Origin of the sequence: Paraburkholderia sp. UCT2, assembly GCF_014397665.1 — a bacterium.
Lineage (GTDB): Bacteria > Pseudomonadota > Gammaproteobacteria > Burkholderiales > Burkholderiaceae > Paraburkholderia > Paraburkholderia tuberum.
Genome location: NZ_VZQO01000008.1, coordinates 1 through 54744 on the forward strand (window position 1 = coordinate 1; position 54744 = coordinate 54744).

At 64.6% G+C, this 54744-nt stretch carries 57 protein-coding genes and 1 pseudogene (1 of these 58 only partly in view); 35 read left to right on the forward strand and 23 right to left on the reverse strand.

From position 1 onward, the window contains the following. Window positions 1–207, reverse strand: a 207-nt coding sequence (locus tag F6X39_RS36355; RefSeq protein WP_222945167.1) for a hypothetical protein, incomplete at its 3' end; no start/stop codon positions are given. Between the two features lie 331 nt (window positions 208–538). On the opposite strand from F6X39_RS36355, the gene F6X39_RS08740 reads away from it, so the two are divergent. Next, window positions 539–1000: a Rap1a/Tai family immunity protein gene (locus F6X39_RS08740; RefSeq protein ID WP_184023091.1), complete on the forward strand. Its 462-nt coding sequence runs from the start codon at window positions 539–541 to the stop codon at window positions 998–1000. A 93-nt stretch (window positions 1001–1093) separates the two neighbouring features. On the opposite strand, the gene F6X39_RS08745 is transcribed toward F6X39_RS08740, so the two are convergent. Continuing rightward, the gene (locus F6X39_RS08745; RefSeq protein ID WP_187616348.1) at window positions 1094–1939 is read right to left on the reverse strand and encodes an aldo/keto reductase; all 846 of its coding nucleotides are present in this window, start codon (window positions 1937–1939) and stop codon (window positions 1094–1096) included. A 195-nt stretch (window positions 1940–2134) separates the two neighbouring features. Here F6X39_RS08745 and F6X39_RS08750 point away from each other — a divergent pair, with 195 nt between their 5' ends. Next, the gene (locus tag F6X39_RS08750) at window positions 2135–2881 is read left to right on the forward strand and encodes a GntR family transcriptional regulator (RefSeq protein ID WP_013090333.1); all 747 of its coding nucleotides are present in this window, start codon (window positions 2135–2137) and stop codon (window positions 2879–2881) included. Between the two features lie 79 nt (window positions 2882–2960). Here F6X39_RS08750 and F6X39_RS08755 read toward each other — a convergent pair whose 3' ends face one another. Continuing rightward, window positions 2961–4370, reverse strand: a complete 1410-nt coding sequence (locus F6X39_RS08755; RefSeq protein WP_187616349.1) for a CoA transferase — start codon at window positions 4368–4370, stop codon at window positions 2961–2963. A 126-nt stretch (window positions 4371–4496) separates the two neighbouring features. Between F6X39_RS08755 and F6X39_RS08760 the strand changes: the two genes are divergently transcribed. Then, on the forward strand, window positions 4497–5738 hold the full coding sequence (locus tag F6X39_RS08760) for a citrate/2-methylcitrate synthase (protein WP_187616350.1): 1242 nt from the start codon (window positions 4497–4499) through the stop codon (window positions 5736–5738). A gap of 35 nt (window positions 5739–5773) precedes the next feature. On the opposite strand, the gene F6X39_RS08765 is transcribed toward F6X39_RS08760, so the two are convergent. After that, complete coding sequence (locus F6X39_RS08765; RefSeq protein WP_184023083.1) at window positions 5774–6079, reverse strand: DUF2917 domain-containing protein; 306 nt, start codon at window positions 6077–6079, stop codon at window positions 5774–5776. Window positions 6080–6262: 183 nt separating this feature from the next. Between F6X39_RS08765 and F6X39_RS08770 the strand changes: the two genes are divergently transcribed. The 3 genes from F6X39_RS08770 to F6X39_RS08780 all read left to right on the forward strand — a co-directional run bounded on the left by F6X39_RS08770 (window position 6263) and on the right by F6X39_RS08780 (window position 10857). Further along, window positions 6263–7681 (forward strand): PLP-dependent aminotransferase family protein, encoded by a 1419-nt coding sequence (locus F6X39_RS08770; protein ID WP_187616351.1) that lies wholly within the window; start codon window positions 6263–6265, stop codon window positions 7679–7681. 129 nt (window positions 7682–7810) lie between these two features. Next, entirely contained in the window at window positions 7811–9271 is a 1461-nt protein-coding gene (mdtD, locus tag F6X39_RS08775) for a multidrug transporter subunit MdtD (RefSeq protein ID WP_184072681.1), read from the forward strand. 311 nt (window positions 9272–9582) lie between these two features. After that, on the forward strand, window positions 9583–10857 hold the full coding sequence (locus tag F6X39_RS08780) for an EAL domain-containing protein (RefSeq protein WP_184023079.1): 1275 nt from the start codon (window positions 9583–9585) through the stop codon (window positions 10855–10857). On the opposite strand, the gene F6X39_RS08785 is transcribed toward F6X39_RS08780, so the two are convergent. After that, entirely contained in the window at window positions 10813–11868 is a 1056-nt protein-coding gene (locus F6X39_RS08785) for a sigma-70 family RNA polymerase sigma factor (RefSeq protein ID WP_187616352.1), read from the reverse strand. The genes F6X39_RS08780 and F6X39_RS08785 overlap by 45 nt on opposite strands. 24 nt (window positions 11869–11892) lie before the next feature. On the opposite strand from F6X39_RS08785, the gene F6X39_RS08790 reads away from it, so the two are divergent. The 3 genes from F6X39_RS08790 to F6X39_RS08800 all read left to right on the forward strand — a co-directional run bounded on the left by F6X39_RS08790 (window position 11893) and on the right by F6X39_RS08800 (window position 14495). Continuing rightward, entirely contained in the window at window positions 11893–12039 is a 147-nt protein-coding gene (locus F6X39_RS08790; RefSeq protein WP_184023077.1) for a hypothetical protein, read from the forward strand. Window positions 12040–12129: 90 nt separating this feature from the next. Beyond that, window positions 12130–12777, forward strand: coding sequence for an ATP-dependent Clp endopeptidase proteolytic subunit ClpP (gene clpP / locus F6X39_RS08795; RefSeq protein ID WP_018421618.1), 648 nt, complete (start codon window positions 12130–12132; stop codon window positions 12775–12777). A gap of 164 nt (window positions 12778–12941) precedes the next feature. Further along, window positions 12942–14495 (forward strand): NYN domain-containing protein, encoded by a 1554-nt coding sequence (locus F6X39_RS08800; RefSeq protein WP_187616353.1) that lies wholly within the window; start codon window positions 12942–12944, stop codon window positions 14493–14495. 121 nt (window positions 14496–14616) lie between these two features. On the opposite strand, the gene F6X39_RS08805 is transcribed toward F6X39_RS08800, so the two are convergent. The 3 genes from F6X39_RS08805 to xseA form a co-directional block, all read right to left on the reverse strand. Continuing rightward, complete coding sequence (locus tag F6X39_RS08805; RefSeq protein ID WP_187616354.1) at window positions 14617–15168, reverse strand: glycine zipper family protein; 552 nt, start codon at window positions 15166–15168, stop codon at window positions 14617–14619. A 615-nt stretch (window positions 15169–15783) separates the two neighbouring features. Continuing rightward, window positions 15784–16362 (reverse strand): superoxide dismutase [Fe], encoded by a 579-nt coding sequence (gene sodB, locus F6X39_RS08810; protein WP_013090345.1) that lies wholly within the window; start codon window positions 16360–16362, stop codon window positions 15784–15786. Window positions 16363–16577: 215 nt separating this feature from the next. After that, on the reverse strand, window positions 16578–17957 hold the full coding sequence (gene xseA, locus F6X39_RS08815) for an exodeoxyribonuclease VII large subunit (RefSeq protein ID WP_187616355.1): 1380 nt from the start codon (window positions 17955–17957) through the stop codon (window positions 16578–16580). A 549-nt stretch (window positions 17958–18506) separates the two neighbouring features. Here xseA and lpxK point away from each other — a divergent pair. The 5 genes from lpxK (at window position 18507) to F6X39_RS08840 (ending at window position 22604) form a co-directional block, all read left to right on the forward strand. Beyond that, window positions 18507–19523 carry a tetraacyldisaccharide 4'-kinase gene (gene lpxK, locus F6X39_RS08820; RefSeq protein WP_184006398.1) on the forward strand — a complete coding sequence of 339 codons (1017 nt, stop codon included), beginning with the start codon at window positions 18507–18509 and terminating at the stop codon, window positions 19521–19523. Next, window positions 19504–19707 (forward strand): Trm112 family protein, encoded by a 204-nt coding sequence (locus F6X39_RS08825; protein ID WP_007180583.1) that lies wholly within the window; start codon window positions 19504–19506, stop codon window positions 19705–19707. Before lpxK ends, F6X39_RS08825 begins: the two co-directional genes overlap by 20 nt. 208 nt (window positions 19708–19915) lie before the next feature. Then, entirely contained in the window at window positions 19916–20710 is a 795-nt protein-coding gene (kdsB, locus tag F6X39_RS08830; RefSeq protein ID WP_184023071.1) for a 3-deoxy-manno-octulosonate cytidylyltransferase, read from the forward strand. Between the two features lie 211 nt (window positions 20711–20921). Then, on the forward strand, window positions 20922–21587 hold the full coding sequence (gene adk, locus F6X39_RS08835; protein WP_184058227.1) for an adenylate kinase: 666 nt from the start codon (window positions 20922–20924) through the stop codon (window positions 21585–21587). Window positions 21588–21845: 258 nt separating this feature from the next. Further along, window positions 21846–22604 (forward strand): 3-hydroxyacyl-CoA dehydrogenase, encoded by a 759-nt coding sequence (locus tag F6X39_RS08840; RefSeq protein WP_187616356.1) that lies wholly within the window; start codon window positions 21846–21848, stop codon window positions 22602–22604. 127 nt (window positions 22605–22731) lie between these two features. Here F6X39_RS08840 and F6X39_RS08845 read toward each other — a convergent pair whose 3' ends face one another. Both F6X39_RS08845 and murJ read right to left on the reverse strand, forming a co-directional pair. Next, window positions 22732–23574 (reverse strand): SirB1 family protein, encoded by an 843-nt coding sequence (locus tag F6X39_RS08845; RefSeq protein WP_184023308.1) that lies wholly within the window; start codon window positions 23572–23574, stop codon window positions 22732–22734. 5 nt (window positions 23575–23579) lie between these two features. Continuing rightward, window positions 23580–25130, reverse strand: a complete 1551-nt coding sequence (gene murJ, locus F6X39_RS08850) for a murein biosynthesis integral membrane protein MurJ (RefSeq protein WP_187616357.1) — start codon at window positions 25128–25130, stop codon at window positions 23580–23582. Window positions 25131–25637: 507 nt separating this feature from the next. Between murJ and rpsT the strand changes: the two genes are divergently transcribed. After that, a complete protein-coding gene (gene rpsT, locus F6X39_RS08855) occupies window positions 25638–25916 on the forward strand; it encodes a 30S ribosomal protein S20 (protein ID WP_027198671.1) in 279 nt (92 codons plus the stop codon). A gap of 157 nt (window positions 25917–26073) precedes the next feature. Here rpsT and F6X39_RS08860 read toward each other — a convergent pair whose 3' ends face one another. Then, window positions 26074–26421, reverse strand: coding sequence for a DUF3579 domain-containing protein (locus F6X39_RS08860; protein WP_187616358.1), 348 nt, complete (start codon window positions 26419–26421; stop codon window positions 26074–26076). A gap of 505 nt (window positions 26422–26926) precedes the next feature. Between F6X39_RS08860 and argF the strand changes: the two genes are divergently transcribed. Further along, window positions 26927–27856 (forward strand): ornithine carbamoyltransferase, encoded by a 930-nt coding sequence (gene argF / locus F6X39_RS08865; RefSeq protein WP_187616359.1) that lies wholly within the window; start codon window positions 26927–26929, stop codon window positions 27854–27856. A 134-nt stretch (window positions 27857–27990) separates the two neighbouring features. On the opposite strand, the gene murB is transcribed toward argF, so the two are convergent. Then, window positions 27991–29031, reverse strand: a complete 1041-nt coding sequence (gene murB, locus F6X39_RS08870) for a UDP-N-acetylmuramate dehydrogenase (RefSeq protein WP_187616360.1) — start codon at window positions 29029–29031, stop codon at window positions 27991–27993. A gap of 284 nt (window positions 29032–29315) precedes the next feature. Between murB and F6X39_RS08875 the strand changes: the two genes are divergently transcribed. After that, on the forward strand, window positions 29316–29801 hold the full coding sequence (locus tag F6X39_RS08875) for a YajQ family cyclic di-GMP-binding protein (protein ID WP_018421633.1): 486 nt from the start codon (window positions 29316–29318) through the stop codon (window positions 29799–29801). Window positions 29802–29894: 93 nt separating this feature from the next. Here the strand turns inward: F6X39_RS08875 and plsY are convergent, their stop codons facing one another. Further along, the gene (plsY, locus tag F6X39_RS08880; protein WP_184023064.1) at window positions 29895–30530 is read right to left on the reverse strand and encodes a glycerol-3-phosphate 1-O-acyltransferase PlsY; all 636 of its coding nucleotides are present in this window, start codon (window positions 30528–30530) and stop codon (window positions 29895–29897) included. Between the two features lie 142 nt (window positions 30531–30672). Next, entirely contained in the window at window positions 30673–31164 is a 492-nt protein-coding gene (ybaK, locus tag F6X39_RS08885) for a Cys-tRNA(Pro) deacylase (RefSeq protein WP_187616361.1), read from the reverse strand. Between the two features lie 151 nt (window positions 31165–31315). On the opposite strand from ybaK, the gene F6X39_RS08890 reads away from it, so the two are divergent. After that, window positions 31316–32878 (forward strand): class I adenylate-forming enzyme family protein, encoded by a 1563-nt coding sequence (locus F6X39_RS08890; RefSeq protein ID WP_187616362.1) that lies wholly within the window; start codon window positions 31316–31318, stop codon window positions 32876–32878. 33 nt (window positions 32879–32911) lie between these two features. Here the strand turns inward: F6X39_RS08890 and xerD are convergent, their stop codons facing one another. Genes xerD through queG form a run of 3 tightly spaced genes read right to left on the reverse strand, consistent with a single transcriptional unit; the run spans window position 32912 to window position 35698 of the window. Further along, window positions 32912–33868, reverse strand: a complete 957-nt coding sequence (xerD, locus tag F6X39_RS08895; RefSeq protein ID WP_187614150.1) for a site-specific tyrosine recombinase XerD — start codon at window positions 33866–33868, stop codon at window positions 32912–32914. After that, window positions 33865–34335, reverse strand: coding sequence for a methylated-DNA--[protein]-cysteine S-methyltransferase (locus F6X39_RS08900; protein ID WP_090801634.1), 471 nt, complete (start codon window positions 34333–34335; stop codon window positions 33865–33867). The genes xerD and F6X39_RS08900 overlap by 4 nt, the downstream gene beginning before the upstream one ends. 52 nt (window positions 34336–34387) lie before the next feature. Next, on the reverse strand, window positions 34388–35698 hold the full coding sequence (gene queG / locus F6X39_RS08905; RefSeq protein WP_187616363.1) for a tRNA epoxyqueuosine(34) reductase QueG: 1311 nt from the start codon (window positions 35696–35698) through the stop codon (window positions 34388–34390). Window positions 35699–35715: 17 nt separating this feature from the next. Between queG and tsaE the strand changes: the two genes are divergently transcribed. Together tsaE and F6X39_RS08915 are read left to right on the forward strand one after the other, a co-directional pair. Then, window positions 35716–36312, forward strand: coding sequence for a tRNA (adenosine(37)-N6)-threonylcarbamoyltransferase complex ATPase subunit type 1 TsaE (gene tsaE / locus F6X39_RS08910; protein ID WP_184066394.1), 597 nt, complete (start codon window positions 35716–35718; stop codon window positions 36310–36312). Next, window positions 36294–37928, forward strand: coding sequence for an N-acetylmuramoyl-L-alanine amidase (locus tag F6X39_RS08915; protein ID WP_187616364.1), 1635 nt, complete (start codon window positions 36294–36296; stop codon window positions 37926–37928). The genes tsaE and F6X39_RS08915 overlap by 19 nt, the downstream gene beginning before the upstream one ends. Window positions 37929–38010: 82 nt before the next feature. Here F6X39_RS08915 and F6X39_RS08920 read toward each other — a convergent pair whose 3' ends face one another. Continuing rightward, window positions 38011–38892: an EamA family transporter gene (locus F6X39_RS08920; protein WP_187616365.1), complete on the reverse strand. Its 882-nt coding sequence runs from the start codon at window positions 38890–38892 to the stop codon at window positions 38011–38013. Between the two features lie 167 nt (window positions 38893–39059). Between F6X39_RS08920 and F6X39_RS08925 the strand changes: the two genes are divergently transcribed. After that, window positions 39060–39935: a pirin family protein gene (locus F6X39_RS08925; RefSeq protein ID WP_187616366.1), complete on the forward strand. Its 876-nt coding sequence runs from the start codon at window positions 39060–39062 to the stop codon at window positions 39933–39935. An 88-nt stretch (window positions 39936–40023) separates the two neighbouring features. After that, on the forward strand, window positions 40024–40872 hold the full coding sequence (trxA, locus tag F6X39_RS08930; protein WP_184051515.1) for a thioredoxin: 849 nt from the start codon (window positions 40024–40026) through the stop codon (window positions 40870–40872). A gap of 68 nt (window positions 40873–40940) precedes the next feature. On the opposite strand, the gene tcdA is transcribed toward trxA, so the two are convergent. Continuing rightward, window positions 40941–41798 (reverse strand): tRNA cyclic N6-threonylcarbamoyladenosine(37) synthase TcdA, encoded by an 858-nt coding sequence (gene tcdA / locus F6X39_RS08935; RefSeq protein WP_187616367.1) that lies wholly within the window; start codon window positions 41796–41798, stop codon window positions 40941–40943. A 266-nt stretch (window positions 41799–42064) separates the two neighbouring features. Here tcdA and pdxH point away from each other — a divergent pair, with 266 nt between their 5' ends. The 3 genes and pseudogenes from pdxH (at window position 42065) to F6X39_RS08950 (ending at window position 45502) form a co-directional block, all read left to right on the forward strand. Beyond that, entirely contained in the window at window positions 42065–42706 is a 642-nt protein-coding gene (pdxH, locus tag F6X39_RS08940; protein ID WP_187616368.1) for a pyridoxamine 5'-phosphate oxidase, read from the forward strand. 148 nt (window positions 42707–42854) lie between these two features. Continuing rightward, entirely contained in the window at window positions 42855–44069 is a 1215-nt protein-coding gene (locus F6X39_RS08945; RefSeq protein ID WP_187616369.1) for an SAM-dependent methyltransferase, read from the forward strand. Window positions 44070–44165: 96 nt separating this feature from the next. Beyond that, window positions 44166–45502, forward strand: a pseudogene (locus F6X39_RS08950) (DUF72 domain-containing protein). Window positions 45503–45565: 63 nt separating this feature from the next. Here the strand turns inward: F6X39_RS08950 and msrA are convergent. Then, window positions 45566–46105: a peptide-methionine (S)-S-oxide reductase MsrA gene (gene msrA, locus F6X39_RS08955; RefSeq protein ID WP_187616370.1), complete on the reverse strand. Its 540-nt coding sequence runs from the start codon at window positions 46103–46105 to the stop codon at window positions 45566–45568. Window positions 46106–46304: 199 nt separating this feature from the next. Here msrA and F6X39_RS08960 point away from each other — a divergent pair, with 199 nt between their 5' ends. Further along, window positions 46305–46553 carry a hypothetical protein gene (locus tag F6X39_RS08960; RefSeq protein WP_187616371.1) on the forward strand — a complete coding sequence of 83 codons (249 nt, stop codon included), beginning with the start codon at window positions 46305–46307 and terminating at the stop codon, window positions 46551–46553. A 51-nt stretch (window positions 46554–46604) separates the two neighbouring features. Further along, window positions 46605–47114 (forward strand): flavin reductase family protein, encoded by a 510-nt coding sequence (locus F6X39_RS08965; RefSeq protein ID WP_090801653.1) that lies wholly within the window; start codon window positions 46605–46607, stop codon window positions 47112–47114. A 79-nt stretch (window positions 47115–47193) separates the two neighbouring features. Here F6X39_RS08965 and F6X39_RS08970 read toward each other — a convergent pair whose 3' ends face one another. Further along, entirely contained in the window at window positions 47194–47709 is a 516-nt protein-coding gene (locus tag F6X39_RS08970; RefSeq protein WP_018421651.1) for an Lrp/AsnC family transcriptional regulator, read from the reverse strand. 130 nt (window positions 47710–47839) lie between these two features. Here F6X39_RS08970 and kynB point away from each other — a divergent pair, with 130 nt between their 5' ends. The 8 genes from kynB to F6X39_RS09005 all read left to right on the forward strand — a co-directional run bounded on the left by kynB (window position 47840) and on the right by F6X39_RS09005 (window position 52886). Beyond that, a complete protein-coding gene (gene kynB / locus F6X39_RS08975; RefSeq protein ID WP_187616372.1) occupies window positions 47840–48544 on the forward strand; it encodes an arylformamidase in 705 nt (234 codons plus the stop codon). Further along, the gene (gene kynU / locus F6X39_RS08980) at window positions 48531–49781 is read left to right on the forward strand and encodes a kynureninase (protein ID WP_187616373.1); all 1251 of its coding nucleotides are present in this window, start codon (window positions 48531–48533) and stop codon (window positions 49779–49781) included. Before kynB ends, kynU begins: the two co-directional genes overlap by 14 nt. A 10-nt stretch (window positions 49782–49791) precedes the next feature. Further along, on the forward strand, window positions 49792–50718 hold the full coding sequence (gene kynA, locus F6X39_RS08985) for a tryptophan 2,3-dioxygenase (RefSeq protein ID WP_187616374.1): 927 nt from the start codon (window positions 49792–49794) through the stop codon (window positions 50716–50718). A gap of 195 nt (window positions 50719–50913) precedes the next feature. Then, window positions 50914–51744: an RNase A-like domain-containing protein gene (locus tag F6X39_RS08990; protein ID WP_187616375.1), complete on the forward strand. Its 831-nt coding sequence runs from the start codon at window positions 50914–50916 to the stop codon at window positions 51742–51744. Window positions 51745–51764: 20 nt separating this feature from the next. Further along, the gene (locus tag F6X39_RS08995; protein WP_018437802.1) at window positions 51765–52049 is read left to right on the forward strand and encodes a contact-dependent growth inhibition system immunity protein; all 285 of its coding nucleotides are present in this window, start codon (window positions 51765–51767) and stop codon (window positions 52047–52049) included. Window positions 52050–52236: 187 nt separating this feature from the next. Continuing rightward, window positions 52237–52383, forward strand: coding sequence for a contact-dependent growth inhibition system immunity protein (locus F6X39_RS36680; RefSeq protein ID WP_262413722.1), 147 nt, complete (start codon window positions 52237–52239; stop codon window positions 52381–52383). Next, window positions 52371–52523, forward strand: a complete 153-nt coding sequence (locus tag F6X39_RS37350; protein ID WP_316251674.1) for a contact-dependent growth inhibition system immunity protein — start codon at window positions 52371–52373, stop codon at window positions 52521–52523. The genes F6X39_RS36680 and F6X39_RS37350 overlap by 13 nt, the downstream gene beginning before the upstream one ends. Window positions 52524–52601: 78 nt before the next feature. After that, a complete protein-coding gene (locus F6X39_RS09005) occupies window positions 52602–52886 on the forward strand; it encodes a contact-dependent growth inhibition system immunity protein (protein ID WP_187616376.1) in 285 nt (94 codons plus the stop codon). Between the two features lie 95 nt (window positions 52887–52981). Here the strand turns inward: F6X39_RS09005 and F6X39_RS09010 are convergent, their stop codons facing one another. Then, window positions 52982–53719 (reverse strand): SDR family oxidoreductase, encoded by a 738-nt coding sequence (locus F6X39_RS09010; RefSeq protein ID WP_187616377.1) that lies wholly within the window; start codon window positions 53717–53719, stop codon window positions 52982–52984. Then, window positions 53716–54744 carry the 3' portion of an FGGY-family carbohydrate kinase gene (locus tag F6X39_RS09015; RefSeq protein WP_187616378.1) on the reverse strand. Its footprint extends 516 nt past the window's final position, so 1029 of the gene's 1545 nt are visible here — the last part of the coding sequence; its start codon lies off the right edge, out of view; its stop codon occupies window positions 53716–53718. Before F6X39_RS09015 ends, F6X39_RS09010 begins: the two co-directional genes overlap by 4 nt.

Sequence of the window (54744 nt, forward strand, 5' to 3'; positions counted from 1 at the left end):
GGCGGCTCCAGCGGTGGCCCAGGTGGTGGCTTTGGCGGTGGCCCTAGCGGTGGTTTCGGCGGTGCGAATGGTGGTGGCTTCGGTGGCGGCTTCGGTGGTGGCTTCGGTGGCGGGTTCGGCGGAGGCTTTGGCGGAGGCTTCGGCGGCGGTCACGGAGGCAAGGGTGGCGGCAGCGGCGGCAGTGGCAACGGTGGCGGGAACGGGCACTAGGCGTCGCCCGTTGCCCCGGGTAGGGAGCCCCCGCGCCCTACCCGCCGGCGACATGTCCCGGCATACTGTCCGCTATCCGCTGGCAACGGCGGTGATGTCCCGATCCCCCGGTCGGGCGTCACCGCCGGAGGCCGGTCGGAGCGGCCCGCCCGCCTTCGGCGCGCGCTGACGGAATGGCTCGGAGCGCGCGCGCGCCTCGCCTCGCGCCATCGCGCGAACCGCACCGCGAGCGGCGGGAACACAACCTCCATTGCGTGCGAGTGTTATGGAACCAATCCGAGACGACCGCCTCATATCAAATTCATCGTTCGATATGAGGGCCCACAACATGCATAGAAGCGTCCCCCCCTCCGCGACCCGCACGGCAGCCGCCGTGCTGACCGCTGCCGCCCTGGGCCTCGCATCGCTCGCCAATGCGCAAACACCCGCGCAGCCAATGGCGCAAACCTTGTCGCAAGCGGCACCACCGGTCGACCCGAGCTTCTCCGCCTACTCGCTCGTCCAGAGCTGCAAACAGCGCCACGACAATGTCGCGCAAGGGCAATGCGTCGGCGCGATCCGCGGCATCATCCACGGTTATCAATACGGCGTGCTGTTCCTCTCGCAACGAGCAACCCTCCCCGCCAACGAAACGCAGCGCGTGTCGCTATGCCTGCGCGACGTGGCGGTGTCGTCGATCGTCGACGACTTCCTCGCCGATGCCGCCCAGGTGCCGGACGACGCGCTGCAGCACACCCCCGCCGAAGTCGCCGTGCTCGGCTCCGTGCATCAGCACCATCCCTGCACCTGAACGCCGCGTCAGCGCGAGCGGCATCATCGACGCCCACAGCGCTTCGAGCCTCGCGCGCCGCCGTTGCGCAACGGACGGCGGCCGCGCCGGCGCTTACAACATCTCCAGCGCACGCTTGCCGCGCGGCGGCGTGAAGTACGCGTCGAGCGCGGCGAGTTCGCCGGCTTCCAGCACCAGTTGCGACGCGCGATGGTTGTCGCGCACATGCTCGACGCGCGCCGCCTTCGGAATCGCGCACACATTGGGCTTGCCCAGCACCCACGCGAGCGCCACCTGAAACACCGAGACGCCGCGCGCGTCGGCGATATCGTCGAGCGGCGAGCGTTTCGGCAGCCGCGCATGATCGACCGGGCTGTACGCCATCGCCGGCATGCCGCGCGCGGCGAGCCACGGCAACAGATCGAACTCCGGCCCGCGCCGCGCCACGTTATACAGAATCTGGTTGGTCGCGCACGCGTCGCCGCCTGGCGTCGCGACGAGTTCTTCCATGTCGTCGGTATCGAAGTTGCTGACGCCCCAGTGACGGATCTTGCCCGCGCGCCGCAGCGCCTCGAAGCCGTCGACGGTGTCCGCGAGCGGCACCGAGCCACGCCAGTGCAGCAGATACAGATCGAGCCGGTCCGTTTTCAGACGCTTCAGGCTCTGCTCGCACGCGGCGATCACGCCGCGCCGGCTGGCGTTGTGCGGATACACCTTGCTGACCAGAAACACCTTGTCGCGCAAACCCGCGAGCGCTTCGCCGAGCAGTGACTCGGTCGCGCCGTCGCCGTACATTTCGGCGGTATCGATCAGCGTCATGCCGAGTTCGATGCCGCAGCGCAGCGCATCGATTTCCGCCGCGCGTCGTGCCCGCTGCTCGCCCATTTCCCACGTGCCCTGCCCCAGTGCTGGCATGCGCTCGCCGCCCGGCAGGCTCACGCTTGCGATCTCGCTCGTCATGCTGACTCCTCGAAAGTGGCTCGATCCAGATGCGATGCGCTGGCCCGCCGCCTCATCACGCAACGCATGCTACTAAAAACCTGGCGACGAGTTTAGCGGCTCCGCGGCCTCACGACGGCGCGCCTGGCAAAAGCCAGCTATAACAGGACGCGCCGATGTTTTAAAATTGCCGCTTGCCCATCTTGCGTGAGCCCCATGACCTCTGCCTCGGAAGACCGCTGGCGCGACCTGCGCCCGGACCCGGAAAACGACACGCCGCTCTATCTGCAACTTGCCCGCAAGCTCGGCAGCGCGATCCACGAAAACCGCTGGAACGCCGGCGAGGCGCTGCCTTCGGAGCGCGTGCTGTCGGAGGCGCTCGGCGTGTCGCGCATCACGTCGCGCAAGGCGATCGCGCTGCTCGTGGAGCAGGGTTTGATCCGCCGCACCCAAGGCGCGGGCAGCTTCATCACGCCGCGCTACGAAGATCCGTTGTCGCGTCTGTCGAGCTTCAGCGAAATGCTGCGGCGGCGCGGCTTCACGCCGAGTTCGAAGTGGCTGTCGCGCGAAATCTCGCCGGCCAATCGCGACGAGGTGATCCAACTGGGGCTGTCGCCGGCCGCCGCGGTCACGCGGCTGCGGCGGCTGCGGCTCGCCGACGGCATCGTGATGGCGGTCGAGAATTCGACGTTCCCGGCCGCGGTGATTCCCGATCCACAGGCAATCGGCGACTCGCTGTACACGTATCTGGAGAATCGCGGACTGACGATCGTGCGCGCGTTGCAGCACTTCCGCGCGGTGAACGCGAGCGACGAGATCGCGCAGCAGATGAGTATCGCGCCGAACGAGGCGTTGCTGTTGATCACGCGCGTGGGTTATACGGCGGATCAACGCGCGATCGAACTGACGGACACGTACTGCCGCAACGATTACTACGACTTCGTGGCGGAGTTGCGAAAGTAAGCTGCGACACGGTGGGCGGTTAGGTAGGGCGGTTAGGTACGCAGCGTTCCCAACCTGAACGCGCCGCCCGCTCCAACCGTCACGTCCACCGGGCTTCGTGCGCGCCGATGCGCGCCGGCGGCAGCGCATAAAACGCAGGCGTCTGCTCCAGTTCCTCCGCCGGCAGCACGCCAAGCACACGCCCGAACTCCGATTGCACGCTCGCGACGCAATCGCGCACATCGTCGAGCGACACCTCGGGCGCCTGCTGCCCATCGGCCAGCAGCCCGAACGACCGCAGCCAACGCCCCGTCTGCGCAAGAGACACCTTCACATGCCAGCTGCCGCCCTCGCGAGCGCGCCGCGCGAGCGCGACCATCGCGCCGAACGCGGCCAGATAGCCGGTCGCGTGATCGAGCGCCTGACACGGCAGATGCCGCGGCTCGGCCGAACCCGCCGCCGCGCGCTCGGTCCACGCGATGCCGCTCGCCGACTGCACCAGACTATCGAAGCCGCGTCGCTGCGCCCACGGCCCTGTGTGCCCGTACGCGCACACCGAGACATAGACGATGCCGGGCCGCAGCCGCGCCAGCTCGTCCGGCCCGAAGCCGCGCGCCTTGAGCGCGCCCGGACGATAGGCCTGCAGGAACACGTCGGCATCGCGCGCGAGTCCGCGCAACGTGTCGCAGCCTGCCGCCTCGCGCAGATCGACGATTGCCGAACGCTTGCCGCGGCCGTTGTCGATCACGAGCGGCGCGATGTTCGGCAGATGCGGCCCGTTGATCGTCAACACGTCCGCGCCATGATGCGCGAGCGCGCGGCCGGCCACCGGTCCCGCGATGATCCGCGACAGATCCAGCACCCGTACACCCGCGAGCGGGCGGTCGATGCCGGGGTCAGCGTCAGCGGCGGCGTGGCGCGGTGGCTCGGCCGGGGCGTCGCCGATGCGCTCGATCTCGAACAGCGGCAAGCGCGCGATCGCTTTGGCCTGCTCGAGCGCGGCCCATTCGTCGGGCGTGCGAATCAAGGCAGCGCACAGGCCCGCGTCGGCGAGCGTTTGATCGAGCGTCGCGCCCTCCCAGCCGCGAATCGCGGCCGCCACCGAGTGCCGACCATTGTCACAGCCGAGCACCTCGAGCACGCCCTTCAAGTGATGCGCAAAATTCGTATGCAGCTGGATCCAGCGGCCGTCGCCCGTTTCATAGAAGCCGGTGACCGGATCGCGCAGCGCGGGCGGCGGCCCATCGTCGATCCGCAAATAGCGTTCGCTGCGAAACGCCGCCAGCGCGCGACGCATCTGCACCGACACCTGTTGCAGACGAGCGCTGCGCAAGCGCCAGTATTCGGCGGCGGCGAGGCCCGTCGCGGCGATGGTCGACGCCGCGAGGCTGCCGACACGGTAGACCGACGGCAAGCCGGGATCCGCGCCGGCGAGCGACACGGCGTGCAGCGCGACCGGATCGCAGCCGGCGAGGGTCCAGATGTGCTTGAGGGCGAGTTCGGGAGTCATGGGATCGGGCGCGCTGGCCGCGCGGACAGGAAGCAGGTACACCGAGTCTAAATTTGCGCCTTGCCGCAATCAATCTTGATTATGATAATCAACATATATTGATTTCTTCGGTTTATACGCACTTTTATGCCAGCCCCGATTTACCTGAGCGCCGCCGAAGCGGCCGCAACACTCGGCGTCAGCTTGCCGACGCTGTACGCGTATGTGAGCCGAGGCATGCTCGGCTCGTCGCCGGATGCGCAAGGCAGGCATCGGCTCTACGATGCCGCCGAGGTGCGCCGCCTCGCGCGTCGCAAGGCGGACGGCAAACGCGCCGGCAAGGTCGCGCAGAAGGTGCTCGACTGGGGCGTACCGGTGCTCGAATCGTCGATCACGCTGGTCGCGGACGGTCGGCTGCTGTATCGCGGGCACGATGCGATCGAGCTCGCGCGCAGTGCGTCACTCGAAGACGTCGCGGCGCTGTTGTGGGAATGCAGCGCGCGGCGCATCGCCGATGCGCCCGTCGTGCCGCTCGCCCCCGCGCAATGGGCCGCGTGGCTCAAGCTGTGGAGTGACAGCACGCCGCTCGATCGCGCGCTGGTGCTGCTGCCGGCCGCCGCCGCGCAGATGCCGCGCGTGTGGGCGCTCGGCCGCGATGCGCAACTCGACACCGCGTGCGCCGTGATGCGGCTGCTGGCCGCCGCGATGCTGCCGGCGGCGCCGTCGAACGAACCGCTGCATCGGCAGATCGCGACGGCCTGGCGGGTGCGCAGCCGTCAGCAAAGCGGACTGCTGCGCGCGGCCCTGGTCGCCTGCGCGGATCACGAGCTGAACGCGTCGACGTTCACGGTCCGTTGTATCACGTCGACGGGCACGCACCTCTTCGGTGCGGTCGCGGGCGGGCTCGCGGCGCTTTCCGGGCCGCGTCACGGCGGCGAAACCGTGCGCATCGCCGCGCTGCTCGATGAGGCGTCGCGCTCGCCCGAGCTGGACCGCTATCTGGCTAACCGTCTCGCGCGCTACGAGCACGGCGCGCAAGGGCCGGTGTTGTCGGGCTTCGGTCATCCGCTCTATCCGGACGGTGATCCGCGCGCGCGGTTGTTGCTGACGATGCTCGCCGACTGCGCGCCAGCGCGCTCGCCGCTCAACGAGGTGCTGCAGGTCGCGCGAGCGGTGCGCGACACGACCGGCGCGGAGCCGACGGTGGATTTCGCGCTTGCCGCGATCGAGCGCGTGCTCGGCTTGCCGAGCGGGGCCGCGTTCACGCTGTTCGCGCTCGGGCGGGTGGTCGGCTGGATCGCGCACGCGATGGAGCAGGCGCGCGATGGCCGGTTGATCCGGCCGCGGGCGCGGTATATCGGGGAGTATGAGGCGGGAGGTGCTGCTTAGGGGCCAGGAAGAGGCGGCTCGCCGTTCGCCCTGCATCAGACCACGCCCGGCCGACGCGCCAGCCAAGCCGGCATCGGCCAGCCGAATAGCAGCGTCGGCAACCTGCGTTCCGAGCCGCTCGCCAGTGCAAAACGCGCCCCGGCCCGCCCGGCGCTGATCCATGCCACCGATCCACGCGCCAACTCGATCGACTGCCCCGCCGCCAGCCAGTGATCCTCATGCTCGCCCTCGACGGTCAGCCAGACGTTGCCGCTGATCACCTTGAAAATCGTCGGACGCGCAACCCGCCAGGCCGTGACGGGCTCGCCATGTTCCAGCTCGAAAACTCGCACTTCTCGCATCGCCGTTCTCCTCGATGAACTTTCTGTTGTACCGATTATTGACGTGCGATGATCGGAGACCCATGCACAGTTCCGAACACTTTCATCGGAACTGTTCAGTCAAAAAACCGAACAGTTGGCATGGCTCGCGCGGCGCAGGTTTAGAACTTTCGCGTTTGCAGGCCGGCGACAGAAGGCAAGCGTATGAAACTCGAAATCCAGCTCGATCGGGACAACGGCGTGCCGCTGACCGAGCAGATCGTCGCGGGCGTCTCGGCGTGGATCCGCTCGCGCAATGCGCATCCTGGCTCAAAGCTGCCGTCGATCCGCCAGTTCGCCGCCGACTTCGGCGTAAGCCGCTTTCCGGTGATCGAGGCATACGACCGGTTGGTATCGCTCGGCTATGTCGACTCGCGCCACGGCTCCGGCTTTTACGTCGCCGATCGCCAACCGACCGACATGCGCTGCCAGGGCACTTCGGACCCGCGCCGCGCCGATGTCGAGTCGGACCATCTGCTCGAGCAATTCAACTTTCCGGGCGAGACGCTGAAGCTCAGCACCGGTTTCATCCCCGAAAGCTGGCGCGACATCGATGGCATTGCGCAGGCGATCCGCCACGTGTCGCGAACCGATCCGGCTAGCATGGTCGAGTACGCGACGCCGCTCGGCAACCCGGTCTTGCGCGAACAGTTACGTGGCCGCATTGGCCAGTTGGGCATCCAGGCAGACGCATCGCAGATTCTGATCACCAATGGCGCGAGCCAGGCGTTCGATCTGCTGGTGCGCTACATGCTCAAGCCAGGCGACACGATCTTTGTCGAGGACCCCGGTTACTACAACCTGTACGGCCTGTTGCGCCTGCACGGCATGAAGCTGATCGGCATTCCACGCACCGGCAATGGTCCCGACCTCGACACGATGCAGGCGCAACTGAAGCTGCATCGGCCCAGATTGCTGCTCATCAATACCGTGTTCCACAATCCGACCGGCACCACGGTCGCACCGCAGGTCGCATTCCGTTTGCTGCAAATGGCGCGAGAGCATGGCTTCCAGATCATCGAGGACGATATCTACGCGGATTTTCAGACCGAGCTCACCGACCGCCTGGCCACCCTCGACCAACTCGAACAGGTGATCTACATCGGCGGATTGTCGAAAACGCTGTCGTCTTCGCTACGGGTCGGCTACGTGGTGGCGAGTCACGCGATCATCAAGGACCTGGTCGACATCAAGATGCTGACGAGCATCGGCTGTTCGCGCTTTGCCGAAGCGGTGGCGGTGTCGATGCTGGAGCGCGGTGCATATCGCAAATATCTGGAGCGACTGCGCCGCCAGATGCGCGGCGCGCTCGGCTCGACCGTCCAGACACTCGAAGATGCCGGCTGGGAGATCTTCGAAGAACCAGCGGGCGGCAAGTTCGTGTGGGCACGCGTGCCGCATGTCGCGGACGCCGAGCGGCTCGTTGAATGCGGCGTGGCCCTCGGAGTGACGGTGCTGCCTGGACAACACTTCAGGCCGAACCGGGAGGTGAGCCCGTGGATCAGGATTCATGTGGCGTTTGGCAACGAGCCACGGGCGCAGGCGTTTTTTCATGCGGCGGCGCAGTTGCCGCCTGATGCGTGAACACGGCGCGGAGCGCGGCCGTGACACAGCGCCGACACCCGCGCAACACTGCTCCGCCCGCTGCGCCGGGACCCGCTTTTCCCTAGAATAGCGAGTCCCAGCCCGACCGAGCGCGCCCAGCCGCCTTATATGTCCACGACGCCGCCTCCGCCCGCCCTCGCTCCCGATATCCCCTCGGGTCCTTCGCCCCGCTCGCTGACCGTGATGCTGTGGCTGGTCGCCACCGGCTTCTTCATGCAGACGCTCGATTCGACGATCGTCAACACCGCGCTGCCCGCGATGGCGACAAGCCTCGGCGAGCTGCCGCTGCGCATGCAATCGGTGGTGATCGCCTACTCGCTGACGATGGCGGTGATGATCCCCGTGTCCGGCTGGCTCGCCGACAGACTCGGCACGCGGCGCGTATTCTTCAGTGCGATCCTCGTGTTCGCGGTGGGCTCGTTGCTGTGCGCGAACGCGCATACGCTGAACCAACTGGTGCTCTTTCGTGTTCTGCAAGGCGTGGGCGGCGCGATGCTTCTGCCGGTTGGGCGGCTCGCGGTGCTGCGAACCTTTCCGGCTGAGCGCTATCTGCCGGCGTTGTCGTTCGTGGCGATTCCGGGGCTGATCGGACCGTTGATCGGACCGACGCTCGGTGGCTGGCTCGTCAAGATCGCGTCGTGGCACTGGATCTTTCTGATCAACGTGCCGGTGGGCATCGTGGGCTGCATCGCGACGTTTATCTTCATGCCGGATAGCCGCAACGAACACACGGGCAAATTCGACCTTGGCGGCTACCTGTTGCTGGTGGTGGGCATGGTGGCGATTTCGTTCGCGCTCGACGGCCGCACCGAGTTCGGCATTCAACATGCGACGGTGCTGGTGCTGCTGATTCTGAGCATGGCGTGCTTCGTTGCGTATGGGCTGCACGCGGTGCGCGAGCCCGCGCCGATCTTCCCGCTCGATCTGTTCAAGATCCACACGTTTAGCGTTGGGCTGCTCGGTAATCTGTTCGCGCGGATCGGCAGCGGCTCGATGCCCTACCTGATTCCACTGCTGTTGCAGGTGAGCCTCGGCTATAGCGCATTCGAAGCCGGGCTGATGATGCTGCCCGTGGCGGCCACGGGCATGGCGACGAAGCGCCTCGTGACGAAGCTGATTCTGAAGTACAGCTACCGGCGCGTGCTGATGGCGAACACGATTCTGGTCGGCCTGATGATGGCGAGTTTCGCGCTCACGAGCACGCATCAGCCGCTGTGGCTGCGGCTCGTGCAACTGGCGATCTTCGGCGGCGTGAACTCGATGCAGTTCACCGCGATGAACACGTTGACGTTGAAGGACCTCGGCACCGGCGGCGCCAGCAGCGGCAATAGCCTGTTTTCGCTCGTGCAGATGCTTTCGATGAGTCTCGGCGTGACGGTGGCCGGTGCGTTGCTGACAACCTTTACCGGCATCATGCAACGCGTGACCGGCGCCAATTCGCTGCCCGCGTTTCATGCGACGTTCCTCTGTGTCGGCATCATCACCGCATGCTCGTCATGGATCTTTGCGCAGTTGTCGCCGGAGATTCGCACGCCCGCGAAAAAGACCGATCCTTCGGAACGTACTTGAAAGCCGCACGAGCCAGGACGACGCATCCTCGTGCACTCGCGAACGGATTTCCGGGCATCGCGCCGCACGCAGCACCCTTGCACAGCGTCGCCGACCCGCAACAGGGCGCGTCCCGCACCAGCGAAGTGCGCGTTATCGCCTTCGTACCGCGGCGGGCGCACAATGATTTCCTCGGAGCATTGCTGGTGGACGCTCGAGCTTTGTTCGAACACGCGCATAGTTCTTGCTCGTCTATCCTGTAAACTGTTGGTCTGCGCGCGCGAACTCCTGCCTGGCCCAGCAAGCGCCGCCATTTCCACACGACTGACACGATGAGCATGATCGAACTCGATCCTCCCGGCTTCCAGCCACCACGCCCGATGGCCGGCGACGAAGGCTCCCGGCGTACCGTTCTCTATGGCGGCTACACCGTTTTCAGCGTGTTTCAGCCGGTCTTTTCGGTATCGCACCGGCGCGCGATCGGGTATCACGCGTCGCTGCGCGTGCACGACGAGCATGAGCGGCAAGTGCCCTCGCACGAAGTCTTTACGCAGGCCGCGCGACGCGGCGATCTGCTGGAACTCGGACGGCTGGCCGAATCGCTGCACCTCGGCAACTTCAACGCATTCGACAGCCACGACGAATGGCTCTTCCTCAGCCTGCATCCGGCCGCACTGATGGACACCAGCTACGGCGACGCGCTGCTTGCCAGCCTGAAGGCGCTCGGCCTGCCGCCGCAGCGCGTGGTGCTCGAAGTATCCGAACAGGCTGGCGGCGAAACCACGCGCTTCGCCGAAATCGTCGATTCGCTGCGCAAGTCCGGTTTCCTGATCGCGCTCGACGGCTTTGGCGCCAAGCATTCGAACATCGACCGGGTGTGGAATCTGCGGCCGGACATCGTCACGCTCGACCGCTGCATCCTCGCGCAAGCGAGCGAACACTCGCATATCGAGCGCGTGTTGCCGGGCCTCGTCTCTCTGTTGCACGAGTCTGGGCAACTGGTGCTGATGGGCGGTCTGAGCACCGAACGTGATGCGCTGATCGCGCTCGAATGCAATGTCGACTTCGTCCAGGGCGCATTTTTCGCGGGTCCGAGCGTCGAACCCGTCAAGCCGCAAGTTGCCGCTGGCCTGATGGATTCGCTCTCCGCTTCGCTGCGCGAACGCGTTGCCGCTCGAGAGAAAGCGCAATCCGCGCGGCTCGCGCCGTATGTCACGGCGCTCGAGGCAGCCGCCGCGCAGTTGGTTGCCGGGGAATCGATCACGCAGGCGACCGCACCTCTGCTCGCGCTCGGAGAAACGGCGCGCTGCTTTGTTTTGGACGGTTCGGGGCGGCAGATCGGCGACAACGTGCTGCCGCCGGGGCGCACATCGCAACGCGCAAAGCGCTTCAGCCCGCTGCTGCATTCCGAAGGCGCGAGTTGGGAGCGCCGCCCGTACTTCATTCAGGCGATGCGTCAACCGGGGCGGGTTCATCTGACGCCGCCGTATCTGTCGATCAACGAAGCGCATCTGTGCGTGACCGCCTCGATTGCCGCGCACACATCGCATGGTACGCAGGTGCTATGCGTCGACATCAACTGGGAAGTCGCGGCTCACCGTAACTGACGCCCCCGTATGGTCCTTGATGCGGGCAAGCAGTTCTGTGACCGCATCACGGCCCAGCATCCGGTTGGCCGCCTGCAGATGCGCGGCGCTGGTCAGGATGCGCAGCGAGACGATTTTCGCCGAAAGGTCCGTTTTGCCATCCGTCACCACGTCGATTAACCCGACGATGTCGCCGTCGCAGAACAGTGCGATGCACACCGCACCCGCCATCGACACCACCTCGGCATGGCTCGCCTGTTGCGCGAGCGATGTGACTACAGCCATCCACTTCGGACCTGAACCCGGTTCGCGGTTGCATTGCGCTTCGGTTTCCGGCGTTGGCCCTTGTGCTCGAAGGGCCGGGTTGGCTGTGGGGAACGGAGGGGGCGGAGCGTACAAAGGTACGTCGCTGATCAGTTGCGGCGCATCGCTGAAAAGCTGTAGCAAGCCCGCCCGGTCTTGCGCTTCGAGCGCCGCGCGCAAACGCTCGACGATTCGCCCATGCACCGCCGGATCGGGTCGCTCCAACGGCGCCCCCGCACGTCTCAGACGCTCCTTGGCGCGATGAACCATTTGCCGGCAAGCGGCCGGTGTGCGCTCGAGAATCGAGGCGATTTCCGCATAACCACACTCGAACGCTTCATGCAGGATGAGCGCCGCACGTTCGTCTGGCTTCAGATGTTCGAGAAGCAGCATCACGCCGTACGACATATCTGCCGCTCGCAACGCCAACTCCTCCGCCGATGGTGCGACCTCGTCGAGCCACGGTTCCGGCAACCAGCCGCTAGCCTGTGACGCACGCTCGCGCTGTGCATGCCGCAGACGGTCGATCGCCGTGCGCGTGGTGAGCGTGGTGAGCCACGCGACCGGCGTTTGCACCGCCTGCGTATCGGCCAGGTGCCATTTGAGCCAGACATCCTGCACCACGTCTTCGGCCTCCGCGCGACTGCCGAGCATCCGATATGCGAGTGCCAGCAAACGGGCGCGCGCGGCCTCGAAACTGGATGCCTTGTCGATTCCCTGTTCCGTCATGCGTAGACCTCCCGATGGTGCGTGGTGAAAAAGCGGCTGCATACCGGTGGCATGGCTCAGGCGCGCGTAATGCTCGGTATTCCTGAGCTTGACGCATGGGCAACCGGTGATGTGACAGCGCGGCGCAAAAAAATTCTCTGTCACAACGCCAGCGGCTGCTTCGTCAAATGAGCAACAACCGGCGCATGTCACGCGGCTTCTGATCCGCGGCGGCCTGCGCATCCCGGAATGCCCGCGCCATCCATCCTGAACGAGGAATCCATGCCTTCCAGTTACCCGTCTGTCTCCGGCCTCGGCCTTGTGCCCACGGTGATCGAACAGTCCGGCCGGGGCGAACGTGCCTATGACATCTACTCCCGCCTGCTGCGCGAGCGCATCGTCTTTCTTGTCGGGCCCGTGAACGAGCAGTCAGCCAGTCTGATCGTCGCGCAATTGCTGTTTCTCGAATCGGAGAACCCCGACAAGGATATTTCTTTTTACATCAACTCGCCCGGCGGCTCCGTGTATGACGGCCTCGCGATTTACGACACCATGCAGTTCATCAAGCCGGAGGTCTCGACCTTGTGCACGGGTTTTGCCGCGAGCATGGGCACCTTTCTGCTCACCGCGGGTCAACGCGGCAAACGGTATGCGCTACCCAATGCGCGCATCATGATTCACCAGCCGTCGGGCGGTGGTCAGGGCACCGCGGCGGACATCGAAATCCAGGCCAAGGAGGTGCTGTATGTACGAGCGCGTCTCAATGCGATGATGGCCGAGCGGACCGGACGCAGCATCGAAGAAATCGCGCGCGACACCGACCGCGACAACTTCATGTCGGCGCTCGAAGCGAGGGAATACGGATTGATCGATGACGTGCTGGAAGCTCGCGCGACATGGAACAACGCAGGCCGTCGCGACACCCTGTAACGGAACTGACATCGAGCCGCCCGCTGGACCACCGGTTGGACCGCTGGCTGCAAATTCCCACCTACCGATCGGTGCGAGCGCACCACAAAAGCTGCTCACCTTCGCTGGAATCGCTATCATGTCGCGATTCGTCGACTTCGACGACCGCTTCAATGGAGATACACATGGCGTCATCCAACGAAAACGTCAGCATGGCGCTGTTCTGCGACTTCGAGAATGTCGCGCTTGGCGTGCGCGACGCGAAGTACGACAAGTTCGACATCAAGCTGGTGCTCGAGCGCCTGCTGCTGAAGGGCAGCATCGTCGTCAAGAAAGCGTATTGCGACTGGGATCGTTACAAGAGCTTCAAAGGCGCGATGCACGAGGCCAATTTCGAGTTGATCGAAATTCCGCACGTGCGCCAATCGGGCAAGAATTCCGCCGACATCCGGCTCGTCGTCGATGCGCTCGATCTCTGTTATACGAAATCGCACGTCAATACGTTCGTCATCATCAGTGGTGATTCGGATTTCTCGCCGCTCGTGTCGAAGCTGCGCGAGAACGCCAAACAGGTGATCGGCGTCGGTGTGCAACAGTCCACCTCGGATCTGCTGATTGCGAATTGCGACGAGTTCTTCTTTTACGACGATCTTGTACGCGAAAGTCAGCGCGCAGTCGCGAGGCCCGAATCGTCGCGTCAGCAGCAGAACACCCAGCAGGCAGCCAAACGTGCGCCTGATGAAGAGAAGGCTCCGCCCAAGGAAGATCTGGAGAAGCGCCGCAGCAAGGCCGTTGAAATTGCGGTGCAGACATTCGACGCGCTCGCTTCCGAACGTGGCGACAGCGGCAAGATCTGGGCGTCCGTGCTGAAGAACGCGATCAAACGGCGCAAACCGGATTTCAACGAGACGTATTACGGGTTTCGCGCCTTCGGCAATCTGCTGGAAGAAGCGCAGGCGCGCGGGCTGCTCGAATTCGGCCGCGATGAAAAGTCAGGCGCGTACGTCTATCGAAGCACAGCCGTGAACGTTGCGGGTGAAGCGGCAAGTGAAACCATCGGCGAAACCGCGGCGGAGTCTGCCGAAACGGGGTCGGCTGAAGCGGTATCGGCCGAACAGGCGGCCGAACATTCGTATGAAGCGCAGGCTGCGCAAGCGGCCGCGTCCGAGTCGGGCGGCAAGCACAAGTCGCGGCGCAAGGAGCGCAACAACCGCAAGCTGGGGCGAGGTCAGCAGGAGGCCGCGCACGGCAAGCGCGGTCACCACGAAACGGTTGATGAAGAGCATGCGGCTACCGCTCCGGCTCTCACCGAACACGCGGAACCCGCCGAAGAGGTCGAGCGGCAGGAACCGCGTGAACACGCGCCGCTCCCACATGAGTTCGTCACTGAACCGATAGCTGAAGAGTCCAAAGCTCGCGCTGTAACAGCGGAAGCGGATACAGCCGCTGAACAGGTCGTTTCCGGCCAGGAAACCGACCATTCCACCGACATCGACCAACCCGCACAGCGTCAGAGCGCCAAAAAGCGCGCATCGCGCAAAACGGCCGCGAAGAAAGTGAAGAAAAGCACGCCAGGCACGATCGAGGAAGTACCTGAGATCGCAGCGCCGGCCGCGCCCCCTCCTCCAGCAATCAACTCGGAAGAAGGGTCTGAGGCCGCCAGGAAGGCAGCAGCCCGTAAAACGGCGTCCCGGAGCCGTCGCCCGCGCAAAGCGGCATCAACCGACAGCGCGGAATAAGGAGCGGCACGGATTCGACGATCGTCGCTAAAAGCTACCGCCCAACCGTCCTTCGGACTTGAAATGCAGTACCGGCCGACAATGCAAGACAAGCAAGCCGGCCGGCCTCAGCTATCACCGCTCAGTAAGCCGGATAAGGCGCGTACATGACGGGCGGAGGCGGCGCGTAATAAGGACGGGGCGCGATGTACACCGGTTGCGTCGAATAGTAAGGCTGCGGCTGAACAATCGTCTCGCCCTTCGAGGTCATGCACTGGGCGTAGGCGGTGTCGTAGCGCGCCTGCATGCCTGTCGCCGAATACTGGGCGCCATTCGCGCCGTTCGCGCCCCCGATCAGCAGACCGCTGCCGGCGCCGATCGCCGCGCCCGCGCCGGCGTTGCCCGCCGCGGCGCCGAACAGCGCGCCGATCGCCGCGCCGCCGAGCGTGCCGAGCGCCGCGCTGTTCACGCTGTTCGTGGTGGCCGCCTGCGCAGCGCCGGACGGATTCGTCGATTGATTCGCGTAGTCGCGGCACGCGTAGTCGTTCTGCTGGAACTGACTGAGCGGCTCGCCGCTGCGCGGCATCGCGGCTATGCTCGGGCCGCTCGGGGGCGCCACTGCGCAACCGCCTAACGCGAGCGCGATGACGGCGGCGGGAATCGCCAGGCTGATCGTTTTATTGCTGGAAATCATGGCGGTGCACTTCGGAGGATTGGAATTCAAACGTTAGGCTAATCGCGAAATTCCGTGGTTACGGCTCAGTTACAGAAAGTTTTTTGCCCGGCTGGCTGGCCTCGACCTTGCGGCGAGTCGCTGCGGCGATTGGTACGTTATATCAAGTAATGCTTGTAGATGAGCTGGCAATCAATTGACACGACGCCGGCCGCGCCGAACGTCGTACTCCAGCAACCGGGCGCGACGACCTTCCCGAGCCCGCGACCGCGCAGAACTTCCAGTATATGAACCATCCGCCGCCAGCGCCCGCCCTCGCCAGTTCGGCAAAGTCGACGGGCGGGGACCGGGCTCATCGGCATCGACAGATGTCCACGAATTCTGGCCCAACGATTAGCCGCAGGGCAATTTCACTTAGCGCCCCGCCCCGCCAAACCGCAGTTACCAACTGTGACAAACTTGTTTCAGAAGCGCGTAAGAAGCGCATCCGTCGGTGTAAGCAATACCAATCCCTCCCCTTCCAATCGCCTCCAGAAAGAAAAAGCCCTCGCGATGGAGGGCTTTCGTCTCTAGCTACCATCTTCAATCGCGACCGCAAGGATCACGACATCAGACGGCGAGCTGCAACCGGCAATCTCAAGCGAAATTTTTCGCTGCGAAGTCCCAGTTGACGATGTTCCAGTACGCCTCGACGAACTTCGGACGCGCATTGCGATAGTCGATGTAGTAAGCGTGCTCCCACACGTCGATCGTCAGCAGAGCCTTCGCGTCGGTGGTGAGCGGCGTGGCGGCGTTGCTCGTCGACACGAGGTCGAGCGAACCATCAGCCTTCTTCACGAGCCATGCCCAGCCCGAGCCGAACGTGCCGACCGCGGTCTTCGCAAACTCTTCCTTGAACTTGTCGAACGAACCCCACTTCGCGTTGATGGCGTCAGCCAGCGCGCCGGTCGGTGCGCCGCCACCTTGCGGCGACAGGCTGTTCCAGAAAAACGTGTGATTCCACACCTGAGCCGAATTGTTGAAGATACCGCCCGACGACTTCTTGACGATCTCTTCCAGCGACAGGTTCTCGAACTCGGTGCCCTTGATCAGATTGTTCAGGTTGGTCACATAGGTCTGGTGATGCTTGCCATAGTGAAACTCGAGCGTCTCTTCCGACATGTGCGGAGCGAGCGCGTTTTTCGCAAACGGCAGCGGCGGGAGCGTATGTTCCATGGTGCTTTCCTTCTCTGTATCTGTTGTGGGGAGTCTGCGGATGACGCTATCGAGCACTCGATTGTAGGCGAGTTGGAATAACCCCGCAAACCAACGGCCTTTATGTCCGGCATGTCGAACACGCCGTGCGCAAGGCCCTTGAGAAGGGCGCGCATGGCGCGTGCCCGGCTCGTCGGAAGACAGTAAACGGGCGCTACGCGCCCACCGGCGAAACGTCAGAAACCGTCGGTCAGACGCGCCTGTACGTCGGCGAGCGCGACATCGGCCGAGCCTTCGGCGAGATGCATCGTCAGACGACGTCCAGGTTTCAGCGACGACGGCGTGCGAATCGCCCGACCGCTTTGCGCATCGAGCACGGCCGCATAACCGCGCTCGAGCGTGCGCTGTGGACTCAGCACTTCGAGTCGCGCGCTGAGCATGTCGATGCGCGCGACCTGTCGTTCATGCCGGCGCGATAGCGCCGCATTCAGACGCTGCGCCAGCACGTTGACGCGCGTGCGCTCGGCCGCGAAATCCGGACGCCAGCGTTGCCAGCGCATCTGCAGCAGCGAAAATCGCGCACGAGCGTCGCGCACCGGCCGCGCGCCCGCCGACGCGAGCCGAACGCGCAACTGCTGCAGATGCGTGCGCTGCCGAGCGAGCCGCTCGGCGGGCGACACGAGCCGGCGCGCCAGCCAGTCGAGCTGCTGCGCGCGCCGCTCCATCATGCGGCCGAACGCGCGCGCGAGCGTCGCGTGCCGATGATCAAGTTCGCGCAGCAGCATGACGCGCTGTGGACTGACGAGTTCGGCGGCACCGGTCGGCGTCGGTGCGCGTACGTCGGCGGCGAAATCGGCAATCGTGAAATCGGTCTCGTGACCGACGCCGCTCACCACGGGTATGACGCTTTCCGCAATCGCGCGCGCGAGCACTTCTTCGTTGAACGCCCACAGATCTTCGATCGAGCCGCCGCCGCGACACACGATCAGCACGTCGACCTCGCGGCGCGCGCCAGCCGCCTCGACCATCGCCGCGAGCTTCGCGCTGACGCCCGCGCCCTGCACCGGCGCCGGATAAACGATCACCGGAATATGCGGCGCGCGACGCGACAGCGTCGTCAGCACATCGCGCAATGCGGCCGCCTGCAACGACGTGACGATACCGATCGCGCGCGGATGCGTCGGCAGCGCGCGCTTGCGCTCGGCGGCGAACAGCCCCTCGGCCTCGAGTTGCGCCTTCAACCGCAGAAACGCTTCGTACAGACGCCCCTGGCCGGTGCGGCGCACCGCTTCGACATTTAGCTGCAGTTCGCCGCGCGGCTCGTACATCGTGACGAGGGCGCGCACTTCGATGCGATCGCCTTCGCGCGGCATGAATTCGGCGTACTGAGCTCGACCGCGGAACATCACGCAGCGCATCTGCGCCTGCGCGTCCTTGATCGAGAAGTACCAATGGCCGCTCGCGGCGCGCGTGAAGTTCGACACTTCACCCGCGACCCAAACGAGTGGAAACGAGCGTTCGAGCATCGTGCCGATCGCGCGATTGAGCGCGGAGACGGGAACGACGACCTCACCGCCTGGTGCGGCCGCAGAAGCAAAAGGATTTTCGGGGTTCATGCAAGGAATAAATAGCGCTGGCCGGACAGACGATAGACCGAGCGAAGAGCGGCGTCCAGCCGGAATCGCAGGATTGTTAAAAGTGTCCACATGGCGGGAACCGCCTGACGAATTCCGCCAGAACGCCCGCCAACGTCAATAAATTCCTGGCAGAGCCTTGATTTATATGGCGTTTGCATCTCGATAGCGAGCGAGTACTACGATCCAAAGCGCACGGAATGGCCCTTCGGGACGATCGGACAGCAGGTTCTCCACAAAGTTATCCACAGACTGTGAGCAACCGCACATAGCGTGGAGCGGCGTGCGTTGGACCTTACGCGACTTGCCGGGCGGGACGCCCGCGCGCTACAGTGCCGGGTTCGACGGTATGTCGATCGCGCAGCGCGGCGGAGAGCTTGCCCGGCCCGAGGCCACTGGGCGCGGGCTCTTTCACCGCGCCGCTCGCACCTCATTTTTCGACCCGTATTCGCATTCGATTGCCCGGAGAACCGCGTTGATGTTGACCCCGCGTAGTGCGCACGGCGCGCAGTCCGTGCTCGCAACCCGCCCATGAGCGAACTCAGCGACCGTCTCGGAGCGCGCCTCTCGCGCGAATGGCAGCAACGTGGACCGCTCGCCTGGGCGCTGACGCCGCTCGCCTGCGTGTTCGGCGCAGTCGCGGCCGCGCGCCGCGCCGCGTTTTCGCTCGGCTGGCTGAAATCGGTGCGCGTCGGCGTGCCGGTGGTGGTGGTCGGCAACGTGACGGTCGGGGGCACCGGCAAGACGCCGACCGTCATCGCGCTCGTCGAAGCGTTGCGCGCCGCGGGCTTAACGCCCGGCATCGTGTCGCGCGGCTACGGCGCGCGCGTGAGCACCCCGACCCAGGTCACGCCCGGTTCGTCGGCACGGGTCGGCGGAGACGAGCCGTTGCTGATCGCGCGCCGCACCGGCGCACCCGTGTGGGTCTGTCCGGACCGCGTCGTCGCCGCGCAGGCGCTGTGCGCCGCGCATCGCGACGTCGACGTGATCGTCAGCGACGACGGCTTGCAGCACTATCGCCTCGCGCGCGATGTCGAACTCGTCGTGTTCGATCACCGGCTCGGCGGCAACGGTTTCCTGCTACCGGCCGGGCCGCTGCGCGAGCCGCTGTCGCGACGCCGCGACGCGACGCTGATCAACGATCCGTATGCGCGCACGCTGCCCGCGTGGCCGAACACGTTCGCACTGCAGCTCGCCCCTGCCGACGCGTGGCATCTCGACAATCCCGCACTGCGCCGCCCGCTTGCGCAATTCGCCGGTCAACGCGTGCTGGCCGCGGCCGGCATCGGCGCGCCGGAACGCTTTTTCGCGACAGTGCGCGCGGCCGGCCTCGCGCCCACGACGCGCGCGCTGCCCGACCACTACGCGTTCGAGCGCAATCCGTTCACCGACGTCGACGCCGACGCGATCCTGATTACGGAAAAGGATGCGGTAAAATTGGGGGCCTGGCACGACGCGCGCATCTGGGTAGTCCCGGTCGAAGCCGCGCTTGATCACCGCCTCACTGCATTAGTTGTGGAGAAAGTCCGTGGACGCTCGCCTGCTTGAAATCCTCGTCTGCCCGATCTGCAAGGGCCCGCTCAGCTACGACCGCGCCGCGCAGGAACTGATCTGCAACGCGGACAAGCTCGCCTATCCGATCCGCGACGGCATTCCCGTGATGCTCGTCGACGAAGCGCGGCAGACCGTCGAAGGCACGCCGGTCGATCTGAATCCAGGCTCGGTCGCCTGACCCGCAGCGCCACTGCAGCGCGAGGCGTCGCGTCGTCTCGCTCGCGCGCGGGTCGAGGCAGGCTTCATCGATGCTACCGCCCCCTCCCCGCATGCGCTCCAATATCGATCCGCAGCCGTTTTCGCCGCTCCGGCTCATGTCCGACCCTGCGTGAGCGTCGCGCGCGCAGCCTCTTCCTCCGGCCTGATCGCCGCCCGTTCCTGATCCGATGATCCACACCACCCCTCATCCGTTTATCGCCGTCGTGCCGGCCCGCCTCGCATCGACGCGTCTGCCCAACAAGCCGCTCGCGGACATCGGCGGCAAACCGATGGTCGTGCGCGTCGCGGAGCGCGCGCGCGAATCGGGCGCGCAACAGGTGCTGGTCGCGTCGGACGCGCAGGAAGTGCTCGACGCGGCGCGAGACCACGGCTTCGACGCGGTACTCACGCGCGCCGACCATCCGTCGGGCACCGACCGTCTCGCGGAAGTGGCAACGCGTTTCGGCTGGAGCGACGACACGATCGTCGTCAACGTGCAGGGCGACGAGCCGCTGATCGACCCGGCGCTCGTGCGCGGCGTCGCCGCGCATCTGGCAACGACGAGCGACTGCGCGATCGCGACGGCCGCGCATCCGATCACCGATCCCGCCGAAATTTTCAATCCGAATGTCGTCAAGGTCGTGCCCGATGCGCGCGGCGTCGCGCTGTATTTCTCGCGCGCGCCGATCCCGTGGGCGCGCGACGCATGGCAACCGCACTGGCCCAACGTCGCGTCGATGCCGACGCCGGCCGCGCCCGCCGTCGTATACCGGCACATCGGCCTGTACGCGTATCGCGCGAAATTTCTGCGCACGTACCCGAGCCTCGCGATCTCGCCGATCGAGCAGGTCGAAGCGCTCGAACAACTGCGCGCGATGTGGCATGGCGAGCGCATCGCGGTCCTCGTCACGCAAGACGTACCGTTGGCGGGGGTCGATACCCCCGCCGATCTCGCGCGCGTACGGGCCTTATTCGGGTCTTGAGCGCGGGAAGCCGTGGCATAATCGAACGCTTATGCGCGCCTCCCAGCGCAGGCGACACTCGGGTTATCCCGGCCGCGCCGTGCGGATCTTGCAGCGCCGTCGTATTCGATGTGCAGCGCGAGGTAGCCAACGGTAGCCGATGCGGAACCTGCCAGAATCGCCGGGAAGCATGCCGCGTCAACAAAGAATTCACATAGATCTGGAGATATCCATGCGTTTGATCCTGTTGGGTGCACCGGGTGCCGGCAAAGGCACTCAGGCCAACTTCATCAAGGAAAAGTTCGGCATCCCGCAAATTTCGACCGGCGACATGCTGCGCGCGGCCGTCAAGGCCGGCACGCCGCTCGGCCTCGAAGCAAAGCGCTTCATGGACGCCGGCGAGCTCGTCACGGATGAGCTGATCATCAACCTCGTGAAGGAACGTCTCCGGCAGCCGGACTGCGCGAACGGCTATCTGTTCGACGGCTTCCCGCGCACGATTCCGCAAGCCGAAGCAATGAAGCAGGCCGGTGTCGCGATCGACTACGTGCTCGAAATCGACGTGCCGTTCGACGAGATCATCGTGCGCATGAGCGGCCGTCGCTCGCACCCCGCGTCGGGCCGCACCTATCACGTGACGTTCAATCCGCCGAAGGTCGAGGGCATCGACGACGTGACCGGCGAGCCGCTGATCCAGCGCGACGACGACAAGGAAGAAACGGTCAAGAAGCGTCTGGAAGTGTACGAATCGCAAACCAAGCCGCTGATCGAGTACTACAACGGCTGGGCGAAGAACGGCGATACGTCGAGCTCGGTGAAGGCGCCCCAATATCGCCGCATTTCGGGCCTCGGCAGCGTCGATGAAATTCGCGCCCGCGCGTTCGACGCGCTGAAGTAAGCCGGCTTGGTCCAAACATTACCGCTGTTTTCGTTTGACCAAAACCCGCCCACGTTGGGCGGGTTTTTTATTTGGCTCGGTGCAAACCAAAAGCGGCAAGCGGTGGGGAACGCCCAGCGGAACCAGTTAGGTTTCCATAGCGCTTGCATGCCGCCGCCCGCTCCGCTTTCCGCAGCGCAGCACAGCCGCTACAATCGATCGTCGTCGAAAAATGCTTCGCTCGAGACCGCACTGAACAACCGTAGCAAAGGAGAAGACATGGAAATTCGTGACAACGTGTTCCTGATCACCGGCGGCGCATCAGGGCTCGGCGCTGCCACCGCGCGCCTGCTCGTCGAGAACGGCGGCAAAGTCGTCCTCGCCGACCTGAATCTGGACGCGGGCGAGGCGCTCGCAAAGGAACTCGGCGGCGCTTTCGTCAAATGCGACGTGAGCCGGGAACAGGACGCGCAACAGGCCGTCGAAGCCGCGACGAAGCTCGGTACGCTGCGCGGTCTCGTCAACTGCGCGGGCGTCGCACCGGCCGCGAAGACCGTCGGCAAGGATGGCCCCCATTCGCTCGATCTGTTCACGCGCACGATCTCGATCAATCTGATCGGCACGTTCAACATGATCCGGCTCGCCGCGGTGCAAATGTCGAAGAACGAGCCGAACGCCAACGGCGAGCGCGGCGTGATCATCAACACCGCATCGGTCGCCGCGTTCGACGGCCAGATCGGCCAGGCGGCCTACTCCGCGTCGAAGGCTGGCGTGGTCGGTATGACGCTGCCGATCGCGCGAGACCTGTCGCGCAACGCGATCCGCGTGATGACGATCGCCCCCGGCCTCTTCGAAACGCCGATGCTGCTCGGCATGCCGCAGGAAGTGCAGGACGCGCTCGGTGCGATGGTGCCGTTCCCGCCGCGCCTTGGCAAACCGGCCGAATACGCGATGCTCGCCAAGCAGATCTTCGACAATCCGATGCTGAACGGCGAGGTGATTCGACTGGACGGCGCGATCCGCATGCAGCCGAAGTGAGGATCGCTTAGCGATCGATCTGGTCGCCGATGCTAGGCCAAGGCCTGCATACGGCGATAAAAAAACGCCTGTGCATGTGCGACATGTGCAGGCGTTTGTGTTTTATGCAGCGTGAAAACGCGCGTCGCTATTCGCCGCCGTCATGCCGCGTGCGCTGCCGCAATTCATGCAACTGCGACTCGACCACGGTGGCATCTTCCGCATCGGGGCGATCGCCGAGATAGCTTTCGAGGTCCTCGAGCGCGGGCCGTAGATAATCGAGCCGCGCATACGCGAAACCGCGATCCCGCACTTCCTCGATATTGTCCGGCAGCAGAATGACGAGCCGTTGCTGCACCGCGAGCAGACGTTGCCAACGCTCGGTCTGCAGATAGATCGCCTTCAGGTTGCGCAACATCCGCGCGACGATCTCGCGATGCGTGGCCGGTTGCAGCAGCATGCGTAGCGCGCGACCGACCGAATCGCCAGCCGACGCGACGTACGGCTCGAGCATCTCGACCATCTGCGCTTCGGACAGCGAATGACCGGTGGTCGGATCGAGCATCACGTCGCCGTCGGGCATCGTCACGCGCAGCAGGAAGTGGCCTGGAAACGACACCCCACGCACCGGAACGCCGAATTGCTCGGCCATCTCCAGATAGAGCACCGCGAGCGAAATCGGAATGCCGCGGCGACGTTTGAGTACGACGTTCAGATGGCTGTTGTCGGGGTCGTAGTAATCGTTCAGGTTGCTCGCGAAACCGAGTTCGCGGAAAAAGAAACGGTTGAGGATGCCAACCTTCTGACGGATGTCGGCATCGTCGGGCATGCGGCGCCGCAGCCGCAGCACCAGCTCGTCGATCTCGGCGAGCACCGACTGCAGATCGAGGTCGGGATAGGCATCCTGCGCGATCGAGAGCGCCGTCTCGGTCAGCGGCAGGCTCTCGTCTTCGGCGACGAGCGTACTGAAATAATCGAGAACCCGCGACATGGTGATCACTTCACTCGCCTTCTGAAATACGCGTACTTGAAGCCCATCAGCCAAAGCATACCGAAATACAGCGCGGCGAACAGCACGAGACACGCACCGAGCAACACCATGCGGCTGACCGGCTGGGTATGCATGCCGATCCAGTCGAAGCTGATCGCGAGCCAGCGCATCACGCCGGCGAGCACGAGGCACGCCCCGAGCAACTGCACGAAAAACTTGAGCCAGCCGCTCGACGGCATATAAATGCCACGTTTGCGCAGACCAATGAATAGCAGCAACGCATTGACGCAAGCGCCGAGCCCTACGCTCAGCGTGAGACCCGCATGCGCGAACACCGGCACGAACACGTAGTTGCTCAACTGCGTGACGACCAGCACGCCGATGCCGATCTTCACTGGCGTCTTGATGTCCTGCTTCGCGTAAAAGCCCGGCGCGAGGATCTTGATCAGGATCAGGCCGATCAGGCCGACTCCGTAGGCGGCGAGCGCGCGGCTCACCATCACGACCGCATTGCCGTCGAACTTGCCGTAGTTGAACAGCACCGCTGTCAGCGGCTGGGCGAAAAAGAACAGCGCGATCGCGCTCGGCGCGGCGAGCAGGAACGTGACGCGCAGGCCCCAGTCGAGCAGCGACGAATACTCATGCGAGTCGGCATCGACGTGCGCCTTCGACAGGCTCGGCAGCAGGATCGTGCCCAGCGCGACGCCGAGCAGCGCGGTCGGAAACTCCATCAGCCGGTCGGCGTAGTTGATCCACGACACCGCGCCGGGGCCGATGTGCGACGCGATGTTGGTGTTGATGATCAGGCTGATCTGCGCGACCGACACCGCGAACATCGCCGGCACCATCTTCGCGAGCACCCGCTTTACGCCGCGATGCGCGAGCGCGCGCAGCGGGTTCAGGCCGATGAGCGGCACCATGTCGATCTTCTTGAGGCCCGGCAGCTGCACGACGAATTGCAGCACGCCGCCGACGATCACTGCCCAGGCGAGCGCATAGACCGGCGTTCGCAGGCGCGGCGCGAGGAATACGGCGGAGACGATGAACGCGACGTTCAGCAGCACGGGCGCGAACGCGGGCAACGAAAAGTTCTTGTACGTATTCAGCACGCCCGACGCCAGCGACGTCAGCGAGATGAAAATGATGTATGGGAACATGATGCGCGTCATCGCGACCGCAAGCTGGTACGCGTGGCCCTCGTGCGCGAGGCCCGACGCGACGACGAACACGACGCCCGACGCGCCGACCACGCCGATCACTGACAGCACGGCGAGCGCCCACGCGAGCACGGTCGAGGTCGCGTCGACGAGCGCCTTGGTGGCGTCGTGGCCTTGCTGGTTCTTGAACTCCGCGAGGATCGGCACGAAGGCCTGCGAGAACGCGCCTTCGGCGGAAATGCGACGCAGCAGGTTCGGAATGCGAAAGGCGACGTAGAAAGCGTCGGTGTATTGACTGGCGCCGAACGCACGGGCGATCAACGTTTCACGGGCCAGTCCGGTCACGCGCGACAGCAGCGTGAAGCCGCTGACCGTCAGCAGGGCTCGTAATAGATTCATGGGGCGCTTATTATACGGGTCCCGCCAATGCGGGCGACGAGCCAGAACGCGATTCGGACCGATTTGCCACGCGGACGTTCGCCGCGATCGGCTGGAAAGCGCGATTTTTTGTGTTTTCTGCGGTCTTCCCGGCAGCGCCCCGCCTTCCATCGGTGCCCTCGCAGGAGGGCCAGCACATACGCGCCGACATGACGCCGCTCCGGTCATTGTGGCGCCGGCGCGTGTTTTCCGTTGTCACGTGCCTGATTTTGTTGCTATAATCGTCGGTTTCGAAGCTTGCTCAGTTTTCGAATGGTCTTCGGACGCGGTTCTCAGGTTGGCGCAGCGCCGCCTGTCAATACATCCGGATGCCTTGAAACACGGGCCTGCCTTCGCGTAGTTCGATCGATTTTTTCGACACTTTTGCGCCCTTGGGCAATCGCTTCCAAGGGTTCGGATCGAGAAGCAGCACCTCGCCTCATTATTGAAGGCCGGGTACTGGAAACAGGAACAGGATAAGGAACCGTCATGGCTAACTCCGCACAAGCACGCAAGCGCGCCCGCCAGGCCGCGAAGGCAAACTCGCACAACTCGGCACTGCGCTCGAAGTTCCGCACGGCTATCAAGGCTGTCCGCAAGGCAATCGACGCAGGCGATCACGCTAAGGCCGCCGAAATCTTCAAGGCATCGTCGAAGACCATCGACATCATCGCCGACAAGAACATCGTTCACAAGAACAAGGCAGCTCGCAACAAGAGCCGCCTCGCTGCAGCCGTCAAGGGTCTGCAAGCGCCCGCAGCGCAGTAATTCCGGTCGGCCCGCTTCGGCGGGCTACCTCCTGTTTCCGCTGCACAAGAAGCCCGCTTTGGCGGGCTTTTTTGTTTTGGTTGAATTGCCAGCCACAAAAAAACCCGCTGCTTGCGGGTTTTTGTTTTTTTGCTTTTGCCGATCCGGTCGACTTACATCAGATGACGTGCCGTTTGGCTTGCGGCGCAGGCGCATGCTCGAGTTCCAGTTCACACGCCTCGGTGACCAGCAGGTCGTTGTCTTTCGCGAAGTTCATAACGAAATCGAAGGCCATTGGTTCGATGTCGCGCAGCCGCGAATCGAGAATCACGCATTTGAGGTCGCCGATCATGGTCGGCCGCACGTACAGCGAGTACTGCATATAGGCGTTCGGCCCCTTCCTCACGCCGGGCCCGAACGACGACATGACGCCCGCGAGCCGCTCCGACCAGTCGCTCGGCCGAAATCTTTTTCCGGTCGACGTAATGCCCTGAATGAAATATTCGATTGGAGCTGCTTCGGCCATGTAGAAATACCTGTGTGACTGCCCAGCGGAATGACGACCAACCGGCGACGCCAGTTGTACGCTCGAACTCACCGCAAGCGGCATGTACGGCAAGCGCTTGCAGCCACCTGCGACGTGCGTGGGATCTGGCGCTAACGCAACAATGACGAACCGCACCACGAGAACCGCTGCGGCGAACCGGCTGAACCGCTCTGGCGTCTGTCATGACGGCCACGCCGTGACAGGCTTTCCGCGCCGCGCGAGCCGCGTTTCTTCATGCGAAACGCCGGCCTGCTGGGCTTTGGGATAACCCGCAGATTATAGCGCAGCGGGCCCTTTTCCGCAGCGCACACAAGCGCCTTCCGATGACCCCGCGAAGCCCGATACGACGCTTTCGAATCGCTTGCGGCGCCTTCCCGCCGACTCGTCAAACGAGGCGAAATCCTTTATGCTGCATGGAGTTACCACCAAACCGACGGCGGCGCAGTCCGGCAACCCTGCCGGGTGAGACCGCCGTATTTGTTTCATGACCGCCAAGAAAATTCGCCACTACCTGCAGTTCAAGGACTTCTCGCTGGAAGACTACGAGTACGTGCTGGAGCGCGCGCGCATCCTGAAACGAAAATTCAAGAACTACGAGACCTATCACCCGCTGCATGACCGCACGCTGGCGATGATCTTCGAAAAGAATTCGACACGCACGCGCCTGTCGTTCGAGGCCGGCATCTTCCAGCTGGGCGGCCACGCCGTGTTCATGAGCACGCGCGACACGCAGCTCGGCCGCGGCGAGCCGATCGAAGACGCCGCGCAGGTCATCTCGCGCATGGTCGACATCATCATGATCCGCACGTTCGGCCAGGACATCATCCAGCGCTTCGCCGAGAATTCGCGCGTGCCGGTGATCAACGGGCTCACGAACGAATACCACCCGTGTCAGGTGCTCGCAGACATCTTCACGTACTTCGAGCATCGCGGTCCAATTCGCGACAAGACGGTCGCGTGGGTCGGCGACGCGAATAACATGCTGTACACGTGGATCGAAGCCGCGCAGATTCTCGGCTTCAGGCTGCGCCTGTCCACGCCGCCCGGCTACAAGCTCGACCGCGCGCTCGTCGCGGCAGAAAGCGCGTCGTTCTACGAGGAATTCGACGACCCGAACGAAGCCTGCACGGGCGCCGATCTCGTCACCACCGACGTGTGGACCAGCATGGGCTTCGAGGCCGAGAACGAAGCGCGCAAGAAGGCCTTCGCAGACTGGTGCGTCGACGCCGACATGATGGCGCGCGCGAATCCCGACGCGCTCTTCATGCACTGCCTGCCCGCGCATCGCGGCGAAGAAGTCAGCGCGGAAGTGATCGACGGAGCGCAGAGCGTCGTGTGGGATGAGGCGGAAAACCGTCTGCACGTGCAGAAGGCGTTGATGGAATACCTGCTGCTCGGCAAGCTCAATCACTGAGCGAGCCGCTGGTCCATACACGCGCCGGAACCGCGGGCACAAAAAAGGCGCCGGGAGGAAACTCCCGGCGCCTTTTGCATTCGTCGGCGGCGACGCTCCGCGGGCAGTTCAGCGCGAAAAGAGAGAACTGCCGCTCACAGGCAAACTGGCTCCGCCTCCAGTTCCACGCCGAATCGCTCGAACACGTCGTGCTGGATCGCCCGTGCCAGCGCCAACACTTCCGTGCCGCTCGCGCCACCGCGATTCACCAGCACCAGCGCCTGTCGCTCATGCACGGCCGCCGCGCCCATCGCGCGACCCTTCCAGCCGCATCGGTCGATCAGCCAGCCGGCCGCCAGCTTCACCCGCCCATCCGCTTGCACATGCGACACGACTTCCGGCTCGCGACGCTTCAGCGCCTCGAACTGGGCGGCATCGATTACCGGATTCTTGAAGAAGCTCCCCGCGTTGCCCAGTTCGAGCGGATCGGGCAGCTTCGCACGCCGCACGGCGACGACCGCATCGAAAATGGCTTGCGCGGTCGGCTGCGCGGCCGCCCCCTCGGCTTGGCCAGCGCTCGCCGCATGACCGCGCGCCGCCAGCTCGCGCGCGAGATCCGCGTAGCCCGCGCGCGGCTGCCACGCCTTCGGCAAACGGAATGTCACCGACGTAATCACGAAGCGCTCGCGCCCTTCCCGCTTGAAAAAGCTGTCGCGGTAGCCGAACCGGCACGCATCGCCGTCGAGTTCGACGGCCTCGCCGGTCGCGAGCTCGATCGCCCGCAGCGACGCGAAGCGTTCGCACATTTCGAGCCCGTACGCGCCGATGTTCTGGATTGGCGCCGCGCCGACCGTGCCAGGAATCAGCGCGAGATTCTCGAGGCCGGGCATGCCCTGCGCCAACGTCCACGCGACGAACTCGTGCCACGGCTCGCCGCCGGCCGCCTCGACATACCACGCATCCTGATCCTCGCGCACCACGCGGCGCCCGCGCAGCGCCACCAGCAGCACGAGCCCGGCGAAGTCGCCGGTCAGCATGACGTTGCTGCCACCGCCCAGCACGAGGCGCGGCAGGCCCTCGACGCGCGGATCGCGCACCGCGGCGAGCAACTGTTCCTCACGCTCGACCAGGCACGCTAACTGCGCGCGCACGTCGAAGCCGAACGTGTTGTGGGCCTTCAGTGGATAGCCGGCCATGAGGGACGCGACGGCGGGAGCGGCAAGAGCGGATTGGGACATCGGAATGGCAACAGGGCAACGACGGGAAGCAACAGGAATCGACGAAAAACAACCAATGACGCGCCTGACGACACGAGCGGCGCCGCCCGACGCGGGATCGCCCGCCGTCGCGACGCCGCGCGGCGGCCTTGGGCAAAAGAGAGCGGCGTCGGTAAAATGACGTCCGGTCCGTGATTATAGCGAGTGCCTCGCGCTCAGCCGACCGGCTGTGTCGCGCACTGCCGCACTATTGGGAGAAAGCAATGCCATCGTTTGACGTCGTCTGCGAAGCGAACATGATCGAAGTCAAGAACGCGATCGAGCAGTCCAACAAGGAAATTTCGACGCGTTTCGACTTCAAGGGGTCCGACGCGCGCGTCGAACACAAGGAAAACGAAATCACCGCGTACGCCGACGACGACTTCAAGCTCGGCCAGGTGAAGGACGTGCTGCTGTCGAAAATGGCCAAGCGCAACGTCGACGTGCGCTTCCTCGACTACGGCAAGATCGAGAAGATCGGCGGCGACAAGGTCAAGCAGGTCATCAAGATCAAGAAGGGCGTCTCGGGCGATCTGTCGAAGAAAATCGTGCGTCTGGTGAAGGACAGCAAGATCAAGGTGCAGGCGAGCATTCAGGGCGATGCGGTGCGCATCACCGGTGCGAAGCGCGATGATCTGCAAAGCGTGATCGCGATGCTGCGCAAGGACGTGACCGACACGCCGCTCGACTTCAACAACTTCCGCGACTAAGCGGCGCGACGCGCCTGGCTTGCAACGAGCCTCACGCGGACCCGGAAGCGCTTTGCATCGGGCCATCGGGCCGGGCGAAGCGCTCAGCCCACTTCAAAGATCGTTGCCCGCCGCCGGACCGGCTGCCTTCTTTTTGTCGCCGATACGGCTCTCCTGCCCCCGCATCAGCTTCGCAATATTGCCGCGATGCCGCCACACGAGCAGCAGGCTCATCACCAGAACCGCGAGCGCGACGATGCGCGGCCCGAACAGAAACACGTAGAACAGCGGCGCGAACAGCGCCGAGCACAGCGCCGCGAGCGACGAGTAGCGCGTAAAGAACGCGACGATCAGCCAGGTTAGCAAGGTCGCGACGCCGAGCGTCGGGTTGATCGCGAGCAGCACGCCCGCGGCGGTCGCGACGCCTTTGCCGCCCTTGAAGCGGAAGAAAATCGGATACAGGTGACCGAGAAACACCGCAAGCGACGCAATCGCGATCGCGCGCTCGTCGAGCCCGTAACGCGCGCCGAAATGCACGACCAGCCATACCGGCAGCCAGCCCTTGAAGGCGTCGCCGATCAGCGTCAGAATCGCGGCCTTCTTGCTGCCGCTGCGCAGCACGTTGGTGGCGCCCGGGTTGCCCGAGCCGTACGAGCGCGGGTCGTCGAGGCCCATCGCGGCGCTCACGATCACGGCAAACGACAACGAACCGATCAGATAGGCAACGACAGCGACGATCAGGTTTTGCATCTGGGACTCTTATAAGGATCGCGGTCTGACATTCGATACCCCAACCGCAACAGGGCATGCCCGTCGAATCAGGGCGGCGCACATTTTACCGAACGCGTCCGCGCGAAAAACATTCAGGCAAACGTCAACCCGCTCATCGGCGTCAGTCCACGCTCGCGCATTGCACCGGCTTTGCCGCGAGCAGATCGGTGAGCACCTTCGGCTCGATGCTGACGAGAAAGCCGCGCCGCCCGCCGTTCAACCAGATTTTGTCCATCTCGAGAATGGTCGACTCGACATACACCGGCATCTGCTTGCGCGTGCCGAACGGCGACGTGCCGCCGATCAGATAACCCGAATGCCGGTTCGCGACCTCGGGCTTGCACGGCTCGACGCGCTTCGCGCCGATCTGCCGCGCGAGGTTCTTGGTGCTGACGGTGCGATCGCCGTGCATCAGCACGATCAGCGGCTTCGCGTGCTCGTCTTCCATCACCAGCGTCTTCACGACGCGATGCTCGTCGACGCCGAGCTGGCACGACGATTCCGCGGTGCCGCCATGCTCGACGTAGTCGTAAGGATGCTCGCCGAACGTGACGCCGTGACGGCGCAGCAACTGCGTGGCGGGTGTTTCCGACACATGTCTGGATTTGCTCATCGGCGCATTGTAATGGCGAGTTTGCACAACGGCTATTTGCCGGATGGCCAATTGTGCGGGTTCGACACTTGTGGCACGATCGTTCGAAAATATGCCGGCGCGGTGCGAGATACTGCGCGCAGGGCTACGAATTGGTAAAGAGGTGACAGTGTTGAAGCAGGCTTCATCCATCCGTTCCACGATCGATATCCCCGCGCTGCTCGCCGCCCTGCCCGCCCGCATCGGCGACATTCCGGCGCTCGCCGCCGCACACGATCCGCGGCATGTCGCGCTGATCGAAGATGCGCGCCGCCTGACCAACGCGCAACTGCGCGAGGCCGTCGATGCGGCCGCCGCGCTGCTGCGCGACTGGGGCGTGCGCGGCGGCGATCGCGTGATGATCGTCGCCGAGAACAGCATCGCGCAAATCGTGCTGCTGTTCGCGACCGCGAAGCTCGATGCATGGGCGCTCGTGTCGAACGCCCGGCTGTCGGCCGCCGAACTCGATTCGATCCGCGCGCATGCGCAACCGCGCGTCGTCGCGTATGCGCTCGAAAGCTCGCCCGACGCGCGCCAGCATGCTGAGCGGCATCGAGCGACGCACGCACCCACGCTGTCGCCGGACATCGGCGCATGGTCGTATGTGGTAGACAGCAGCGTGCAAGCCGAAGCCGTCGAAGCCGCCAGCGACCGCCAATGCGCGGCGCTGATCTACACGACCGGCACCACCGGCACGCCGAAAGGCGTGATGCTGTCGCATCGCAATCTGCTGTACATCGCGGCCGTGTCGAGCCGGCTGCGCCAGGTCGGGCCCGACGACGTCGTCTATGCGGTGCTGCCGATCTCGCATGTGTACGGCTTCGCGTCGGTGTGTCTCGGCAGCCTGCATGCGGGCGCGACGTTGCGGCTCGCGCCGCGCTTCGTGCCGGAAGCGGTGCGCCTCGCCCTCGCCACCGAGCACGTCTCGATCTTCCAGGGCGTGCCGGCGATGCACGCGAAGCTGCTCGAACATCTGCACACGCACGGCCACGCATGGTCCGCGCCGCGACTGCGCTTCGCGTACTCGGGCGGCTCGCCGCTCGACGCCGCGCTGAAAGCGCAGGCCGAAGCCCTGTACGGTCTGCCGCTGCACAACGGCTACGGCATGACCGAAAGCAGCCCGACCGTGTCGCAGACGATGGTCGACGCACCGCGCGCCGATTGCTCGGTCGGCGAGGTCATTCCGGGCGTCGAAGTGAAGTTCGTCGGGCTCGACGGCGCCGACGCCGCGCCGGGCGAGATCGGCGAGCTATGGGTGCGCGGGCCGAACGTGATGCTCGGCTATTACCGCAACCCCGAGCAGACCCGCGCGAGCGTCACCGAGGATGGCTGGCTGAAGACCGGCGACCTCGCGCGGCAGGCCGCGGACGGCGCGTTGCATATCGTCGGGCGCAGCAAGGAGCTGATCATCCGCTCGGGCTTCAACGTGTATCCGGCCGAGGTCGAGCACGTGCTGAACGCGCATCCGCAGGTAGTACAGTCGGCGGTGATCGGACGCGCGGTCGAGGGCAACGAGGAGGTGATCGCGTTCGTCGAACTGGTTTCCGGCGCGACGGTCACGCCCGCGGAGTTGATCGCGTGGTGCGGCGAGCGGCTCGCGCCGTATAAGCGGCCAGCCGAGCTGAAGGTGCTCGCAGCGCTGCCGGCCGCATCGACCGGCAAGATTCTCAAGCACCGGTTACGCGAGTTCGTGTGAAGCGCGTGGGCACCCGCGCGCTTCACGTCGTGCTCACCCGCGCGGATGATGCTGCGCATGCAGCGATTTCAGCCGCTCTCGCGCGACGTGCGTGTAGATCTGCGTCGTCGAAATATCGGTGTGACCGAGCAGCAATTGCACGACGCGCAGATCCGCGCCGTGATTGAGCAGATGGGTCGCGAACGCGTGCCGCAGCGTGTGCGGCGACAACGGCGCATGGACGCCCGCAGCCTGCGCGTGTCGCTTGATGATGTTCCAGAACTGCTGGCGCGTCATGCCTTCCGCGCGTGTCGTCACGAATAGCGCATCGGCCGCGCGCGGGCCGAGGAGCGCCGGGCGCGCCTCGCGCAGATAGCGCTCGATCCACGCGTGCGCCTCTTCGCCGAACGGAACCAGCCGCTCCTTCGAGCCCTTGCCAGTGACGCGCACGACGCCTTCGTTGAGTCCCACCTCGACGGTTTTCAGTGTGACCAGTTCGGTCACGCGCAAGCCGCTCGCGTACATCAATTCGAGCATCGTGCGATCGCGCAAGCCGAGCGGCGTGTCGATGTCGGGTGCGCCGAGCAACGCTTCGACCTGGACCTCGCTCAACGTCGACGGAAATCGCGGCGGCTGCTTCGCCGAGCGGATGCGCAAGGTCGGATCGGCGGCCGCGCGATGCTCGCGCACCGCCCACGCGTAATAGCGGCGAAACACCGACAGCCGGCGGTTCGCCGAGGTCGCCTTGTCCTTTTGCCGCGCCGCGCTGTAGGCGCTCAGGTCGGCTTCGCTCGCGGTGTCGAGCGAAGCGTTGCGCGCGTGCGCGAGCCATTCGCAGAAGAGCCGCAAGTCGCGGCGATATGCGTCGAGCGTGTTGCGCGACAGGCCATGTTCGAGCCACAGCGCGTCGCAGAAGGCGTCGATCGATGCGGAGCTGGTCAGCAGCAGCGGTGATGCGGCGGCTGTGTCTTCGACGTGTACAGCGGTATCGGTGGTGGTGCTCGTGCTCATACGTACGGCACACCTTCATGCGCGAGCAACCAGCGCTTCACGTTGCGGAAGAAGCCGTCGCCGCCATCGTGCGCGAAGCCGCCGATGCCGCTCGAACTCACCACGCGGTGACACGGAATCACGATCGGAAAGAAATTGGCGCCGCACGCCTGGCCGACCGCGCGCGGCACGCTGCCGAGCTGCTTGGCGAGTTGTCCGTAAGTCAGCACGACGCCGGGCGGGATGTCGCTGATCGCCTGCCACACGCGCCGCTGGAACGCGGTGCCGCACTCGGCGAGCGGCAGCTCGAATTTCGCTGACGCGTGCTCGAAATAACGCTCGATCTGTTCGGCCACCTCGCGTGCGAGCGGCGTGTCGGGCGCGACGTTGGGCGTCGAGTCGGGCAGATAGACGATCTCGCGCACGGCTTCGCCTTCGAGCCGGATGCCGATCTTGCCGAACGGCGCATCGATCACTGCGTTGAACATGATTGCCTGCTCCTCTAGCGTGCCAGATTGCCGGCACCGAATTGTCACGACTTTACGCCGCTTCGAGCGCCCACTCCACATGCTCGCGCACGACCGCCGACGGATCGTCGGCTCGCTGCCTCAAAGCCAGCACGATCGCGCCACGGGCATCGAGGTCGAGACTTCCTGGCGCGGCGCGCAACGCGTTACCCATGCCGACCGCGAGATTGCGCAGCCAGCTCTCGTAGCCGATGCGGCGAATCGCGCTGCCCTGCATGCGCGTATCGAACTCCTCGGCGCTCCACGCGAACAGTTCGACCAGCGACGCGCGATCTAGCCCGTGCCGCACGTCGAAATCGGCGACCGGTGCGGCCTGCGCGAACTTGTTCCAGGGACACACGAGCTGGCAATCGTCACAGCCGTACACCCGATTGCCGATCAGCGGCCGCAGGTCGAGCGGAATACTGCCCTTCAGCTCGATCGTCAGATACGAGATGCAACGCCGCGCGTCGACCTTGTACGGCGCGACGATCGCCCCGGTCGGACAGGCGCCGATGCAGCGCGCGCAGCTGCCACAATGCGAGCCCGGCGTTTCGGGCGCGGCCTCGGGCGAGGTTTCTGCGTCGGTCGGCAGCGGGACGTCGACATAGATCTCGCCGAGGAAAAACAGCGAGCCGGCGTCGCGCTGCAGCAGCAACGTGTGCTTGCCGCGCCAGCCGATGCCGGCCTTCTGCGCAAGCTCGACTTCGAGCACCGGCGCCGAATCGGTGAACACGCGATAGCCGAACGGCCCGATCGCCGCTTCGATCCGGTCGGCCAGTTGTTGCAGGCGCTGGCGCATCACCTTGTGATAGTCGCGGCCGCGCGCGTAGATCGACACGACCGCCGTCGACGGGTCCGCGAGCCGCGCGTGCTCGGCCGCGCGCCAGTCGCGCGCGCGGGGTGTGGCGCGTGAGGCGGGTTGCGTTACGTCTTGCGGCATGCTTTCAGGCGCGCTTTCATGGCCCCCTTCATGCGCCCCTTCAGCCGCCTCTGCTTCCAGCGTCTGCGCAGGCAAATAGGCGATGCGCGCGGTGATCACGCGTCGCGTGCCGGCCACAAGCTCGGCCGGCCGCGCGCGTTTCATGCCGTGTTTGGCCATATAATCCATCTCGCCGTGGCAACCCGCTTCGAGCCACGCTGCAAGCGGCGCTTCGGCGGCCGACAGATCGGTATCGCTAATGCCGATCGCCCCGAAACCGAGTTCACGGCCCCACGTCTTGATGTCGAGCGCGAGCGCACGAAGCGCCGCCTCGTCGAAACGGGACGTTGCGCCAGAAGCTCGCATGGCATCATCGGCCGATGCGGGCGTGCAGAAAACAGGGGACTTCGGACTTCGGTTCATCACGCCATTTTACGAGAATGCCTGTCAATCCCGATCACGCGCCCCTACCGTCCGCTCCCGTGCTGCTCGAACGCTCTTTCGCGCTCGCGGACGAAGCCGCCACGCAGGCGTTCGGCGCGCGCTTCGCACAGGCGATCGAAAGCGTGCGCGCGGCCTCGCATCAGGCACAGCCAGCCCAGCCTGGCGCCGCAAGCGGCCCCGCGTTCCACGGCCTGCAAGTCCAACTGGTCGGCGACCTCGGCGCCGGCAAAACCACGCTCGTGCGCGCGACCTTGCGCGGCCTCGGCCACACCGGCCGCGTGCGCAGTCCGACCTACACGCTCGTCGAACCGTATGTGCTCGAGCGGCCCGCCGGGGAACTTGCGCTCTATCACTTCGATCTGTACAGATTCACCGATCCGGCCGAATGGGCCGACGCGGGCTTTCGCGAATATTTCGACAGCGGCGCGGTCTGCCTCGTCGAATGGCCGCAACGCGCGGGACCGCTGCTCGGCGTGCCGGATCTCGTCTTCTCGCTCGGGCTCGTCGGCAACACAGACGCAAACGCGGACGCACGCGTACTCGTCGCACGCGCTTATAGCGAATCAGGAAAGGCATGTCTCGAAAGATGTTAATCAAACCATTCCATTCGATCGAATCGGCGGCGGGCGCAACGCATAACTGGCGGCGCCGGCAGATCCTGGGCGCGGGTGCGTCGACGCTGGTGCTCGGCCTCGTCGCCCCGCGTCTCGCGTTTGCGAGCTCGGTGCTCGGCGTGCGCGTGTGGCCCGCGCGCGACTACACGCGCGTGACGATCGAATCCGATCAGCCGCTGCAGAACACGCAGCAACTGCTGCAGGGACCGGACCGGCTCGTCGTCGATCTGAACGGCCTCGACCTCGATCAGGCGCTGAAGGAGCTGGTCTCGAAGATCACACCAAACGATCCGCAGATTTCGTCGGTGCGGGTCGGGCAGTATCAGCCGCACGTGGTGCGCATGGTGTTCGACCTGAAGGGCTCGGTGAAGCCGCAGGTGTTCGCGCTGCCGCCGGTCGGCGCGTACAAGTACCGGCTCGTGTTCGACCTGTATCCGGCTGTCGCGCCCGATCCGTTGATGGACCTGCTCGCGCAGACCGAGCGCAAGCAGCAGGCGCTCAACGAAGAAAACAGCGCGCCGCCCGCAACGCTTGCCGGCCCCGGCACGGCGCCGCCGGTCGACAACAGCGAAGCGTTCTTCGAGCACTACGCGCAGAACGGTGGCGCCGGCAATGGCGCCGCGGGCGTACCGCATCCGCCCACGCATGGCACGACGGCGCCGTCCGCGCCGGTCATTGCCGGCAGGCAGGCGGCGCCGTCCGCGCCGGTCATTGCCGGCAGGCAGGCGGCGCCCTCCGCGCCGCCTGCCGCACTGGCGCGCAACAAGGGTGGCAACGCCAACAGCAACAGCACCGCACGCGGTCTCGACAGCAACAACGACAACCTCGGCGACAGCGGCGACACCTACGCATTCACCACACCGAAGTCGAGCCGCAGCAACACCGTGCGACTGCTCACCGTCGCAATCGATCCGGGTCATGGCGGCGAGGACCCGGGCGCGATCGGCGGCGCAGGCACCTACGAGAAGCACGTCGCGCTCGACATCGCGAAGAAGCTGCGCGCGAAGATCGACGCGCAGCCGAACATGCGCGCGATGATGACGCGCGACGCCGACTTCTTCGTGCCGCTGAACGTGCGCGTGCAGAAAGCGCGCCGCGTCGGCGCGGACCTGTTCGTGTCGATCCACGCGGACGCGTTCACGACGCCCGAGGCGAAGGGCTCCTCGGTGTTCGCGCTGTCGGAGCACGGCGCGTCGAGCGCGGCCGCGCGCTGGATGGCGAACAAGGAGAACTCGTCGGATCTGATCGGCGGCATCAACATCAAGTCCGCCGACGCCACCGTGAATCGCGCACTGTTCGACATGTCGACCACCGCGCAGATTCGCGACTCGATGCGCTACGGGAATTTCGTGCTCAAAGAGATCGGCGACATCAACAAGCTGCACAAGGGCTCGGTCGAGCAGGCCGGTTTCGCGGTGCTGAAGGCGCCGGACATTCCGTCGATCCTCGTCGAGACCGCGTTCATCAGCAATCCGGACGAAGAGCGCCGCCTCAACGACGACGCGTATCGCGACAAGATGGCGAGCGCGATCCTGACCGGCATCAAGCGCTATTTCGCGGCGAATCCGCCGCTCGCGAAGAGCCGCATGACGTGATGTCGGCACACACGAAGCAATAAAAAAACGGCCTCGCGGCCGTTTTTTTATTCACGCTCGCGACGCGTGGTGCAACGGTTGCTCAGCGTGCCGGTATCAAGCGCTGCACGACCCAGCCGCCGAACACGTTGACCGCGAGCCCCGCCATCACGAGCAACGCGCCCGCCACCTGCATCGCAGACAGTTGCTCGCCGAGCAGCAGCGACGCCGACGCGAGTCCGACGATTGGCACCAGCAGCGAGAACGGCGCGACCTGGCTCGCCGGATAGCGCGACAGCAGACGGCTCCACAAGCCATAGCCGAGCAGCGTCGCGATAAACGCCAGATAGACGATCGCGAAGATCGACAGCGCGCTGATACCGGTCAGCGCGGCGGCGATCTCGCGCGGCCCTTCGAACACGAACGACGCCGCGAAAAACGGCAGCGGCGGAATCAGGCTCCCCCACACGACGAGTCCGACCAAATCGACCTTGCCAACCTTCTTCGTAACGATGTTGCCGAGTGCCCACATGCACGCGGCGCACAGCGTCAGCAGGAAACCAGCGACGGACATCGTGTGGCCGCCTTGCAGGCCGATCACCGCAAGCCCCGCCGCGGCGATCAGCAGACCCGCGACGTTCGGCAAACGGAAGCGCTCGTGCAGAAACAGCGCCGCGAAGATCAGCGTGAAAAACGCCTGCGCCTGAAGTACCAGCGATGCAAGCCCCGCCGGCATGCCGACGTACATCGCCGAGAACAGGAACGCGAATTGCCCGAACGAGATCGTCGCGCCGTAGGCGAACAGCCACCGCCACGGCATCTGCGGCCGCTTGACGAAAAACACCGCCGGGACCGCAGCGAGCGTAAAGCGCAGCGCGCCGAGCAGCATCGGCGGCACGCCGTGCAGGCCGACCTTGATCACGACGAAATTGACGCCCCACGCGAGCACGACGATCAGCGCGAGCAGCAAGTCCCTGGGCGACATCCGGGTCTCCAAAGAAATGGTTCGATCTGGCAGTGTAACGGAGGCCGCAAATTCGCTTCGTTGCGCCCGCTCATGGCGAGCGTGCGCCGTTGCCGTCGGCAGCGCGCGACGCGCAGTAGAATCGACCATCCGAGCCTTCTCCTTCCACTTTCCCGTCGAGCCTGCCCATGACTTCCTCGATCAAAGCCGTCCTCAAACCGCACTTACGCGACATCGGCAATCTGACCGTGCGGCGCGTGCTGCCCGCGATGGCGGCGCGCCTCGTCGGCCCGTTCATTTTCTTCGACCACATGGGCCCCGCGACCCTCGAACCCGGCAGCGGCCTCGACGTGCGCCCGCATCCGCATATCGGCCTCGCGACCGTCACCTATCTGTTCGACGGCGCGATCATGCATCGCGACAGCCTCGGCTCCGAGCAGAAGATCGTCCCCGGCGACGTCAACTGGATGACGGCCGGGCGCGGCATCGTCCATTCGGAGCGAACGCCGCCGGAAGACCGCGCGCGCGGCCAGACGATTCACGGCATCCAGACCTGGGTCGCGCTGCCGCTCGCCGATGAAGACGCCGAGCCGTCGTTCGCGCATCACGCGGCGGCGAGCTTGCCGGTCGTCGAGCGCAACGGCGTGACGCTGCGCGTGATCGCGGGCGCCGCGTTCGGCGCGGTGTCGCCGGTCGCGACGTTTTCGGGCACGCTGTACGTCGCCGCCGACTTCACGCCGGGCAGCGCGTTCGCGCTCGAACCGGAGCACGAGGAGCGCGGTGTATATCTGGTGGAAGGCGATCTGGAGATCGACGGCACGCCGCTCGAAGCGGGCCAGATGGCCGTGCTCGCGCTCGACGAAACCGTCACGCTCGCGAGCACGCACGGCGCGCGCGCGATGCTGCTCGGCGGCGAGAAGCTCGACGGCGAGCGCTTCATCGAATGGAATTTCGTCGCGAGCTCGCGCGAGAAGATCGAAGCCGCGAAGCTCGCGTGGACCAATCAGGAAATGGGCCACGTGCCCGGCGAAACCGAATGGATTCCGCTGCCGCAGCGCAAGTGACGGCGCCGGGCCGCGCGCCAGGGCGGGCATTGAATTAGTGCGATTCGGCCCCAGCTAACCACGAACCGTTTCTATCGACGAGGACGCAATGGACACCACTCTGGCCACTTTCGAACAGGACGTCATCAAGGCGTCGATGCTGGCCCCCGTGCTGGTCGATTTCTGGGCGCCGTGGTGCGGCCCCTGCAAGAGTCTCGGCCCGATGCTCGAAAAGCTCGAAGCCGAAGCCGCCGGCAAATGGAAGCTCGTGAAGGTCAACGTGGACGAGAACCACGAGCTGGCCGCGCACTTCCAGGTGCGCAGCATTCCGCACGTGATCGCGTTCGCCGACGGCCAGGCCGTCGATCAGTTCGTCGGCGTGCTGACGGAAGGACAGCTGCGCGAGTTCCTCGACCGGCTCGTGCCGCAAGGGGCGCCGGCCGCGCGCATCGAAGCGCAGACCGCGCTCGCCGAAGGCCGCCGCGACGACGCCTACGACCTGCTGCAAGCGGCGCTCGCGTACGACCCGGGCTTCGACGACGCGCGCATGGACCGCATCGAGTTACTGCTCGAAGACAACCGCATCGATGAGGCGCGCAACGAAGTCGATCTGCTGTCGCCGAAAACCACGCAAGGCATCGACGCGCGTTTCAACGCGATCAAGACGCGGCTCGACGCGGTGGACGCCGCCGCGGACCTGCCGCCCACCGATGCGCTCGAAGCGCGTGTCGCCGGCAACCCCGACGATCTCGAAGCACGCTTCGATCTTGCGAATGCGTTTATCGCGCGACGCAAATACGCGCAGGCGCTCGAACATCTGCTCGCGATCGTGCAACGCGACCGCGCGTTCCGCGACGATATCGGCCGCAAGACGATGTTGTCGGTGTTCGATCTGGCCGCGCATCAGCCGGAGCTGGTGTCGCAGTGGCGGCGCAGGCTGAGCGCGTCGTTGTATTGATCGATTGTGATGTTTTGCCCGATGGCAGCCTGGGTCAGCGCGGTTGAAACCGCCGCCCGGGCTGCCACCTAAACCGTCGCCTTCTTCGCAAGCTCCCGCAACACGTACGCCGCGGCCGCAAAACCAAAGCTCGCGGTCACGCACACGCTGGAGCCAAACCCCGCGCAGTTCAAGCCGACCGGCCCCGTATGCCCCGGCGACGTGCTCACGTGCTCGGCTTCTTCATCGATATCGCAGACGGCCGCTTCCGGATAGATCAGCGGCTCGTCGGAATACACGGCGTTCACCTTGAACTTCGCCTTCGGCCCGCGCGGAAAGCCATGCTGCTTGCGCAACTGCCCGCGCACCTTCGACAGCAGCGGGTCCTGGATGGTCAGCGCGAGATCGTCGATGCGGATCCGCGTCGGGTCGAGCTGACCGCCCGCGCCGCCGACCGTGATCAGCGGCTGCTTGCGCTCGACGCACCATGCGATCAGCGCGGTCTTCGTGCGCACACTGTCGATCGCGTCGATCACATAGTCGAAGCCGTCGCCGAGCGTGGCCGCGAAATTGTCCGGCTCGACGAAGTCCTCGATCAGCCGCACCTCGCAGTACGGATTGATTGCCGCGATGCGTTCGGCCATCGCTTCGACCTTCGGTTTTCCGTAGTTGCCGTCGAGCGCGTGAATCTGCCGGTTCGTATTGCTTTCCGCGACGTTGTCGAGATCGATCAGCGTCAGCGTGCCGAGCGCGCTGCGCGCAAACGCCTCCGCGACCCACGACCCCACCCCACCGATGCCGATCACCGCGACGTGCGCACCCTCGAATGCGGCGAGCGCGGGCGCGCCATACAGACGGGCGATGCCGCCGAAACGGCGCGCGCGGTCGGCGGTTTCGTTCGCGTCGAGGCTGGTAGTAAGATCGGATTGCGCGGTGGTGCTGGACATGATGGCAGGGCTCGAAAACACAGGCGGAACAAAGCAGGCGGCGGCGCTTTGGCAAATTGCCTGGGCAAATTGCTCTGGCAAATGGGGCGCGCAGCCCGTATTTTGCCTGAACACGTGAAAACAGCCGCGCAGGACCACGAGCAGTGACGCGATGTTGCAGGCTTGCGCTGGCGCAACATGCGCCGCGCCATACGTTGCTCCGCTCACGCGCAAAAACCTGACGCCTTAGCTATACTTGGCCCACACTGTAGCGTTCGCATAAGAACATGATCTCACTCGCCGAGCTTCGAAAAAACTACTCGCTGGGTTCACTGGACGTTGCCGACGTCAACCGCGATCCGTTCCGTCAATTCGACACGTGGTTCCAGCAGGCCATCGACGCCAAGCTGCCCGAGCCGAATGCAATGACGCTGGCCACGGTCGACGCGCGCGGCCGGCCTTCGGCACGCATCGTGCTCATCAAGGGCGTCGACGAGCGCGGTTTCGTATTCTTCACCAACTATGAAAGCCGCAAGGGCCGCGAACTGAACGTGAACCCCTACGCGAGCCTGCTGTTTCACTGGATCGAACTCGAACGCCAGGTGCGCATCGAGGGCCGCGTCGTCAAAACGAGCGAGGCAGACAGTGACGCGTATTTCGCGTCTCGTCCGCTCGGCTCGCGGATCGGCGCATGGGCATCGAATCAGAGTCAGGTGATTGAAAGCCGTTCGCAGCTCGAAGTACGCGAACGCGAAATCAGCCTGCAATATGGCGAAAATCCTCCGCGTCCGCCGCACTGGGGTGGCTACCGTCTGGTGCCCGACGCGATCGAATTCTGGCAGGGGCGGCCGTCTCGGCTGCACGATCGTCTGCTTTACACGCGCGCGGAAGAAAGCGCCAACTGGCTGATCGCACGCCTGTCGCCCTGACCGTCGATGACCGGACGAATGAGGCCGGCGGCGGCGCCAACGTAGCGGCGCGCGTCGGCGGGATTGCGTTGCGCGGCCCGCGGAATGCGCCGCGCCGTGTCGCGATCCACATAGCTTTGCTTTAAATCAACGAACACGGAGAGATCACATGTTCTGGGAGAAAAAGCTGGCGCAGTGGGTTGAAGATGTCAAAACCACAGCTAACCTGCCCGCACGCCTCGTGCTGTGGGACGGCCAGCAACACGACTTCGGGCAGTTCGCCGCGCCCCGGGTCACGCTACACGTGAAGAGCGCAACCGCGCTGCCCTATCTGCTCGAACCGAGCCTCGACAATCTTGGCGAAGCCTATGTCAAAGGCAAGATCGACATCGAGGGCAAGCTGTCGGACATCATCAATATCGGCTATCAGCTCGCGCGCAGTACCGTGACGAGCGCCGGCAAGCTCGCGCGCGTGCGGCGCTACTTCAATCACTCGAAGACGTCGGATAAGAAAGCGATCCAGTATCACTACGACGTGTCGAACGAGTTCTACAGGTTGTGGCTCGACGAGAACATGGTCTACTCGTGCGCGTACTTCGAGACCGGCACCGAAGACCTCGCGACCGCGCAGCTGAAGAAAATCGATCACATTCTGACCAAAATCCAGCTGCAGCCCGGGCAGCGTCTGCTCGACATCGGCTGCGGCTGGGGCGCGCTCGTGCTGCGCGCCGCGCAGAAGTTCGGCGCGAAGTGCGTCGGCGTCACGCTGTCGCAGAACCAGTTCGATCTCGCCACCGCGCGCGTGAAAGCGGCGGGCCTCGAAAACCAGATCGATATCCGCCTGCAGGACTATCGCGACATCAAGGGGCAGTTCGACCGCATCACGAGCGTCGGCATGTTCGAGCACGTCGGCCGCAAAAACCTGCCCGGCTATTTCCAGAAGATGCACGATCTGCTCGCCGACGACGGCATCGCGATGAACCACGGCATCACGTCGAGCGACGCCGATAGCGGCGAAACCGCGCTCGGCGGCGGTGAGTTCATCGACCGCTTCGTGTTCCCGGACGGCGAGCTGCCGCACATCAGCCTCGCGCTCGAAGCGATGCAGCGCGGCGGGCTCGAACCGGTTGACGTCGAAAGCCTGCGCCGTCACTATGCGCACACGCTCGACATCTGGGCGGAAAATTTCGAAGCCCACGCAGACGAGGCGCGCAAGCTCGTCGATGACGAAAAATTCCGCATCTGGCGCGTGTATCTGGCCGGCTGCGCGTATGCGTTCGAAAACGACGACGTGTCGATTTTCCAGGTGGTGTGCCGCAAAGCCGGCCGCAGCGCGAAAACCCTGCCGTGGTCGCGCCGCTACATGTACGAAAAACCGCTGTGACCCGGCTGTGACCCGGTTTGTGACCGGTCGCGCCGCGGCGGCGTGCATGGAGCGCGCGCCGCGGCGCAATTCTGATGAACAGCAGGCCGGACATTGATGGACCAGAGCAGGACGAGTGACGTTGAAGAGCCGTTGAACGGCAAGGACGGCAGCGCGGACGATGCGGCGCATCAGGCCACGCAGCAGTTCGATCTGTTCGGGATGCCGGTGGAGGCCGCGGCAGAAGCGCCGGCCATGTCCGCACGTGAAGCCGATTCGGCCCAAGCGCTGCCGCGCAGCCAGAGCACAAGCGCACGCCGAAGACCGCAATTTCCAACGCCCCCGCGTCGCTGTTCGAAGCCGACACCCCGCCCGACAGCCCCGCTCCTGAACCAGACTCCGCCCCGGCCTCCGCCGGCGCCCCGAAAAGGCGCCGCAGCCGCGACGTGCTCGCTGCACCGCCGTCGCCGGAGCTGCTCGCGCTCGCGGCGCAATTGCCGCCGCAGATCCACCTCGGCACGTCGACATGGTCGTTCCCGGGTTGGACAGGCATCGTCTACGGCGATGACTACAGCAACAGCAAACTGTCGCGCGAGGGCTTGAGTGCGTACGGCGCACATCCGCTGCTGAAGACGGTCAGCATCGACCGCTCGTTCTACCAGGCGTTGACGGTCACCGAATACCTGCGCTACGCGCAGCAGGTGCCCGAGCACTTCCGCTTCATCGTCAAGGCGCCGATGACGATCACCGACGCCACCGTGCGCGCCGAGCGCGGCGAGCCGGTGTCGCTGAACCCGTGCTTCCTGAACGCGCGGATGGCGCTCGACGATTTCGTCACGCCCTGCCTCGAAGGCCTCGGCGCAAAGGCCGGCGCGCTGGTGTTCCAGTTCTCGCCGCTGCCGGATCAGATGCTCGCGCAGCCGGCGGTATTCATCGAACGACTGGGAGAGTTTTTCGACGCGCTGCCCGAGCTGCCCGACGGCAGTTGCTACGCGGTCGAGATTCGCGACGCGAGCCTGCTCACGCCGCGCTTCATCCGCATGCTGAAGACGGCTGGCGTGCGCTACTGCGTCGGCATTCATGCGCGGATGCCCGATCCGCTGCGCCAGGCCGCGGCGCTCGCGCTGCTCGATGGCGAGCCGGCCGGTCCGCTGATCGTGCGCTGGAGCCTGCACGGCGGTTTCAAGTACGAACAGGCGAAGGCGAAGTACGAGCCGTTCAACCGGCTCGTCGACGAAGATCCGGCGACGCGCGCGTCGCTCGCCGAACTGGCCGCGCGTTACGCGCTCGCCGGTCAGCCGGTCGTGATCGCGGTCAACAACAAGGCGGAGGGATCGGCGCCGCTCAGCTGCGTGAAACTGGCCGAAGAAATCGTCGAAGCCTGCGTGCGTGTCACGCAGGGACGCGGCGATAACGGCGACGAGGTGCCATCGCAAGCACAGGAACCGCAGTGACGAACAGCAGGGGGCGGTCTCACGCATCCGCCCGTTGCCGACTCCAATCCTCGCGCTGCGCCGTTAACCCGCCTTGATCCGATGCGCGAACTTCTGGCGGAATTTCGCGACTTTCGGCGCTACCACGAACGAGCAGTAGCCCTGATTCGGATGCTGCGCGAAATAGTTCTGGTGATAAGCCTCGGCGGGCCAGTAGTTGTCGCCGAGCGGCAGCACCTCGGTCACGAGCTTGCCGTCGTAGATGCGCTGTTCGCCGATCTCGCGAATCGCCTGCAGCGCGGTTTCGCGCTGCGCGTCGGAATGCGTGAAGATCACCGAGCGGTATTGCGTGCCGACGTCGTTGCCCTGCCGGTTCAGCTGGGTCGGATCGTGGATCGCGAAAAAGATGTCGAGAATCTCGCGATAGCTGATCTTGGCCGGATCGAAGTCGACCTTGACCACCTCCGCGTGACCGGTGTCGCCGTCGCAGACCTGCTCGTAGCTCGGATGGCGCGTGTGACCGCCCGCATAACCCGACTCCACCGCATTGACGCCCTCGACGCCCAGATACACCGCTTCGAGGCACCAGAAACATCCACCGCCGAGCGTTGCTGTCTCGTTCATAAGCTTCACCCCAGGATCAGATTCACACAATGATCGGCAGCCGGCCTGCGTAGCGCCGCCGTATCTGCCACCGCATCCGAATATATGGCCGAAAACGCGTTCCGAAAGGCGCAGTCAGGCACGAGTCAGGCACCCGTCGCGCAATGACCGCAAATCCGGCCGTGCAGATATCGAGTATAGAAACGCCGGCACGCGACGTGTGAATAACCGTGCCTCACACACGCAGGCGCCGCGCCCGCGCCTCGATCCGGCACGATCGGCAAATTTTCGGGTGCAGCCTTTCGAGGAGATCGTCGATGCAGCCGCCCGGCTGCCACGCACCGCACGCATCGTGGTGCGGCGCGCGCGGCGATTGCAGTTAAAATTGGCGGAAATCAACGATTTTCACCATGACTTTCGAAACATCCGCTTCCCGCCGCGCGGGTATACGCTTCAATTCGCGCCTTGATTCGCGCTGCAGTCGTTCTTTCACACGGCGCGCGACGGGGGCCTCGCCCCGATGAAGCGCGCGAGCCCACCCAACTTCGACCCGTCCGCGTTCAAACAGGCGCTCAGCCAGTTCGCGACCGGCGTCACCGTGATTACGACGCGCGCCGCATCCGGCCAACTGATCGGCATCACGGCCAGTTCGTTCAACTCGGTGTCGCTTTCTCCGCCGCTCGTGCTGTGGAGTCTCGCGACGCGCTCCGCGTCGATGCCGGTGTTCCGCGCCAACAGTCACTACGTGATCAATGTGTTGGCCTCGACGCAGCTCGATCTGTGCAAGCGCTTCGCGACCGTGAAGGGCGACCGCTTCGAGGGCGTGTCGCACGCGGCGGGCGACAGCGGCATGCCGGTCCTCGACGGCGCACTCGCGTGGTTCGAATGCCATAACCGCAGCCGCTACGAGGAGGGCGACCACGTGATTTTCGTCGGCGAAGTGGAGCGCTGCGGTGTGCACGAAAATGCCGCGGACATGCTGCCGCTCGTGTTCCAGAGCGCGCAGTTCCACGGCCTGAAGCCGCTTTGAGCGGCGCGGCGCTTCGCTGGCGTCTGTAGCGCCTGTCGGTCGGACGCGTCGAAAACGGCGCGCCCCGCCCTCATCATCCTCAACGGTCGCTATGCGTGGCTCCGTGCCCGCTGTTCTTCTTCACGAGCGACACCGGCACGCCCGAATCTTCCTTCAGCGTTTCGAGCACGATGTTCGAGCGGATGTCCATCACCCCCGGCGCCTTGTACAGGCGATTGAGCACGAAATCCGAATAGTGCTTGAGGTTATGCGCGAGCACGCGCAGCAGATAGTGGGTTTCGCCGGTCACGACGAAAGCGCCGACCACTTCGGGCCAGTCGCGCAGCGCTTCGGCAAAACTCTCGTGCCAGTTCTGCTGGTCGTTGCGCATCGATACCTGCACGAACGCTTCCAGCTCGAACCCCAAAACTTCGCGGTTCAGGCACGCTCGGTAGTGTTCGATGACGCCCTGCTCTTCCAGCAGACGCAGGCGTCGCAGACAGGCCGATGGCGAGAGCGAGATGCGCTCCGCCAGGTCGAGATTGCTGATCCGTCCTTCCTGCTGAAGCACCGTCAAGATACGGCAATCGGTGGCGTCGAGCGAGATCGCGTTCATATTCGGTCTCCCTTTCCGGTTTGACTCAAATTATGTTCCAAGACGCGGCTGGTAAGGAGATTTTTTCGCAATCACATTTCACAGCTTGACCTCTATCATTTAGAGATAGTCACCAACCGTCGACACCGTCATGCGAGCACTCTGGGACATCACCCCCGCCGTCGATACCGCCACGCCCGTCTGGCCGGGCGACACGCCGGTCGGCATCGAGCGCGTCTGGCGCATGGAGGCTGGCTCGCCGGTCAATGTCGCGCGTCTGACGATCTCGCCGCACACCGGCGCGCATACCGATGCGCCGCTGCACTACGACGCCGACGGCGCCGCAATCGGCAACGTGCCGCTCGACGCATATCTCGGTTTATGCAGAGTGATTGACTGTATCGGCGCATCGCCTGTTGTGACGCCACAACATCTGGCCGGCTCGCTCGACGATTTGCCGCCGCGAGTCTTACTGCGCACTTACAGAAAAGCGCCGACGCGCGAGTGGGATAGTGCGTTCTGCGCGGTCGCGCCCGAGACTGTCGACCTGCTCGCCGCGCGCGGCGTGACGCTGCTCGGCATCGACACGCCGTCGCTCGATCCGCAGGAATCGAAGACGATGGATGCGCATCACCGCATTCGCGCGCACCGGATGGCGATTCTCGAGGGCATCGTGCTCGACGCGGTCGAACCCGGCGACTACGAACTGATCGCGCTGCCGCTGAAGCTGACCGCGCTCGACGCGAGCCCGGTGCGCGCGGTGCTGCGTGCACTGCCCGGTTCGCGCTCAGCCACGCTCCCCGGCGAGCGATCAACCCGACAACCCAACCCATCGAACCACCATGAACCATCGTGATGAAGCCGTGGCGCTCGACAGCGCCGAACCGCTCGCAGCGCTGCGTGACCAGTTCGCGCTGTCGCCGACGACCATCTATCTCGACGGCAACTCGCTCGGCGTGCCGCCGGCCGCCGCCGCGCAGCGCGCGCAGACCGTGATCGCCGCCGAATGGGGCGAAGGACTGATCCGCAGCTGGAACAATGCCGGCTGGTTCGCGCTGCCACGCCGACTCGGCAACAAGCTCGCGCCGCTGATCGGCGCGGCCGAAGACGAAGTCGTGATTACCGACACGATCTCGATCAACCTGTTCAAGCTGCTGTCGGCCGCCGTGCGGCTCGCCAATGCGCGCGATCCGAAGCGTCGCGTGATCGTGTCCGAGCGCTCGAACTTCCCGAGCGATCTGTATATCGCGCAGGGCCTGATCGAGCAGCTCGATCGCGGCTACGAGCTGCGCCTCGTCGACGATCCGTCCGAACTGCCCGACGCGATCGGCGAGGACACCGCGATCGCGATGATCACGCACGTGAACTACCGCACCGGCTACATGCACGACATGGCCGCGCTGACGAAGCTGATTCACGACAGGGGCGCGCTCGCGCTGTGGGATCTCGCGCATTCGGCGGGCGCGGTGCCGGTCGATCTGAACGGCGTCGGTGCCGACTACGCGGTCGGCTGCACGTACAAGTATCTGAACGGCGGTCCCGGTTCGCCCGCGTTCGTGTGGGTGCCCAGACGTCACCAGAACGAGTTTGCGCAGCCGCTGTCGGGCTGGTGGGGGCATCGCGCGCCGTTCGAGATGAACCCGACGTATCAGCCCGACAACGGCGTGGGCCGCTACCTGTGCGGCACGCAGCCGATGGTGTCGATGGCGCTCGTCGAATGCGGGCTCGACGTGTTCCTGCAAACGTCTATGCAGGCGGTCCGCCAGAAGTCGCTCGCGCTGACCGATCTGTTCATCGAACTCGTCGAGACACGTTGCAGCGAATTTCCATTGAAGCTCGCGACGCCGCGTGAGCATGCGAAGCGCGGCTCGCACGCGAGCTTCGAACATCCGCACGGCTACGAGGTGATGCAGGCGCTGATCTCGCACGGCGTGATCGGCGACTATCGCGAGCCGCACGTGCTGCGCTTCGGCTTCACGCCGCTGTACACGCGCTTCGTCGACGTATGGGACGCCGTCGAAATCTTGCGCGACGTGCTCACTCGCGAGGCCTGGCGGGCCCCTGAATTCGCCCAGCGCGGCGCCGTTACCTGAGGACGACAGAATGACCGATCACATGCACACGCCGGGCTTGCCAGAAGAACCGGCGGCACAAGGCTGCCCGTTCGGGCACGGACGGACGGCGTCGGCGCCGTCCGCGAGCGCGGCCGACAGCGGCTGGCACGACGCGCAGCTCGACTTCTCGGAGTCGATGAGCTACGGCGATTATCTGTCGCTCGGCACGGTGCTGGACGCGCAGCATCCGTTGTCGCCGGATCACAACGAGATGCTGTTCATCATCCAGCATCAGACGAGCGAGCTATGGATGAAGCTCGCGCTGTACGAACTGCGCGCGGCGCTCGCGGCCGTGCATCGCGACGACCTGCCGCCCGCGTTCAAGATGCTTGCGCGCGTGTCGCGAATCATGGAGCAGCTGGTGCAGGCGTGGAGCGTGCTCGCGACGATGACGCCGTCCGAATACACGGCGATGCGGCCGTACCTCGGCCGTTCGTCGGGCTTTCAGTCGTATCAGTACCGGCAGATCGAATTCCTGCTCGGCAACAAGAACGAGCAGATGCTGAAGCCGCACGCGCATCGCGCCGACGTGTACGCGCAAGTGAAGGCATCACTCGAAGCGCCGTCGTTCTACGACGAAGTGGTGAGGCTGCTCGCGCGCCGCGGCTTCAGGATTTCGCCCGCGCGGCTCGAACGCGACTGGACGAAGCCGACCGAACATGATGCATCGGTCGAAGCGGCGTGGCTCGAGGTGTATCGCAATCCGTCCGAGCATTGGGATCTGTACGAGATGGCCGAGGAACTCGTCGATCTGGAGGATGCGTTTCGCCAGTGGCGCTTCCGCCACGTGACGACGGTCGAGCGCATCATCGGCTTCAAGCAGGGCACCGGCGGCACGAGCGGCGCGCAGTATCTGCGCAAGATGCTCGACGTCGTGCTGTTTCCCGAGCTGTGGCACGTGCGGACGATGCTGTAACGGTTAGCGCGTGTAAGGCACTTCCCGGGCAAACCTGGCATCCTGGCGGGGAACAAAGAGCAAGCCATCACTACTTGCAGTGATACAGAACAGGCACCGTGCATCGGGCCACGGAAAATTCGGAGTTGTCCGAATCTTGAGCGACGGTCCGCACGGCAGCATCGGAACCCCATAAAAACATTAGAGGGGTTCGATATGCCCGGTGCCGATAACACCGAAGGAGTGAAGGTTGTACTAAGTGCTCCGCAACTCGCGGCCGTGCTATCCCGCCAGTCGATCAGCCAGACGGAGATGCTTTCCAACCGGCTTTGGGGCGGGTTACAGGTCGTCGGCGGCGTGCTGGAAATGGTCGGTGCGGGTGCGCTGTGCGTTTTGCCCGACCCGACGATGGCGAGCAAAGCCGGCTGTGTCGTGTTCGGGGTACATGGTTCGGACTCGACGGCGGCGGGCCTGCGGCAGGTCTGGACTGGTCAGGACACGGCCACGCTGACCCAGCAGGGCACGACGAAACTCGCTGAAGCGATGAAGGCGAGCCCTGACATGGCGAACAATATCGGCCTGTCGCTCGATATCGCCGTGCCATTCGGCTTTGCCGGCTCGATCAAGGCGGCACGCGCTGCGCGCGTCACGATGGGCCGGATCAAGCTGGACATGCATGAGGCGAAGGCGGGCAGCTCGATTGGCGGACATACGCTTTTGAAACATGTCGGTCGGACTGAAGCGCAGTTGCGGGAAAGACTCAGGCTGGAGCCGACAAAACGCGTAGTATCGTCTTTCGTAAATCTCGAGGAGGCGGAGTGGGCTATATCGGAAACGATGCGCGCAAATGCCTTGCTGATTAACGCATGGACAAAAGCACCGAGGGAGCCTCTTAGGCTGAAGAAGGACGTCGGAAGAAAAGTGGGTTACGCACTGGTCAGAAAGACCGACACGTTGGTGGATAGCAGTAAAGTATGGGTTGTCTTGAAATACGAAACGTATAACGGGATGCCGTACTACATTCTCACAGCCATGCTCAGTGACTGATTTCGAATGAATACCGATACATGAGCTACGACAATCTAGATCAATTGATCGGAGTCTACTTCAATGAAGATTCCGACTACTGGGGAGACACAATTGAAGCGTTGGTTCGGGCTTGTGTAAGCAGATGCACGCCAGAAATGATTAACGCGAAGGTGGCCGACATAGACCGGTTCAAGAGAGATCACGCTGGAAATCTGGACGCTGCGTTCGAGGAGGAATTCGGCAGGCAGTTCGATCCGACGCTGTGGGGTCACACCACCGAGTCTTTTCTTGACGAGCTTAAGCGTCTCCTTCTAAGTGAGTAAGCCTGTGCTTCTTCCCACCAGACGTCCCTATGCCGTCTGATATGGTTTCCGTCTACCTTCATTTCACCTGGCAACCGACAGTGCCCGCCCCCCGCTAGCGCGCGGTGCAGCCTCCGTCGATCGGCACACACGCCGCTGAACATCGACGCCGCGTCGCTCAGCGTTGATTCCGCATGGACAGCGATCTATGAGATACGAAAATTTGTATCAATTGATTTGTGGCCGCTTCCATGAAGATTTCGACTTGTTCGGAAACACAATTGAGGAAGTGGTTTTGTCTTTTACATGCGAATGCACACCGGAAGAGATTAACGCGACGGTGTGGCCGAGATAGACCGATTCAAGAGCGACCATGCTGAAAATCTTGACGCTGCCTTTGAGGAGAATTTTGGCTACCAGTGCGATCCGACGGCGTGGGAGCAGTCCACTGAGGCTTTTCTCGACAAACTTAGGCGTCTTCTCCTGAGCGAGTAGCCTGATTTTCCTCGCACCGGACGGCCCCCCGTCAGTTAGTAGGGCTTCCGTGAACTGATTTCGAGTGAATATCGATATATGAGATACGACAATCTGGATCAATTGATCCTTGGCTACTTCAATGAAGATTTCGACTACTGGGGAAACACAATTGGAGAGTTGGTCCGGGCTTGTGCAAGCGGATGCACGCCAGACATGATCAACGCGACGGTGGCCGACATAGACCGGTTCAAGAGCGATCATGCTGGAAATCTTGACGCGGCCTTCGAGGAGGAATTTGGCTACCAGTGCGATCCGACGGCGTGGGAGCAGACCACGGAGGCTTTCCTTGACAAGCTTAAGCGTCTTCTTCTGAGCGAGTAGCCTGCGTTTCCTCGCACCGCGGACGGCCCCACACCGTCTGGTAGGGCCTCCGCGTACTTCCATTTCACCCGGCAACCGGCAGTGCCTGACACCCGCTAGCGCGCCGTGTAACCACCATCGACCGGCAAACACACCCCGCTGATCATCGACGCCGCGTCGCTCAACAGAAACAGAATCGGCGCGGCGACTTCCGCCGATTCGGCAAAGCGCCTGAGCGGAATCGCCTGCAAAGCGGGATCGCGTTTGACAGGATCGTTCCACGCCAGCACCGCCATCGGCGTCAGCGTGACCGTCGGGTTCACGCTGTTCACGCGAATTCCGTACGGCCCCAGCTCGATGCACAACGCGCGCGTGACTGCATCGAGCGCGGCCTTCGACGCCGAATAGCTCAGATGATCGTCGAGCGCGACGAGCGCGGCCTGGCTCGACACGTTGACGATGCTGCCCGCGCGCCCCGCGTCGAGCATGCCACGCGCGACGTGCTTCGCGACCAGCACCGCCCCGCGCGCATTCACCGCCATCACGCGATCGAAGCTTGCGGCCGTCGTTTCCACCGCGCGTTCGAGCAACGCGATGCCCGCGCAGTTGACGAGACCGTCGAACGGTTCGAGCGAGGCCAATGCTTCGTCGATCGCGGCTTCGTCGCTGATGTCGAGCCTCAACGGCTCGCAGCCGGTTTCCTCGGCGAGCCGCGCGAGCTCGTTCACGTTGCGCGCGGCCGCGACGACCGACGCGCCGCTCGCGCACAGCGCCTCGACCGTCGCGCGGCCGATGCCGCTGGAGGCGCCCGTCACCAGAATCGAGCGGCCGGAAAAATCGAAAGTAGCGTTCATGATGATTGCAAGCGATGCATGACCGGCTTCAACGCCGGATAGAGGTCCGTGTACACGCCGAAGCGCTCTTTGTATAGCGCCATGCGCCGTGCGTCGGGCTGCGCGCGCTCGATCAGCGTGACCCAGCCGCCTTGCGCCGCTTCGCGCGACACGAGGCCGACGCCGAGCGCGGCGAGCAGCGCGGCGCCCATCGCGGCTTCGACGTCCTGCTCGATCGTGTAGACCGGATAGCCGGTGACGTCGGCGATGATCTGCATCCACAGGTCCGAATGCGCGGCGCCGCCGACCACGATCAGCATGTCGTCGAGCGATTGCGCGCCTTTGCGCCCCGCCTCGATGTTGTGCTTCAGCGCGAACGACACGCCTTCGAGCACCGCGCGATACAGATGCGCGCGCGTATGAAACAGCGACAGCCCGACGAACGCGCCGCTCGCTTTCGCATCCCACACCGGGCTGCGCTCGCCCATCAGATACGGCAGGAACAGCACGCCGTCGGCGCCGGCCGGCACTTGCGCGGCGCTCTCTTCGAGCAGCCGATGCGGATCGCCATGCGGTGTCGCGCGCGCGGCCTCGATCTCCGCATGACAGAACTGCTCGCGATACCAAGTGACCGACGCGCCCGCGGTAATCGCGCCGCCGAATACGTAGATGTCGTGCTGCCCGTTGAAAACGTGCGGCATGCTGATCAAACCGTGCCGTGCATCGACACGCTGATTGATGTAACCCCAGCACATGCTGGTTCCGATCATCGCGACGTGCTGCCCCGCGCGCGTGACGCCGGCCGCGAACGTGGCCATCGCCGCATCGACGCCACCCGCGACGATCGCGGTGCCCGCGTCGAGCCCCAACTGCGCGGTCCATTGCGACAACAGCCCGCCCACCACCTCCGACGATTCGACGAGCCGCTCCGGCATCATCGTCGCGGGAATGCCGAGCATGTCGAGCGCTTCGTCCGACCAGTCGCGCCGCGCGATATCGTAGACGCCGCCGATATTGCCGGCCGAGCTGTGATCGACGGCGACCTC

Bases quoted from the DNA above. Each gene is read 5' to 3' on its own strand.
- F6X39_RS08740 (WP_184023091.1), top strand. From the start codon at position 539: ATGCATAGAAGCGTCCCCCCCTCCGCGACCCGCACGGCAGCCGCCGTG.
- F6X39_RS08745 (WP_187616348.1), bottom strand. From the start codon at position 1,939: ATGACGAGCGAGATCGCAAGCGTGAGCCTGCCGGGCGGCGAGCGCATG.
- F6X39_RS08750 (WP_013090333.1), top strand. From the start codon at position 2,135: ATGACCTCTGCCTCGGAAGACCGCTGGCGCGACCTGCGCCCGGACCCG.
- F6X39_RS08755 (WP_187616349.1), bottom strand. From the start codon at position 4,370: ATGACTCCCGAACTCGCCCTCAAGCACATCTGGACCCTCGCCGGCTGC.
- F6X39_RS08760 (WP_187616350.1), top strand. From the start codon at position 4,497: ATGCCAGCCCCGATTTACCTGAGCGCCGCCGAAGCGGCCGCAACACTC.
- F6X39_RS08765 (WP_184023083.1), bottom strand. From the start codon at position 6,079: ATGCGAGAAGTGCGAGTTTTCGAGCTGGAACATGGCGAGCCCGTCACG.
- F6X39_RS08770 (WP_187616351.1), top strand. From the start codon at position 6,263: ATGAAACTCGAAATCCAGCTCGATCGGGACAACGGCGTGCCGCTGACC.
- mdtD (WP_184072681.1), top strand. From the start codon at position 7,811: ATGTCCACGACGCCGCCTCCGCCCGCCCTCGCTCCCGATATCCCCTCG.
- F6X39_RS08780 (WP_184023079.1), top strand. From the start codon at position 9,583: ATGAGCATGATCGAACTCGATCCTCCCGGCTTCCAGCCACCACGCCCG.
- F6X39_RS08785 (WP_187616352.1), bottom strand. From the start codon at position 11,868: ATGACGGAACAGGGAATCGACAAGGCATCCAGTTTCGAGGCCGCGCGC.
- clpP (WP_018421618.1), top strand. From the start codon at position 12,130: ATGCCTTCCAGTTACCCGTCTGTCTCCGGCCTCGGCCTTGTGCCCACG.
- F6X39_RS08800 (WP_187616353.1), top strand. From the start codon at position 12,942: ATGGCGTCATCCAACGAAAACGTCAGCATGGCGCTGTTCTGCGACTTC.
- F6X39_RS08805 (WP_187616354.1), bottom strand. From the start codon at position 15,168: ATGATTTCCAGCAATAAAACGATCAGCCTGGCGATTCCCGCCGCCGTC.
- sodB (WP_013090345.1), bottom strand. From the start codon at position 16,362: ATGGAACATACGCTCCCGCCGCTGCCGTTTGCGAAAAACGCGCTCGCT.
- xseA (WP_187616355.1), bottom strand. From the start codon at position 17,957: ATGAACCCCGAAAATCCTTTTGCTTCTGCGGCCGCACCAGGCGGTGAG.
- lpxK (WP_184006398.1), top strand. From the start codon at position 18,507: ATGAGCGAACTCAGCGACCGTCTCGGAGCGCGCCTCTCGCGCGAATGG.
- kdsB (WP_184023071.1), top strand. From the start codon at position 19,916: ATGATCCACACCACCCCTCATCCGTTTATCGCCGTCGTGCCGGCCCGC.
- adk (WP_184058227.1), top strand. From the start codon at position 20,922: ATGCGTTTGATCCTGTTGGGTGCACCGGGTGCCGGCAAAGGCACTCAG.
- F6X39_RS08840 (WP_187616356.1), top strand. From the start codon at position 21,846: ATGGAAATTCGTGACAACGTGTTCCTGATCACCGGCGGCGCATCAGGG.
- F6X39_RS08845 (WP_184023308.1), bottom strand. From the start codon at position 23,574: ATGTCGCGGGTTCTCGATTATTTCAGTACGCTCGTCGCCGAAGACGAG.
- murJ (WP_187616357.1), bottom strand. From the start codon at position 25,130: ATGAATCTATTACGAGCCCTGCTGACGGTCAGCGGCTTCACGCTGCTG.
- rpsT (WP_027198671.1), top strand. From the start codon at position 25,638: ATGGCTAACTCCGCACAAGCACGCAAGCGCGCCCGCCAGGCCGCGAAG.
- F6X39_RS08860 (WP_187616358.1), bottom strand. From the start codon at position 26,421: ATGGCCGAAGCAGCTCCAATCGAATATTTCATTCAGGGCATTACGTCG.
- argF (WP_187616359.1), top strand. From the start codon at position 26,927: ATGACCGCCAAGAAAATTCGCCACTACCTGCAGTTCAAGGACTTCTCG.
- murB (WP_187616360.1), bottom strand. From the start codon at position 29,031: ATGGCCGGCTATCCACTGAAGGCCCACAACACGTTCGGCTTCGACGTG.
- F6X39_RS08875 (WP_018421633.1), top strand. From the start codon at position 29,316: ATGCCATCGTTTGACGTCGTCTGCGAAGCGAACATGATCGAAGTCAAG.
- plsY (WP_184023064.1), bottom strand. From the start codon at position 30,530: ATGCAAAACCTGATCGTCGCTGTCGTTGCCTATCTGATCGGTTCGTTG.
- ybaK (WP_187616361.1), bottom strand. From the start codon at position 31,164: ATGAGCAAATCCAGACATGTGTCGGAAACACCCGCCACGCAGTTGCTG.
- xerD (WP_187614150.1), bottom strand. From the start codon at position 33,868: ATGAGCACGAGCACCACCACCGATACCGCTGTACACGTCGAAGACACA.
- F6X39_RS08900 (WP_090801634.1), bottom strand. From the start codon at position 34,335: ATGTTCAACGCAGTGATCGATGCGCCGTTCGGCAAGATCGGCATCCGG.
- queG (WP_187616363.1), bottom strand. From the start codon at position 35,698: ATGAACCGAAGTCCGAAGTCCCCTGTTTTCTGCACGCCCGCATCGGCC.
- tsaE (WP_184066394.1), top strand. From the start codon at position 35,716: ATGCCTGTCAATCCCGATCACGCGCCCCTACCGTCCGCTCCCGTGCTG.
- F6X39_RS08915 (WP_187616364.1), top strand. From the start codon at position 36,294: ATGTCTCGAAAGATGTTAATCAAACCATTCCATTCGATCGAATCGGCG.
- F6X39_RS08920 (WP_187616365.1), bottom strand. From the start codon at position 38,892: ATGTCGCCCAGGGACTTGCTGCTCGCGCTGATCGTCGTGCTCGCGTGG.
- F6X39_RS08925 (WP_187616366.1), top strand. From the start codon at position 39,060: ATGACTTCCTCGATCAAAGCCGTCCTCAAACCGCACTTACGCGACATC.
- trxA (WP_184051515.1), top strand. From the start codon at position 40,024: ATGGACACCACTCTGGCCACTTTCGAACAGGACGTCATCAAGGCGTCG.
- tcdA (WP_187616367.1), bottom strand. From the start codon at position 41,798: ATGTCCAGCACCACCGCGCAATCCGATCTTACTACCAGCCTCGACGCG.
- pdxH (WP_187616368.1), top strand. From the start codon at position 42,065: ATGATCTCACTCGCCGAGCTTCGAAAAAACTACTCGCTGGGTTCACTG.
- F6X39_RS08945 (WP_187616369.1), top strand. From the start codon at position 42,855: ATGTTCTGGGAGAAAAAGCTGGCGCAGTGGGTTGAAGATGTCAAAACC.
- msrA (WP_187616370.1), bottom strand. From the start codon at position 46,105: ATGAACGAGACAGCAACGCTCGGCGGTGGATGTTTCTGGTGCCTCGAA.
- F6X39_RS08965 (WP_090801653.1), top strand. From the start codon at position 46,605: ATGAAGCGCGCGAGCCCACCCAACTTCGACCCGTCCGCGTTCAAACAG.
- F6X39_RS08970 (WP_018421651.1), bottom strand. From the start codon at position 47,709: ATGAACGCGATCTCGCTCGACGCCACCGATTGCCGTATCTTGACGGTG.
- kynB (WP_187616372.1), top strand. From the start codon at position 47,840: ATGCGAGCACTCTGGGACATCACCCCCGCCGTCGATACCGCCACGCCC.
- kynU (WP_187616373.1), top strand. From the start codon at position 48,531: ATGAACCATCGTGATGAAGCCGTGGCGCTCGACAGCGCCGAACCGCTC.
- kynA (WP_187616374.1), top strand. From the start codon at position 49,792: ATGACCGATCACATGCACACGCCGGGCTTGCCAGAAGAACCGGCGGCA.
- F6X39_RS08990 (WP_187616375.1), top strand. From the start codon at position 50,914: ATGCCCGGTGCCGATAACACCGAAGGAGTGAAGGTTGTACTAAGTGCT.
- F6X39_RS08995 (WP_018437802.1), top strand. From the start codon at position 51,765: ATGAGCTACGACAATCTAGATCAATTGATCGGAGTCTACTTCAATGAA.
- F6X39_RS36680 (WP_262413722.1), top strand. From the start codon at position 52,237: ATGAGATACGAAAATTTGTATCAATTGATTTGTGGCCGCTTCCATGAA.
- F6X39_RS09005 (WP_187616376.1), top strand. From the start codon at position 52,602: ATGAGATACGACAATCTGGATCAATTGATCCTTGGCTACTTCAATGAA.
- F6X39_RS09010 (WP_187616377.1), bottom strand. From the start codon at position 53,719: ATGAACGCTACTTTCGATTTTTCCGGCCGCTCGATTCTGGTGACGGGC.